We start from the raw sequence: 57,671 nt of genomic DNA, 5'->3' as shown, positions 1-57,671 counted from the left end.
ATCCAGCGCAGACATGGCAATTTTAAAGCCTTCCCCTTCTTCACCAAGCCTATTGGATACCGGGACCCTAACATCTGACAAAAATACCTCGCCTGTGTTACCGGCGCGAATTCCCAGCTTGCCTTTAATTGCCTTTGATTCAACACCAGGAAAGCTGCGCTCAACAATAAAAGCTGTAATACCCTTGTGGCCTATATCATGTTCCGTTTTAGCAAAAATAAGAAAGTTATCTGCTGCATCACAAAGTGAAATCCAGGTTTTTGATCCATTTAAAATATAGGAGTCTCCATCCCGTATAGCTGTAGAATTCATGGCAGCAACATCTGATCCGGCATTAGGTTCAGTTAATCCAAATGCCCCAACCTGTTTGCCCTGTGCTTGAGGCACTAAATATTTTTGTTTTTGTTCCTCTGATCCCCACTGCAGCAAAGTCATACTATTTAATCCGGTATGGACTGAAACTGCTGTACGGTAAGCAGTATCTCCCCGCTCCAATTCTTCACAAACAATAGCCAGTGTATTATAGTCCATCCCTACACCGCCGTATTCCTCAGGAATACACACACCCATCAATTGAAGCTCGGCTAATTTTTTTAAAATAGAAGGTTCAAAATGGCCTTGGCGGTCCCACTCCTGAATATTAGGGATAATTTCCTTATCTACAAACTTTCTTACTAATTTCTTTACACTCTGCTGTTCTTCAGTTAATTCGAAATTCATCATATTAATTCCTCCTAAATAATTTTATTTTGTTTAAATTCCTTGATTTCGTCCGGCTGGTACCCCATTTTTTCTAATACTGCTTCCGTGTGTTCGCCATAAAGAGGAGGATGATGCCTCATCTTCACTGGTGATTTGGATAGTTTTATCGGAGATCCTGTCAGTTTCAGGTCTTTAATTAATGGATGCTGCATTTCCACTACCATCTCTCTGGCTTTTATTTGTGGATCATCAAACATTTCTCTAACCGTATTTATTGGACCATTAGGAATCCCCGCTTCATCCAAAATCTCTTTCCATTCTTTTTTTGTTTTATTAGAGATCAGCTCTTCACAAATCGGAATCAGCTTTGATTTATTCTCCAATCTGTTCTCATTATGAATAAACTCATCCATTTCAGCTAAGTCTGGTCTGCCAAGAACAGCTGCAAATCGTTTAAACTGTTCATCATTCCCTACTGCTACAACCAGTTCTCCATCCATTGCAGAAAACACCTGGTAAGGAACAATATTAGGGTGCTGGTTTCCTAACCGGCCAGGTATCACTCCACTGCATAAATAATTGCTTGCGACATTAATTAATGAAGAAACCTGGCAATCCATTAACGAGATATCAATTTCTTGCCCTTCTCCTGTCTGAGTGCGATGGTGTAACGCTGACAAGATTCCTATACATGTATAGAGCCCAGTAAGTACATCAGCTATGGCTACACCTACCTTAATAGGACTTCCATCTGGTTCTCCTGTAATGCTCATAAGACCGCTCATCGCCTGAATAATATAGTCATAGCCTGGCAGGTCCTTATATGGCCCAGTTGAACCAAATCCGGTAATGGAAGCCATAATCAGAGTTGGATTCAACTCTTTTAAACTTTCATATCCCAAGCCCATTTTTTCCAGAGTTCCTGATTTAAAGTTTTGAACTACAATATCACTTGATGTGACAAGCCTCCGAAAAATTTCTTTTCCCTCTTCTGATTTTAGATTCAATGTGATGCTTTGCTTATTGCGATTGGCACATAAGTAATAAGCACTTTCTCCATTTACAAAGGGTGGACCCCAACCGCGTGTTTCATCGCCTGTTTTATAATGTTCTATTTTGATAACTTCTGCCCCCAGATCGCCAAGAATCATTGAGCAAAAAGGGCCCGCCAATACACGGGAGACATCAATAATCCGAATTCCCTCTAGTGCACCGCTCATACTCTCACCTCTTTCGTCCATTTAATAAACAAAAAAGAGCCAGCAAAACAGACAATGTCTTAAGGACATTGAACGCTTTACTGACTCTTATCCAAGGCTCGTCTTCCGGCAAGGAAGATCAAGTGAACAAAGCCAATTTTTTAAAATACACTTTTTAACAAAATTTCAAGCCGTACATGCAGCAAGAGAATTGCTGTCATCGGTTTGTTGAAACAATTATATTATATTTAATTGAATATTTCAATAATTATTTTAAGTATACCAGGTACCCATACCAGTTGGCTTAACTGGCATAGGGGCCTGGTACCGATTAAATTGCTTTCTTAAACATTCCCTCATACTGTTTGGAGGTTCTAAGTTCAATGGTTAATACCCCTTTACCGAAATGGGCTTTTACCAGGAGCGGTACACCAGTCGTGTTTTCGAATCTGAAGTCCTTGCCTCCGTAAGAGACAGTTGCATCCCGGCCTTTAGGAACGTAGCCTACTGTTACAGAATGATGGTGCTTTTCCACATAACTGACTCCGACTTTATCAACAGCATTGAATAAAGTCGATGATGTCTGGCAAATGCCGCCGCCAATACCCATAACAAGCTTCCCATTAATGGCTTCCTCTGCTGGCTGATACCCATGGGCTTCGTCACTTGGCCCAACTGTTGAATTAAATGAAAAATGATCCCCGACACCAAGAATTATATTATTGATTGCCTCTGCGGAAAGCTCAATGTTTTTCGTTCTTCCTGCAACACCACTATTGAAGTAGGTCGTATAAGAAGCAACTACAACTTCATCCAAGCCAGGAACATCCTCAGGATTATACCCGCTTTCTGTTACATAAAGCGGAAGTTCAACATCTCCTCCGCTAACTGAGGAGTCATGAATTTTCTCAACTAATTCACTTTCTTCCAGTATAATCTCAGGCTGACCCTTTATTACCTTTCCGTCAGGTCCTATTTTATCGAGAATCATCCTTTGATCGTAGCCTTGCTTTGTGTCTGTTCCTCTTGCTATTTCTCTGGCCCATTTTTCGAGTTCTGCTTTGTATTTCTCATCCTCGGATCCAAAGCCCATTTCCGCCGGTTTAAACGATTTTAGTATGGCTTTTGTTTTTGGATCGATTACATTAACGACGACTGGCTTTACTTCTTCTTTTTCTTTCCTCTCTTTAGCTTGCTCCTCTAACTTGGCTTCTTCCCGGGCTTCTTCTTTTGCCTGCTCCTCAGCCGTTTTCTTCTCTAATTCTTTTTCCTTCACACTTTCTTCCGCACACCCAGCTAATCCTATTAAACTACCAATCAACAATAGTGAAATTCCCCAATTTCGCTTACTCATTTTTCCCCCAGCTTTTCTTTATATTCTTCCTGTATCTCTTTTTAGGAAGTCGTTTCCATTTTCTTATTGTATTCAGCTTTAAGTAAAGGTATTCCTGCCCAACTGCTACTTGAGTTGTACCTTTTTTTTACATTTAAAAACGCCTGCAATTAAGCAGACGTTTTTAATTTATAATCCTCCGCACCCAGATTGATTATCCGGATTGTTTTCCGAGGTTCTGTTTTCTTCTTTTGAAACAGACTCCAATCCATACCCTGTAGAACTAATTTCTAATACTCCCTCACTTTGCCTATTTTTGAGGTCCTTCTCCGCTTCAGTCTGGCCATATTCAATATTGTCTTTATTCATCTCAAAAACCTCCAATCCTTTTTTAACCCTTTATACCCTGCAGCCACTCCTGATAACAATCTCTGCATAGTATTTCTTCCCTTTCACTATCCGCTACATCAAATGTAATCCTGTGCATATGATTACCCTCAATATCATCTGTACAATAAAAACACTTTTCACCCATGATGTACCCTCCATTGTTGAAAGTGTTTTTATTTTGAAACAGGGACATCATATTTATACACAAAAAGTACCAGGTACCTATATCAGTTGGCTTAGGTGTATAGGTGCCTGGTACCGCTATATTAAGAATTAACTGCTTTTTTCTTCTATATCCGTTTCGTCTTCGTATTTTATTACTCTGGCGATTTCATCATTCATATGTTTATTCGAGTATTCCGTTCCGTATTTCGACATGGATATTTTGTAAAAACAAAATCCCAGGATAATCCAGGCAAATACGATTACCCATTCGTATGGCCAAATAAGTGCTGAAGGCATACCTGGCATATAAAGAATACTTACGCCCAAAGACATAATAACCGCTATCCATCCGATTGATGTACCTCCTTGAAGACGAAAAGGCCTCTGCATATCTGGAGATTTTTTTCGCAAAATTACGAATGATAACGCCACCATAAACCATGCCACGACTAACCCAAGTCCGCCTGCATCCACCAGCCAAACTAGCGCAGGTCTGCCTAACAATGGAGCTGCTGTTGATAACACTGCAATTAATAAGATTGCTTTATGAGGGGTATTATATTTAGGATGGAGTTCACCTAAAGATTTCGGCAGCATGCCTGCCCTTGCAAGTGCATATATTGCCCGGCTGCCGCCAACATAAAATCCAATCCAGCTTGTTAATATTCCGCCAATACCCCCGAGGACAAGAAGATTGCCCATCATTTTACTATTGAAAGCTTTTGCCATTGCGTCAGCTGTAACAAGATTGGATTGAGCGATTTCTGAAGGACTTAACACTCGGGAAACGCCGAAAATTACTGCAATGTACCATACTATTGCAAAAATAACAGACACGATTAATAATTTCCCAATTTGTTTTTGAGGAAGGTTTATCTCTTCTGCTGCCTGTGGAATAACGTCAAATCCAACAAACATAAAAGGAGTCATAATGACAACCGTTAAAATGCCAGCCATGCCTTTTTCAAACAGCGGCTGCATATTTTGCCCGTTTCCTGAGAATGAACTGCCAGATATTAATAAGACACCCGCTATAAGAATTAATAATGTTAAAATAAACATAGCTGCAGTTGAAAACTTAATCCCCCGATAATTAATCCACGCGATAAAGATAGAACCTATAATACCTACACCTGCCCATGTGACCGTTACATCCCAATCAGCTATGGTGTACAAATATCCTTTACTATAATTAGGGATCAAATACTCAAATACAGTCGGCAGAGCCACAGCTTCAAATGCTACTACAGAAACATATCCCAAAATAATGGCCCATGTTGTAACAAAACTAGCAACCCTTCCCATTGCTTTAAAACTATAAACGTGTTCCCCTCCGGCCAATGGAAGCGCAGATGCAAGTTCTGCGTAAGTTAAACCAACGAATGTAACAAGCAATCCTCCAATGACAAAGGCAAGAATTGCACCGAGTGAACCCGCTTCAGTGATCCAAAGTCCCGTAGTAACAACCCATCCCCAGCCAATCATTGCACCAAAAGCCAAGGAAAGTACGTCTCGATTTCCAAGTGTTTTTATGAATTTCTTTTCACTCATTCATTTTCCTCCACTCATTTTTTGGATGTATAAAGATTGAACAAGCAAGAATGTCTATCCGAATATAAATAATATTCTGATAATTTTATCGGCTTAAGGGAGGGTGTCCCTAAAGTATAGCTTTTGGACACCCTCTTTTGATAAGGCAATAGCTCTATAAAATTTGGCCTGTTGATTTCCGCTCCAGGGACTCAGCGAACGCGGGCGATCCGACGCTCCTCGGTGCATTCGCACCTGCGGGGTCTCCTGCTGACTCGCTACTCCCGCAGGACTTTGAATAAGCATCCTCGAATAAACACCGCACGAAGAAAATGCGAATGCATTTTCGAGGAGTCTCGCCCCTTCCGCTCCAATCAACAGGGTGCAAAAACCCCGAGACAACCTAACCTGAAAACGGAATTTAAAAATACACTGGGCCTTCAATAACTAATTGGCAAAACTAATTAAACACTTTGTAATCTTAAACTCTTTTCAACAGTTTGAATAGCATCGGAAAAAATCATGATCATTTTTTCAATTTCTTCTTTTGTAATAATTAACGGCGGTGACAGCGCAATAATATTTGTACCCCCAAAAGTTACTGAGCGAACAATCAATTTTTGGGAAAGACATTCTTCAACCAGCTTTTGTGCAGCCATTTTCTCCGGTCCAAAAGGGATCCCCTGCTCCCGGTCCTCGAATAATTCAAAGGCACCCAGCAAACCTTTTGCACGGGATTTTGTCACGGATGAATGCTTCTCCGTCAAATACTTAAACCCTTTAATAAGTTCCATTTCCATTTTACTTGCGTGGGCCGCCAGATTTTCTTTTTCAATAATCTCAATATTTTTCAAAGCTACTGCACAGGAGGTTGGGTGACCGCTATAGGTAAATCCATGGAATAAAACATCGTCCGAAACTTCTGCAAGATTGTCTCTTAATCGTTCAGTTATCGCTACCGCTCCCAGTGGAATATAACCACTCGTAATCCCCTTCGCCATACACATGATATCAGGCACCACATTCCAATTATCTACACCGAACATTCTCCCTGTCCGGCCAAAACCGCAGATCACTTCATCAGCTATCATTAAAATTCCATATTGATCACAGAGATCCCGCACAGCTTCCAGATAACCATCTGGCGGAATAATGACCCCGCCTGCTCCTTGTATCGGTTCAACTATGACAGCCGCAATGGTTTCTGGACCTTCGTTTTCAATAATCCCTCTGATGCTTCTTGAATAGTCAGAATCATTCTTATCTCCCCATTCGCAATTCGTTTTGTGCGCTGCTGCATGAAGAAAATCAGGTGCCAAAGATGTTGTCATATTTTGAAATTGCTGAATGCCGGTTGCGCTTGTCGCTCCCATTGTAATTCCGTGGTAAGCCCGCTCTAATCCAATAATTTTCTTCTTCTCAGGCTGTCCCTTCATTTTCCAATAATGCCGTACAAGCTTAAATGCCGTATCATTTGATTCGGACCCTCCGGAAGTAAAGAAAAATACGTTCAAGTCACCTGGGGTTAAGCTTGCAAGCTTTTCTGACAGTTGAATAACCGTTTCGTGGGAAAGATTATTAAAAGATGAACTATAAGCAAGCTTGCCCATTTGCTGGCTCGCTGCCTCCCCAAGCTCTTTCCTGCCATGTCCTATATTTACATTCCATAACGATGCCAGCGCATCGATATATTGATCGCCATTTACATCCGTTAAATAAATCCCCTTACCCTCTGTAAAAATTCGTTTCGGGCCATTTTCCTGATGCTGTTTCAAAGAAGATGTTGGGTGCAAATAATGTTTTTTATCCAACTCCTGCAGATTCTTTATTTGTTCTTTATTATACGTGACCATTCCTTTTACCTCCTTATAATGGTAGATTCATATAAAAACTCTAAAAAAGTAAGATGCAAGTCTTATGCCAATGATTTGTATCTATTAGTTAAGGATTTATTTCTCCCAGGATAACAGTTAATAATGATTTAAAGCATTATTGATCATGCTCCTCTGCATTATTCTAAATATTACGAATTGTTGCTACCTGCTTATTATGCTATTATTTCATTATCAGTTATTAGAACTTCAATTTAAAAATGGAAGTGAAGATATGGAAGCAAGCGAACTTACACTTTACAAGTCTTTAAATCATGAATTAGAAACGATTATTAATACCTGTTTTGACGAAATTTTCGTGACTGACGGCAATGGAAAAGTACTGCGGGTCAATCCGGCAGGTGAGGTTTTTTATGGCATGAAAGCAAATGAAATAGTAGGAAAAAACACTGAAGAGCTAGCCAGAAAGGGACTGTTTTCCCCTTCGCTATTTCCTATCGTAAAAGAACGGATATCAATGATTCAAAGAACAAGAACTGGCCATACCATCCATTGTATTGGCAATCCATCCCTTGATTCTGAAGGAAATATTGAATTCATTATCTTTACTTCCAGAGACCTCACAGAGATCAGGCAGCTTCGTGATAAAATTGAGCGGACCGAACATTTATTAGAGAGTTTCCAAGAAGAACTTGAAGAACTGCGGAGATTTCAAAATAAAGGCCAGGAGGATTTTATCTCTTTTTCACCAAATATGCGTAAAATAGTGAAAATGGTAGAAAAAATTGCAAAGGTAGATTCCACTGTTCTTGTAACAGGAAAATCTGGTGTTGGAAAAGGTGTCATCGTATCTTTAATACATAAAAAAAGCAATAGAAGCAGACAGCCCTTTATTCATGTTAATTGTGGGGCAATACCCGAATCTCTCATTGAATCCGAACTTTTTGGATACGAGCCCGGCGCTTTTACAGGTGCAAATAAAGATGGGAAAAAGGGATTATTTGAAGAGGCTGATGGAGGTACTTTATTTTTGGATGAGATTGGCGAAATGCCGCTTAACCTTCAAGTTAAACTTTTGAAAGCTCTGCAAGAAAATGTAGTTCAGCGGCTCGGAGGTTCCAAACCAATACATATCGATACAAGAATTATAGCTGCAACTAATAAAAACTTAGATTCAATGGTGGAGGAAGGTGCATTTAGAGAAGATTTATACTACAGATTGAATGTCATACCCATTTACATTCCCCCATTAAGAACGAGGCAAGAGGATATTTCCTATTTAATGGATTATTTCTTAGACAAATTTAATAAAAAATACGGCTCTTCTACCTATCTTTCTTTGGAAGCAGAGAATCAATTAATTAACTACAGTTGGCCAGGAAATGTAAGAGAATTGGAAAACTTAATGGAGCGCCTGGTAGTTACCGCTGATAAGAATGAAATCCAAATGATAGACTTGCCACAAAAAATCATAAACTCCAGAAATGATTGCTCTCAATATCTTGTACAGATCAATGACATTTGCCTATTAAAACAAGCACAAGAAGAATTGGAAGAACAATTAATCATGAAGGCTTATAAGAAATATAAAAGCTCCTATAAAGTTGGTGAGGCACTGGGAATAAATCAATCTACTGCTTTCAGAAAGATTCAAAAGTATATTAAGGATTAATGAGGTACAGCGTTAGATATATAAAAATCTCCTGGCTTTATAGTCAGGAGATTTTTATAGTAACATATTAAGTCTACTAAGTCAGCGAGATTCTGCTTTTTCTTCTGTATTTTGGATCGTTTTATCTTTAAGTAGATTCTCAATCTTCGCCTCATCATATCCAAGCTTCTCTAAGATGTCTTTCGTATTCTCTCCCAGCTTAGGAGGTGCTTGTTTAACCTCTGCAGAGGAATTGCTTAACTCGAAAGGCAGCCGTGGTAGCTTGAAGTCTTTGATACTTGAATGCGGAACTTTTTTCCACATATTTATTGCTTCTGCTTGCTCATCCTCTACAACTTCTGAAATCTTTTTCACCTTTGAACTTGGTACTCCAGCCGCTGCCAAAAGCCCCACCCATTCATCAGCAGGCTTGGATTGAAGAATATTTTCAATAGCCACTCTTAAATTCTCACGGTTTTCAACTCGTTTGGGGTTAGTCTCATATCGCGGATCTGTAACCCATTCCTCTTTCCCAAGCACATTGCATAAGCGCCTAAATAAGGAATTATTCGATATTCCAATCATAACAGGTGCATCGCTGGCATAAAAAGCCCCGTATGGTGCAAAAGCAGTATGGCCGGCACCATTTTTCTTAGGTTCCTGTCCGGTTGCAAGCCAGGATAGCATGTGGTAGCCCACCCAAAAAACGCCTGTTTCGTAAAGTGAAGTTGTGACCAATTGCCCCTCACCTGTTTTTTCTTTATGAAGGAGTGCAGAGATTATACCAATTGCTCCCCACATCGCACTTCCCTGGTCAAGAACCGAAACTGGCACCCTCGCAATCTCTGACCCTTCTGCTCCATTAATTCCGATAATGCCTGAATCTGCTTGGGCAATCGCATCATACCCGGATCTTTCACGCAAAGGTCCATCCTGTCCATAGGCAGACAAGGAACAATAAACAAGTGAAGGATTAACTTCTTTTAATTTTTCATATCCCAGTCCCATTTTCTCCGCTTTTTTATAACGGAAATTCTCTACAAACACATCAGCTTTTTCAACAAGATCATATACAATTTTGCTGCCATTTTCCTGTTTCAGGTCTATAACAATAGAATTTTTATTTCGATTAATATGGAGAAAATATACGCCTTCCCCTTCCCAAAAGGGCCCCATCCCCCTTGAGTCATCTCCAGTATCCGGCCTCTCAATTTTTATGATTTCAGCACCTAAATCAGCGAGAATCATTGTTAAACTAGGTCCGGAAATGTTTGTCGTTACATCCACTACTGTTATACCTGTTAACGGTCCTGCCATCCTGGTTCCCCCTTTTTTAAAGAGAAGGCCCTTCTGATAGGGCCCTCTGGTCTGAAATGATTAATAAGAACGCGGCAAACCAAGAACATGCTGTCCTACAAAGCTCACAACCAAATTATTTGATATAGGTGCTACGATAAACAATCTTGCTTCCCTAAACTTTCTTTCAATATTGTATTCTTTAGCAAAACCATAACCGCCATAAGTGTCCATGGCTGCATTTGCTGCACGCCAAGTGGCTTCAGAAGCAAGGTATTTTGCCATATTCGCTTCTGCACCGCAATCTGCTCCTGCATCAAACATTTCTGCTGCTTTATCCCTCATTAATTTTGCAGCCTGGATATCCATGTAACCTCTTGAAATTGGAAATTGAACACCTTGGTTCTGCCCGATTGGCCTGTTAAAAACAACACGCTCATTGGCATATTGAACGGATTTATCAACGAAATACATGCCATCCCCAATTGATTCAGAGGCTATTAAAATACGTTCTGCATTCATGCCTCCCAATACATAGCGGAATCCCTTGCCTTCCTCGCCAATCAAGTTCTCGACCGGAATTTCGGCTCCTTCAAAAAAGACTTCAGTTGTCGCATGATTGATCATGGTATCAATTGGGCGAATATCTATCTTATCTGCCTGCTCTTTCATATCAAGGATAAAGAGACTCAGACCGTCCGTTTTCTTTTGCACCTGGTCTTTAGGTGTTGTTCTTGCCAGGAGCATCATTAAATCTGAATGCTCAGCACGGGAGGTCCAAATCTTTTGTCCATGTACGATATACTTGTCTCCCTTTCTCTCTGCAAATGTTTGAATGCTTGTAGTATCACTGCCTGCTGTCGGTTCAGTAATCCCAAAGGCTTGCAGCCTCAATTCACCGCTTGCAATTTTGGGAAGAAACCTTTGCTTCTGCTCCTCATTGCCGTGACGCAGCAATGCTCCCATTGTATACATTTGCGCGTGGCAGGCACCTGCATTTCCGCCTGAACGATTGATCTCCTCTAAAATGATTCCGGCTTCTTTCATTCCCAGGCCTGCTCCGCCATATTCTTCAGGAATGAGCACAGATAGCCAGCCCTCTTCTGTTAAAGCTTTTACAAATGCTGTCGGATAGGCATCTCTCTCATCAGTATCTCTCCAATATTCTTCAGGAAAGCGCTCACATAAAGTGCGAACGCTTTTACGGATCATTTCGTGTTCAGTATTTTCCTTTGTTTTTGTATTTGCCATTTCGATTACCTCCAAATTTTTTCATTTATTTAATGGTTAATGATTTTTTTACTTCCCTTTCCATTCCGGTGGGCGTTTTTCATTAAAAGCATAAATGCCTTCCAATCGATCTTCTGAATCCGCACATTTGTAATAAGCTTCCAGTTCGAGTGCAAGCCCTGTTGCTAAATCTGTTTCCGTTCCTTTATTTACGGCTTTCTTTAAAGCTTTTAGAGAAAGTGGCGCATTTGCTGCAATGCTTTCTGCAAGTTTAATCGTTTCCTTTAGCAGTGTTTCAGCTGGAAAAACATGATTTATAAGCGCCAATAGCTTTCCTTCTTCAGCAGTAATTCGTTTTCCTGTAAATAGCATTTCCTTTGCCAATCCTATTGGCAGGATACGGGCAAGCAGCTGGGTACCGCCGATACCAGGAATTAGGCCTAATTTTACTTCTGGAAGTCCCATCCCTGCCTGAGGAGCAGCTGTTCTAATATCACAGCTAAGAGCAATTTCCATTCCTCCTCCTAATGCATAGCCATTTACAGCGCATATTATCGGGTAAGGGAATTCACGTATTTTTTCGGTCACTTGTTCAAAATAATCATGCTGTTTTTTCCAGTCCTTTTGCGTCATTCCATTCCGCTCTTTTAGATCGGCTCCAACACAAAAACTCTTAGGGCCAGATCCTGTTATAATGAGAACCCTTACATTTTCATCAAATTTTAATTCATCCAGCGCTTCGATTAACTCCAATGCCATTTTTGTGTTCAAGGCATTCATGGAATCAGGGCGATTTAACGTCAATATAACAATGCCTTTCTGCTGATCCGGGTTTTCAATTTTTATCGTTTCATAGGTTTGCACTAACATCCATCTCATCCCTTCAAAAAGTTAATATGAAATTTAGCTTGGCACCGGATATTTTCGTGAGCTCTTTCCTGCCTTTGCTACTTGCCCAGGCAAATCATGCCCAAGTATTTCTTTCAATTTATGAGAAGCTTGAATTAATCTATCCAGGTCAATGGACGTTTTAACACCCATTTCCTCCAGCATGTGTACAACATCCTCTGTACAAACATTTCCTGTTGCACCAGGAGCAAAAGGGCAGCCGCCAATTCCGCCTATGGATGCATCATAAATCGTAATTCCCGCTTCCATTCCAGCAAGAATATTAGCAAGCCCCATACCCCTTGTATTATGAAAATGGCAGCCAAATTCAAAGTTTCTCCATTCATTTACAGCTTCTTTTGTTAATTCATAAACCTGCTTGGGATTAGCCATACCAGTTGTATCTGCAAGTGTAATTCTTTTGATGTTATGTAAAAGGAGGGTGTCTAGTATTTTCATGATGCGTTTTTGGGGGACCGTTCCTTCAAATGGGCAGCCAAATGAAGTTGCAACTGTAACGTTTAATGCGATACCATTCTCAGATGCAAATTGGGATAAAACCTTAAAGCTGTTCAGTGATTCGTCTGTTGTTTGGCGTACATTCTGCTGATTATGCGTATTACTTGCCGATAAGACATAATTAACAGACCTAACACCATTTGCTTTTGCAATTTCGAGTCCCTTTAAATTTGGGACAAGCGCAACAAGCTCCATCTCTTCTTCAAATTGTTGGATATGGGAATAAAAATCCGAAGTATTCGCCATTTGGGGAACTAACTTTGGATGAACAAAAGAACCAAATTCAACTTCGGACACATTGGCATCCCGGAAAAAAGTAAAAACATCCAGTTTCTCTTCAACAGATAAAACTTTTGACTCTAACTGAAGCCCATCTCTAAAACCCACTTCGTATATCGTTACATCATGAACTAGCTTCATAGCATTTTATTCCCCCGTTATTTTTGGAAGTAACATTAGCTTTATAAATAGGATACTGTATCCAATCTGCAATTTCAATAACTATTATGAATATTCTTAAATTTTATCTGAACAGTTTTGTCTATTTATGGAGAATTCAAGGGGATAAATAAAATACAATTTTTAAGATATTATTTCTTTTCAGTTCCGTACCTATTTTCCTTGAAACTTTGGTTTCCTTTTTTCCAAAAATGCCTTTGTTCCTTCCTTTTTATCCTCAGTTGACATTAATAATGCTTGAGCTAACTTTTCTATAACTAACCCTGTTTTTATGTCTGTTTCTAATCCTGCATTTATTGATAATTTTGCAAGCCTAACTGCTAATGGTCCTTTGCTTATGATTTTTTCGGCAACTTCCTCTGTCTTTGCCAAAAGTTCTTTTGGTTGAACAAGTTCTGAAACAAGTCCGCACATTTTTGCCTCTTCACCCGAAACGATTTTTCCTGTCAGAATCATTTCCAGAGCTTTTCCTTTCCCCACAAGACGTGCCAATCTCTGTGTTCCTCCAGCACCAGGAATAATTGATAAATTTAACTCAGGCAAGCCAAGTTTTGCATTTGTCGAAGCAATTCTGATATCACAAGACATTGCAAGCTCACATCCCCCACCTAGTGCATAGCCATTGACCATTGCAATAGTTGGTTTTGGGTAGCTTTCAATATAATCATAAACTTGCTGCATCCCTCTATTCACTAAAGTCTCAAGTCCTGTTCTATCCTTTAGTTGGGAAATATCAGCACCTGCAGCAAAAGATTTTTCTCCTTCCCCTGTAAAAACAACACACAGTATAGTTTCATTCAATTCCAGCTCGTGAAGAGCCGATTGAATTTCATCTACCGTTTCCATATTAAGTGCATTTCTAACATCTGGCCGATTTATTATTATAAAAGCAAGTTGATTATTCGTTTCGATTTTAATGTTTTTGTAATTCATATTTACCCTCCTTTTAAATTTCTTCCTAAATCAAGAAAAATGATTTATTCTTAAGACACTTTTATGTTTATTTAAGACATCTTCCAAAACAAAAAGAATGAATGCTGAGAAAATATCGGGGCTAAATCTTCACACTTACCTTTAAAATTTGGCCCGAAGCTGTTAACTTAATCACCAGTTTTTAATATAGATTGCTCTGTACCTATGTTCGTATTCTTGGTATAAATGATTCTTTCAGGTAACCAGTAGGACACCCAACTAGCAGTAATAGCTAAAAAAGCTGCCAATCCAAATGCTAAAATATGAGTCTCGAATGTATCATATCCCCAGCCACCGATGAACGAGCCTATTGCTCCACCAATCTGGTGCCCGAAAAAAGCCCAGCCATTTAATAGTCCAAGCAATCTAATTCCATATAAGTCACCCAAAATGGCAGATGACATGGCAATCGACCCTGCCCATACCAAGCCCCCGGTAATTGCAACTAAGTAAAGCTGCATTGGAGTTGCTACGTAAAATAAACTGAGCAGCCCAGAACCGCGCACAAGATAGATCCAAAAGAGAATCTTTTTTCGGGGATAACGGTCTGCGATAGATCCTAAAAATAATGTGCTAAATATTGCTACGACTCCAATCATTCCAACACCAAATGATGCAGTCATAGGTTCAAAATGGTGATCCATTAGCATTGGGACAGCGTGAGAGCCCATAAGATTCATGCCAAAACCGCACGCGAATAACCCGAAAACGATCTGCCAATAAGCTCGTGTCTTCACAGCATCTTTCCAAGTAATATCCGGCTGGATGTCCTGCCTAATTTTACTCCCTTGAACAGCAGGACCACCATCTGCCCCTTCAGGCACCTCTTCCCGCATAACAAAAATAGCTGAAGGAAGTACAACACAAACGAATAGCCCTGCAAATATTAAAAGTGTATGCCGCCATCCGACTAACTGAATTAATAAAGTTTCAACCGGTGTCATAACTGCAATTCCAGCCATTCCGCCCGTGGATAGGTAAAAGAGTGCCTTTCCCCTTTGCTGAACAAACCACTTGCTAATAAGCGGCGCTAAAGTAATATTGCTTAAAAATGCAAGACCTAGTGATAGAAAAATACCGAAAGAAAGGAGAAATGAAACAAACCCTTTAGAACTTATGGTCCATATTATCGATCCACAAACGCCCAGTAATCCTGTTAACAAAACGAAACGAGTGCTGAACCTTTTTAATAGAGTTCCAGCCAAGGGCATTCCTAATCCATAAACAATCATTCCTATTGCGACAATGAGTGAAAATTCGGTCCTGGATAATCCCATATCCTGTACCATTGGGGTAACAAAAGGACCAATTCCCATCCGTAGTCCCATGGTGAGTAAAACAATCACAGATGCCGACAAAACGATGTACCACCCATAATATATATTGCTTCTCTTTGTCATGTTGATAACCACTTTTCGATAGCTGTTAAAAACGCTCTATCTTTTACTGTATACAGCGCTCCATTTTCATTAGCTCTGATCATTTTTTTCAGCCTCCTTCTAATCTTTTATAAACTTAAATCAGACTCGAAAGGTATCACATCAAAGACAAAATCTTATATTAACATCACACAACCCCTTTGGCAGTCTCTTGCTGAAGCGACGCAAGTAAAATTAAGCTCATTCAATAAAAAATAAAGGAATATTAATAAATAACATTCCTTCTTCTACAAATGAAAATATTACTTTTAATAGAATTTTGCTTATAAGATGCCTGGCTTCTCTTTAAGAACAATGATTGTTAATTAACCAATGCTTTTTATTGCTGCGGCTCTAATTCGTTCAAAAGGTCCTCAATTACATTGGCAGGAATTTGTCCCCAGTCTATAATTGCATCTAACCATTTATTTAATGATCTATCAAAAGCACCGGTAACATTTGAGGAAAGTAGATACTTTTGAAAATAATGCATAAATATAAACATCTTCCGGTAACTTCCATCTTTGGAAAGCTGAAAATCCGCTTCCTCTAATAATAGGCTTGCAGCACAGAGATGATACATGTAATCCATATAACGTTTTGCTGAAATCTCATGTTCAAAGGTCTTTTTTTGAACGATTGAATCAACTTTTTCTTTGAATTTCTCTGCTTTCTTAAGACAAAGTTTAGCAGCACGAATAACATAATCATTGTTTAGATTGGAAAGCCGAAGTTTAAAGTCTTTTAGGAAAACATCACCAGCCAGCTCCTTATTGATAGCTCTTATTACATCAAGTGCAACGATATTCGTAGTTCCTTCCCATATGGAGCCCAAATGAGCATCACGGACCAGTTTAGGATTGACCCATTCTTCTATATATCCATTTCCTCCGCGTATTTCCATTGCCTCAGCGGTAATATATCGTGCGCGCTTGCAAATATATCCTTTAAGCAAAGGAGTTAACAGACGAAGCAATGGTTTGTATTCCTCACTTCCATTTTCAGTTTTATCAAACACATTAGCAGTAAAAAACACCATTGAAGCTGCTGCCTCTGTATCAAGAAGTATTTCAAAAACATTTTCTTTCATCAACGGTAATTTAATTAGCGCCTGGCCAAAAGCCTGTCTCCCTCTAGCTGTAACAAGTGCTTCTAAAAAACTCCTCCTCATCATCGCCGATGAACGTACAGCATTTGAAAGTCGTGATGAATTCACCATTGACATCATTTGTTTAAAACCATTGTCAATGTCACCAACTACATAACCGATAGCACCATCAAAAGAAACCTCCCCTGAGGCCATATCTTTTGTTCCCAGTTTATCTTTCAACCGGTTTATACGATAACGGTTTCGCTCTCCATTCTCCAGCTTTTTTGGCACTAAAAACATCGCCAATCCTTTTGTTCCTTTACTGGCTCCTTCCGGACGGGCCAGGACTAACGCAACGTCGGCAGATACGTTTGAACAAAACCATTTATCTCCCCAAAGCTCCCACTGATCACCAACTTTTTTAGCCATTAATGTATTCTCTCCAACATCTGAGCCGCCTTGTTTTTCTGTCATAAACTGTGCAGCTGTCCAAAGTTTCTTCATGTCAGTACTTGTCAAATTCGGCAGATAAGTTTTCTTAATTTCATGGCTGGCAAATTGGTCAATAACCCGTGCTGCCGAATCAGTCATGGACATAGGACAGCATAACCCAAATTCTGATTGGGCGAATATATACCAAAATGAATACTTTAAAACTCTTGAAAATGGAGTTGGCCAACCCATTACTCCTGAACGATGAGACATCGCTACAAGGCCAAATTGACTGTACCCAATCTCCTCCATCCGCTGATAGGCAGGATGGTATTTCACATGATCAACGCGCTCCCCGTTTTTGTTATATGGAAAAAATTCCGGCGGGTAACGGTCTGCTTCACGCGATAAATCATCCAACTCCTCTCCCGCTACAGCCCCCATTCTTGATAAAAGAGGACGAACATGTTCATATTCATCTTTTGGAACATAGAAGCGTATTAAAAAGTCCAAATTATAATCTGTTTCGTAAAAGTTAAGACCCCTTGACTCTGGCATTCCACCTAACTTGGCATCCTGTTTCAGAACATCAAAACGCTCATTCATTTTTTAGCCTCTTTTCAAAAAGAATTTTTACTATCACAAATGGGTTTTCCCTGCTGTTCGAAGGAGGTAGTTGACAGATTATGAATGTCACTTCCCAATAAAATTAGGGTCTCTTTTATCAAAAAATGCCTTAACGCCTTCTTTAAAATCTGCCGTTTGAAAACAGATATCTTGTCCTTGAGCTTCCAATTCTAAAAGAAGCTTTAAATCCTTATGCAAGTGCTGATTCATAATTTTTTTTGTTATTCCTATGGAGATACCGGATTTTCTCGTTAATTTTTCTGCTATATGAATCGTTTCCTGTAGTAGAATTTCACCAGGTACTACCCGATTAACAATTCCTAAACGTTCCGCTTCAAAAGCAGTAATCCGTTCACCCAAAAACATTAGCTCTCTTGCCCGATGCGGTCCAATTAACAAAGGAAGGAAATGAATAGCTGCAAAATCGGGTATTAACCCCACATTTACAAAACTTTGTACAAAAAAAGCCTCTTCCGAAGCAATTATTAAATCACACAGCAACGTTAGGCTAAAACCTGCACCGGCGGCAGCCCCGTTAACAGCTGCGATAATGGGCTTCTCAATTTCAAGAATTTTCATTAACAATGGAAAGGATTTTTGAAGTCTTTTTCTGCCTTCGAGAGGCTTCAAGTCTTTAAGAGCAGAAAGATCCCCGCCAGCAGAAAAGGCTTTATCATGCCCCGTAAGGATGATGCATTTTATCTCATCATCTAACTCTGCTTTTTCCATAGCGTGAAGCAGTTCCAATCTCATATCCATTATTAATGCATTACGGACTTCCGGTTTATTTAATCGAATGATATAAATGTTTCCTTGTTTTTCTTCCAGTATATAGTTGTAATTCATATGAACCTCCCTTTTCAATAGCTATTGGGTTGTCACTCAATCTAAAGGTTACTGCAATCACTTAAATGTCCTATGAAAAAATTTTGTTAAGACTATATTGGCTGCCAGCTTTGATTCATTTTTGTGATTATTGAATCGGCTTCTGTTACAATACCTTCAATAATCTCCTTTACGCTAGGATATTGATGAATCCGGCCAATTATCTGGCCGATGGATAATACACCTGCATTTATGTCTCCATCATTAAGCAGCTTTTTATAAGCTTCTCCTCCAATTAAAGGAAGCAGCTCTTCAACCTTGGCATTTTCACCTTCCAGTTCAAGTACTTTAAGTGCAGCCTCGTTTTTGTAAACCCTGTTTGGCTTATTGATGGAACGCTTAATAATCAATGTATCGTTCATACTGGCACTTCTTAATTGTTCCTTAATAGTTTCTGGTAAAGGTGATTCCTGACTCATTACAAACCTAGTTCCCATTTGTATCCCTTGTGCTCCTAGTGATAAAGCTGCAACTAATCCTTTCCCATCAGAGAAGCCGCCTGCTGCGATGACAGGAATGCTAACTGACTCTACTACTTTAGGGATCATAACCAATGAGGTGACTTCATCAATCCCAGGATGACCACCACATTCGTACCCGACAATTACAACACCATCACAGCCTAATTCTTCAGCCTTTTTAGCAAATTTAACGGATGGTACAACATGGATAACTTTGACACCGGCTTTTTTTAATTGATCCATAAATTTAGCAGGGCTGTAGCCGGATGTAAAAACAATGTTAACTCCGGTTTCTATGACTCCTTCAACATATTCATCCATCGGTTTACGAATACCAATAGCCAGATTTACGCCAAATGGTTTGCTTGTTTTCTTTCGTACAAGCTCGATATCCTCTATCATTTCCTTTTTGCTAGAATATGTCCCTGCTGTAATTAATCCTAATCCACCTGCTGCAGAAACAGCTGAAACAAGGGGTTCACGTCCCAATCCTTGTAAGCCGCCTTGAATAATTGGATACTTGATGCCTAATAATTTAGTTATATCTGTTTGGAATGGCATATAATTTCCCCCAGTTATATCTAAATGAAATTGGATCATTCTCTAACCTAAAGAATGATCCCCATAGTAATACAAATAATTAACCTTGATATTCCGTATGTTCTTCAATGTAATTGAACAATTGCTGGCCAATACTATCTTTTCTTCCGTGTTCGATTTCTTCTGCTATATGTGCCACTAGTCCAACGGCTCTTGAAGCAACTGCAAATGATTTGACAACACGGTAATCAATTTCCATGTCAGCCATTATGGCACCTATTGCACCTACAGCATTTAAGGTAATCGTTTTTCCTTTTTTCTCGCAAAATTGTCTATGAATCTCTTTCAGGAGCTGTGAATTCTTTCCGTTAAAGCCTAACTGCTCTGAAATCTCGAACAATTTGGTGGTACGGGGATCTTCAGGTTTATGAACAGGATGACCAAACCCGGGGAGCTGCTGTCCGCTTTCTTGTCTCTCATTAATAATGATGGAAGCAAGTTCTTTAATATCGTATTCTTCCCCGTATTTTTGAAATGCTTTTTGAAGCATTTCTGCCACATACTCCATTGCACCCAGATAAACCGTTCCAGCTCCAAGCAATCCAGCCGCCACTGCCGATTGAACAGATTCAGGTGCACCCAGATAGGTTAAACGGGTGGAAATTGAGCTTGGGGTAAAACCATGCTCACAGATAGCCACTAGCAGTGCGTTAAGCATTTTGGATTCATTTTCTGTTGGTTTACGATGCTTTGCACCAAGGAAAGCCATATCTGCTAATGTAATATTTCCAATCAAATCCTCTGTCAGGTTATAGCCATGTACATATATTTTGTCCGGAATGGATTTTCCAATTTTTGTTTGAAATTCCATTTAGCTTTTCCTCCTCACTTTATTAAGATATATACATTCTGCCTTTTGAATAAGTTACTTTAGAATAGCAAAAGTCCCCAATGCAGTTCCGATTGTTTCATCTCTTTCATTAAAGGCTTTTGATTCCACATATTGAATTCGCTTTCCATCATTAATAAGTGTAGCCCTCGCATATAACGTACCTTCCTTAACAGGAGCTATAAATTGAGTAGTCAATGAAATCGTTGCTACTCGGACCTCTCTTGTTGATCGAATTGTTGCACCAATGATTGAGTCTAAAATAGAAGTTAACGCCCCTCCGTGCATAACGCCATTTGAATTGCCCAACTCTTTTTTAACCGGCATCTTAATGATGACATCTCCTGGTTCAAAACGGTCAAATGTAATACCCATATGTTTCCAAAATGGCGACTCTTCAAATTCATTTCTTAACCATTGCAAATACGTACTAGTTCCGATATCATCCATTCTATCTCTCCTGATCTTATAAATTTAAATAGATACAGAACTTTCAATTCTATTTTTCCAAACAATAATACCATCAAGCGCGGCTATACCCTTTCCTTCTTCAAAAACCCATATTGGATTAATATCCATTTCACTAATTTTCCCGGTATGGTTCGAGGCAAATTGAGATACTTTTACAAGTACTTCGGCAAGAGCTTGAATATCTCTTTGTTTTCCGCCCCTAACACCTTCCAGTAATGGATATCCTTTTAACTCTTTTAACATCCTATGAGCTTCCTGAATTTGAATAGGCGCTCGTCTAATGGAAATATCCTTTAAGACTTCTATGAAAATACCACCGAGTCCACAAACTATGATAGGTCCAAATTGAGGGTCTTCCTTTACACCAATAAATATTTCGATTCCCTCTTCCTGGATCATTTCTTCAGCAAGAATTCCATCAATTCGGGCATTTGGAGAATATTGTTTTACAGACTGTAAAATTTCTTCATATGCTCTTTCTAATTGAACCGGATTATGAATGCTAACCTGAACACCACCTGCGTCTGTTTTATGCAGCACATCACGGGATATTACTTTACACACTACTGGATAATTTAGGTTATCCTTAACTTTCTCCAATTGGCTTCTATTTTTTATAACCGTTCCATTCGGAACGCGTATACCTAATAATGAAAGCTCCTTCTTAACACGCTCTTCTGTCCATATACCAGATAAATCATTTGTTGTTTCACCTGATATAAAAACTTGATCGGGAGGTTCTATCATTTGTTTTTTACTAAAATCTGAAAAATCAACTAAGTATTTTAAAGACAACATTGTCTTATAAGATGTAGGATAAACAGGGATCCCTGCTTCCTGTAAAATCGTTCGTCCCTTTCCTGTCAACTCACTTGTTCCGGTTATGGTTACAATGATCGGTTTATCCGTTTTTTTATCGATCTCTGCTATTTTCTGGCATATTTTTGTTCCAAGTTCTCCTCCGAATGTGGTTTGAAAAACAATTGCGTCAACCTGCTCATCTTCAATTAAAACTTCAAGAGTTTCAGTTAAGATATGTTGTTCTTTAAGGGCTTGCGCAGTAACATCAATAGGATTTAATGCAGATCCATATGGAGGAATAATTGACTCTATTTTTGAAGCGGTTTCGTTGGATAAACGAACCATTTCTAATCCTAATGCTTCACTATAATCAGCCATAGCAATCCCGGCTGCACCAGAGTTTGATATTGTTACAATCCGGTTTCCATTTGCTATTTTGCCCCTTGAGAAAACTTTCATTGCATCAATCATGTTATCCACGTCGTTTACAGTGATAAATCCATACTGTTTTGCAATTGCCTGAAAGGTTTCCTCAGACCCGGTTAAAGATGCTGTATGTGACATTGCTGCTTGTCTGCCTAGTTCAGAGCGGCCTGCTTTTAACAAAATAACTGGTTTATTTAATGATTTAGAAGTTTCAGAAATTTTCATCAGCATTTCCCCATCCGGAATTCCCTCTAAATAGCCAGCAACAACGGTGGTATCAGGATCCTCCAGCATATACTCGATACAATCAAGCGAATGTATATCCATCTGGTTACCTGTATTGACAATATAGGAAAAACCAATGTTTTCCTCCTGGGCCAATCCGAACAATGAAAACCCTATTGCGCCACTTTGAGAAGCAAATCCGACATTTCCAGATTTAAACCCCTTTTCAGTTTCAAAGGAGGTGGCAAATCCCAAAGGTATACTCTCTTTAACATTCAACAAGCCGACGCAGTTTGGCCCTAAAATATGAATCCCTGCTTGCTTAGCCTTTTCCAAAACTTTCTCCTGAAGTACCTTCCCTTCTTCACCAACCTCTGCAAAGCCTGAACCAAATAAAATTAAATGATGAACCTGCTTCTTTTCACACTCCTCCAGGATTTGCTGCATTCGCTTAGAAGATACAGCAATTAACGCTACATCTACTTCTCCAGGTATATCCAAAATGCTGGCGTAACAACGAATACCTTCTATCTCATCATACTTTGGATTAACGGGATAAATATTCCCTTTAAATTTATGGTGCAGCAAATTTTTAATTGGTTTGCCGCTTATTGATGAAAAATCCTTTGAAACACCAACAATTGCAATTGATCTGGGATTTAACAAGCGGTCAAGAGCATTAATTTTTGACATTTTATACCTCCTGTTTTTCATCGATATTGACATTTACAGGTTTCAAAAACTTAGGAACATAAATAATCAGGGCTAAAGCTATTCCTAAAGCATCTGTCAGAATACCTGGGATTAACATGCAAAGTCCTGCAACTAAAACAATCAAACGGACTAATAAATTTTGCATCCGTCCAAAACCGATTAGGTAACCTTCTAATGAAGAAGAAAGCAAAAACACCCCAATAATGGCTGATACAACACTCAATGCAATTTCAAGCGGTTCTCCCCGAAAGATCAATGCAGGCTGATAGACAAAGAAGAACGGAACAAGGAAAGTTACTGCACCTAGACGTACTGCTGTAAAACCAGTCTTCATCGGATTCGCTTTTGCAATGCCTGAAGCTGCAAACGCTGCCAATGCTACAGGCGGTGTAATATAGGAAACGGTTGCCCAATATACAACAAATAAATGAGCTGCAACAGGATCAACACCAATAGCCACAAGTGCAGGTGCCATAATAATTGCCAAGAATACATAAACAGCTGAAACTGTCATACCCATTCCCAAAATAAAGCTAGTAAGCGCTCCGCCAATTAGAATAAGAATCATGCTGTCTCCGGCAGCAGCAACAAGTTCCCTTGAAAACGAAAAAGATACACCTGTAGCTGATAAAGCACCAACAATAAAGCCAACACCAGCTATAATACAAACAATTTCGGTCAGTACCTTTCCAATCTCAACAAACATATCGAATAGTTGTTTTACATTCATTCTTGTGGTTTTATTAATCATCGCAATAATCAAAAGTACCAAGCTGGCATAGTATGGTGCCTGCCCCTCGGAATTAAGAATCACTAAAAAGTAGACTAGCAGGACAAGAGCAAAAAGGTAATACCAGCCACCTTTTAATGTTTCTAAGAACGAAGGGATCTCCTCTTTCTTTAACCCTTTTAAATTATTTTTTGCGGCATACCCATCCGCCTGTACAATTAACCCAATATAATATAAAAGGGCAGGGATGGCTGCTGCCAGAGCAATTTCATAATAGGGTATTGCCAAAAATGAGGCCATAATAAAAGCCGCTGAGCCCATTATTGGCGGAGTAATTGTACCTCCAGTCGATGCAACTGCTTCTATTGCACCCGCATAGTGCGGTTTATATCCTGATTTCTTCATCGCAGGGATTGTCATTGCACCAGTTGTAATCGTGTTTGAAATTGCACTTCCGCTTAACATTCCAAAGAATGCACTACTCACAATTGAAACTTTGGCTTCCCCGCCCCGGAATCTGCCGAACATTGATTGGGCTAATTTAAAAAAGAAATCTCCTCCTCCTGTATGGGTTAGTACAACTCCAAAAACAAGAAACCCAAGAATTAAATTACCTACTGTTGTTAAGGCTATTCCTAAGACACCATTGGCGCTCATCATATGATTTCTGGCAATCGTGAATAAATCGTATGATTGTCCCTGTAAAAAACCAATTGGCATTCCTGAAGCAATAAGAGGGTAAAGGGATATCAATAAACAAATTATTGACAAAACGAGTCCGCCTGTTCTCCGTAAAGCTTCAAGTAATAGTCCCCATAGGATAATACTTGAGTAAGTCGCCAGCGGCGGTGCGTTCCAATCCCACCCCTCCATTATCATTCTTTGACCGTTTAACCCGAAATAGATTACGATAGCAAATGAAACTGAAGCAAAAATAAAATCATACCATTTTACCTTCTGGCCTTTTTTTGCCGGGAAGATTAAAAAGGCAATTGGCATGAAGCAGGCTAAAATATAATATAGATAAGAGTTTTGCAACGGATTAAATCCAAATAGTTCTAAATAGAAAAGCATGTTTATGGAAAGTAAGATTCCAATCAGAGTGGCAATTACAACGATTGTTTTCAATAGTTTATTTAATCTCTCGGACATCATTATATCCCTCCGAAACTACCATATTTTTGGATTAACTTGATTCCAATTATTTTCGCTCCCTTTCTTCCCTTTCTCTCATAAATAGAATATCAGCCACATAATACTGGCTGATATTCTTGTGTTCATTGCTGATTACTTTACAAGTTCAGCTTTCTTTTCCAGCCAGAATGCCGGGAAGTCATCTTTTGAGATTCCTTCTTTCTTAGCTTCTTCTGCCACTTGATCCCACGCAGACTTTAGTATGTCGTACCTGGCAACTAATTCATCATTTTTAGCCTGCTTTTCTTCATCCCAGAGCCCTTTTTCTTCCAGGAACTTTATGGTACCTTCATGGAACGGGATTCCGCGCGGTTCTGTAACCACTAGTTCTTTGTCATACAAAGCTAAGTTTGGCATTGCGTCTTTGTATGCTGAAAAGTTCTCATCCATCGCTTTCAATAATTCATAGACAGTATTTGGATCCTGGTCGGCATAGCCTCCGATCAGATAACCATGTCCCATAATGTTTGTGTCACTTTCCATACCAGCTCCGTTATCCATTGTATAAGGCATCATCCAGGAGGCAGTTTCTGTTGTTTGCTCCCAGCCTTCAGAATCATCAGGATCCATCTCGAGCCAGCGGATACCGCCTTTGCTATCGGCTTCAAACATGGCTGATGCAGTAGGATTAATACCAGCTGCGTCAATCTGTCCTTGAAGAAGTGCTTCACCTTGACCTGCATAAGAAGTGATATCAACAACTTCAACGTCATCCCAGGTTAGTCCCCCGAATGACAACATTGCCTCATTTTTAATATTAACTGACGCATTTCCAGTTACCTTTGGAATTTTCTTGCCTTTTAAGTCCGATATTGTTTTTATGTCTGAATCTTCACGAACTGCAAATCCATATTGACTAATAGGAGCCCATATCGCACGAACATTTTGAGGACCCCAATCTTGTTGTGCAAACTCTTCATGTCCTTCAAACGCAAATTGGATTTCATCACCTAATTTACCAATTGAAGCTGTCTTGTCTCTTAAAGGAACCATTCGGCCAACACCACTTGCTGATGGCAGCATTCTGACTTGTGTACCATATTCTTCAGTTAAAGTGTTTGCTATAGCTGACATTTCTGCGTAACCGCCTGATCCAACATCATATACACTCCAGGTCATTTGTTTAGGAAGTGAGCCAGATTCATTACTTGATGATGAGTTTACATTAGAAGCAGGTTTCTGAGTTTCATTACTGCTGCAGCCTACTACCAAAATTGAAAGTAAAAAGATTGTAAACAAAAAGCTAATTGGTTTGTTAAACATCAATATCCCCCTTTTATTAACTCATCTTTTCTAGCAAAAATGGATTAAACGGTTACACCCCCCAAAGAAATCGCTTTCATTAACCTCTCTAAAATTATTTTATATATAAAATATATTTTCGTCAATGAAATTTTAAAAGATTCTGTATATTCTGTAAAAGTTATCATCTATTTACCATGTATATAGTGCTTATGCTTTTCCAAGTATTTTAGAAATTTGGATATTTATAATAAAGATCCTTTTCTTGGGGTTCTCATAGAGGATTTTCTAGTAAACTTGAAGGGTATTGCCTCTTTTCCTTCATACAGGGAGATGCACTAAAAGGCTAATGAAACTCTTAACGAATGGTTCATTAGCCTATTTATGTTTAAATTAATTAAATATTGGTTGAAATTTTGGTAATATAAAATCTTCCTGTTCTTCAAACACCACTTCAACCGGTAAATCACATTTCACTTTTTCAACATCAATATTAATGATATTACTAAACATTCGAACTCCTTCGTCCAATTCAATTAATGCCACTGCATATGGGGCATCATCTTTGAATGCTGGCCCTCCGCCTCTGCGGGCAATTGTATAAGAATAGATTTTTCCCTTTCCAGTTGATTCAACCCACTCTACTTTTTCAGAAAAACAATGAGGACATAATATTCTTGGGTAAAAAATATGTTTGGAGCAATCATTGCATTTTTGAATCAACAATTTATTTTCTTTACAGCCTTGCCAAAAGACGTGTGAATCACCATCAGGTATAGGCAGTGGTTTTTTCAGTTCAGCCATGATTAATCCCTCCCTAAAATAACAACTGATGTAGAAGACAGGGTTCCGCCTGTCCCGTTTACAAGTGAGATTTTTGCATCTTTTACTTGTCTCTCTCCGCACTCACCTCTTAATTGGCGGACAGCTTCAATTAAGAGAAATATGCCATACATTCCCGGATGGGCGTAGGATAAGCCCCCACCGTTTGTATTCATAGGGAAATCCCCGCCAGGAGCAGTACGCTGATTACTGATAAAATCTCCTCCTTCACCTGGCTTACAAAATCCAAGAGATTCTAGTGTAAGCAATACGGTTATGGTGAAAGAATCATAGATTTGTACTACATCAATCTCATCATGTGTTACACCGGCCATTTCAAAAGCCGTCTTTCCTGATTGAGCTGCCGATGTTACTGTTAAATCGGGCATAGCCTGTATGGACCAATGGCTATGTGATTCACCTTGTCCTAAAACCCATACGGGTTTCTTCCTGCAGTCTTTTGCTCTTTCGGCAGATACTATTACGAGCGCACCTGCTCCATCGGTAACTAAACAACAATCCAAGAGATGGAGCGGATCAGTGATCATTGGAGAATTTAAAACATCATCAATGGATAATGGATCCCGTAATGTCGCCTGAGGATTTAATTGTGCCCACTTCCTAGTAGCTACAGCTATTTCCGCCAGATGCTCAGGTTTAGTTCCATATTGATGCATATGCCGGTTTGCTGCCATGGCATAAGATCCGGCAGGAGATGGTAATCCGAATGGTGTTTCATACTGAGCTGTCAGAACAGGCGGTCTTCCAGCTAAAGATCGCGATTTTTCAGAACGTTGTGTACTTCCGTATAAAATTAAAGCAACCTCACATAACCCAGCTTGAATAGCTGCAGCAGCATGCCCTACATGAGCCTCAAAAGCAGAGCCTCCTATTTGAGTTGAATCAGTATATCTCGGCTGAATTCCCAAGTATTCAGACAAGATAACGGACGGAAAAGAGCCAACTCCAGGTAAACCCCATAGCCCGGCAACAAAAATGCCATCAACATCATCTTTAGTTAATCCGGCATCTTCCAAAGCTCGCTTCGCGGCAATAGCCTGAATTTGCAGGACTGATTGTCCGTCTTTTACCTTTCCTTTTTCGAGTTCAACATCTCCCACACCAACAATAGCCGCGGCGTTTTTAATTGACATTTTTCCACCCACCCGTTAAATATTTAAAGAAGACAGGAACATTTTTCTATTCCTATTGATTATATTGAAATTCTTTCGAATATTCAGACTCCCCAAGCAAGTTTTGCAGGATAAATTCAGTCATCATTGCGGGATGTGTCATATGGGACTGTTGATACATTGATGCTTTGTACCAATAATGAATGCATTCTTCCCAAGTAAACCCCATTCCGCCATGCAGCTGAATAGCATCTTCACATACCTTCTTATAAATATCTGTAGTAAAAAGGCGGCTTGAAATAGCATTTAATAAGGTTTCATTGGGACTCTTCCCATTTTGAGATGCCACATACACACTATAACTGCGGGCTTTTTCAATTGCTATATGCAAATCTGCAATCATGTGCTTTACTGCTTGAAAGGAGCCCACAGGAACACCAAATTGTTTCCTTTCTTTAACATAATTAACCGTTCTATTCAGAACTTCATTTGCTCCGCCGATCATTTCGCCATTTAAGCATAATAGATAATCTGTGAGTTGGTTATTTAATAATTCTTGATGGTTGCTGTCAGTTCCTTCGATAAAATCATCCTTATTTAGCCAAACTCCATCTAGCACCAAAGTCCCCTGAGGTTTGGACAAATCGGTAGATTGCTCCGGAATTATGTTAACACCATCATTTTTGATATTTATTAGAACAGCTGATATACGTCCGCCGTTATTTTTAAAAGGGACTAAAATAACTTCTGTATGCTGTAAAAACTGTATGTGCTTAATCTCGCCGGTTAAATGGATTTTATCGCTTTCTTCATTTAAAATATTGATTTCAGGCCAATTAAATTCAACCTTAGTTTGTGACTTTTCAAGCTTAGGTAAAGCAGTTGTTATGAGTTTTTCTCCGGAAATAACCATATTTAATAATTCCTGGTGCTGGTTTGTTAATTTCAATTGACTTAGTAATGGGACGATAAAACCGGCTACCAAAGAATAGGGACCAGGAAAAAGTTTCTCCCCAACCGATTCGGATAGGTACATTAAATCAAGGGGGCCAACATCTTCTAAGGTTTGCCATTCACCTTTCGCCAGCACTCCCAACCATCCATTCTCCGCTAGCTTTTTCCAAGCATCTTTAGAAAACCCATCTTTCTTCTCAACAACTTCACTAAAAACTTCAATAGGCATTTCTTTTTTTAACAATGAATGAAGAGCCTGTTTTAACATTTGCTGCTGCTCAGAGAATCGATATTCCATTTTATCTACCTCCTTTCGAGCTAGGCAATCCCAATGATTTGGCGATAATATTTTTTTGTATTTGTGTTGTTCCGGCATAAATGGTTTCAGCTCTAGATAAAAGGAATTTTTCCATCCAAACTTGATGATCACCTTTTAATAAGGATTCTTCTCCTAATAATTCCACACCTACATTAAGTAAATCCTGATGGCTTTCACTCCAAACTAATTTAGCTATAGCCGGCAAAGCACCAGTATCTTCTCCTTGTGCAATTAAAGCAATATTTCGTAAACAAACACTTTTTAATATTTCACAGGATAAATAGCATTGAACCAATTTATTTTGCATCATCGGACTATTTGCCGGAGAACTCCCAGCTTGTATTTGCTCTTGAAACAATGTAACAAGCTGCTGGAATTCTTGCTGCATTTTTAAGGAACGTTGAGCAAAGTGGATCCCGCGCTCATGTGCAAGAGCATAGTTCGCCATTTCCCAGCCATTGTTTATCTCCCCAACTAAATCAATTTTGGGAACAATTGCATCATCCAAGAAAATTTCGGCAAGTTCTGATTCGCCAGCAATATTTTTAATCGGCTGAACAGTCACGCCAGGCTGATCCAAATCCAGGATCATCATACTTACCCCTTTGTATCTTGATTCAGCTGTACGAACTAAGATATAACATTTATTCGCATAGGGACCATAAGATGTCCACACTTTTTGCCCATTTAACACATAATGATCTCCATTATCTTTCGCCTTTGTTTGAAGGCCTGCCAAATCTGAACCCGCATTGGGCTCTGAGAAGCCCTGACACCAAATATCTTCGTGATTAAGCATTCGGGGAAGATAATACTTCTTTTGATCCTCTGTTCCATAACGGATTAAAGTCATCCCAAATATACCAATACCATTTGAATTCAATACTTCAGGGGCATTTATTCGAACCAATTCTTCTATATATACTAATTGTTGTTCAATAGTAAGACCCAGACCTCCATATTCCTTTGGCCAGGCTGGTGCTACCCATCCTCCCAGACCTAACATTTTCCCCCACTCTTTACGCCTTTGAACCCACTTTTCCCCTGTTACCTCATGATTCCACTCTTTTGGAAAATTTGTCTCTAACCAACTTCGAAAAGAGTCTCGAAAGTTCTCAGCTTCGTGTGAATAATGAAAGTTCATGCTTTTTCCTCCCTTACTGTACAATTTTTGAAGGTAATATAGCTTCAAAAGTACCAGACACTTTAACTTCACCTTCATCGTTCATCGCAACTACTTCACTTACGATTTGATTGTTTTCCTTCTTTTCTAATACCTTTCCTGTAACATGAATCCGTTCACCAGGAAAAGTCATTTTACGAAAGCGAATTTGCAGAGAATTAACATATTTGCGGGGAATCCAGCTGGTTACGCCTTGTGCAGCCATTCCCATTACTAACATTCCATGGGCTATTATGCCGGTTCCTGCCTTTTCACCTACTTCTTCAACCGTATGGAGAGGGTTAAAATCTCCTGAAGCACCAGCATACTTTACTAATTGAACACGGGAAATCGGGTCCTTTGAAATTTTCGGAAAATGGTCTCCAACATTCAAATCTTCGTAGTATTTCCACATGATTATCACATCCAAAATGTTTTTTAATGCCGTTCAATTGTTACATTTCTAGAGCGGGCTACCAGTTCGTTAAACTGATTTCTGTATTCAAATTCCAAAGTTACCAGGTTCATGCCCCCAGAGGATCCTTGCTTGACTTTAACATCAGCAACCTTACCTGAAACAGTAAGTTTATCACCCGCATATATTGTTTTTAGAAATTGGTAGCCTTGTTCCCCATGTAAAATTTTTACTGGATTTAAATTTAGCATTTGGCATTTTTGTTCAAAACTATATCCTCCCCATAAATCAATCACTTGGAGGTAGGTCAATGGAATTGGTATTCCTTCATAGCCTTCTTTTCTTGCTGCTTCCTCATCGTAATAGATAGGATTGGGATCACCAATTGCAGCGGAAAATTCCCTTATTTTTCCTTTTTCGACTGAATACGTATAAGGAGCAAGCTCTAAACCCATTAAATCTTTGATAGCACTCAGTTTGGTTCACCTGCTTTTCTATTAAATTATCGAACAGTTATACAATATTTTTTATTTTCAATATTCTGAATTTATCTATTGAAAAATTTAATCTGTTTTAAAACTCAAACTATTTTTAATGCGATGTTTTTTTGCTATTTCAATGAACTTAAATATAAAAAATTTACATAAATCTTCCACCCGTTACTTCAAGCACATTCCCTGTCATGTAGTCGGAATAATCGGAGCTAAGGAAAAGAACAGCTTTAGCAATATCTAAAGGTTCGCCAACCCTCTGCATAGGTATCTCGGCAATTTTAAGCTGTCGAACTTTTTCTGGAACTGCACGAGTCATGTCCGTATCAATAAATCCTGGCTGGACAGCGTTTACATTAACTTGGAATTTAGCAAGCTCTTTCGCTGCAGCCTTTGTCATACCAACAATACCAGCTTTTGCTCCAGCGTAATTTACTTGACCCATATTTCCAACTTTCCCTGCAATGGAAGAAATATTTACAATCTTCCCTTTTTGCTTTTGCCTCATATGGACCGTAGCTGCCTGCATACATAGAAAAGTACCTTTCATATGAACATCCAACACCTGTTCAAACTGTTCTTCCGTCATTTTATGTAGCATAGCATCTCTAGTAATCCCCGCATTATTTACTAAAATATCAATACCACCAAAATGATCAATTGCAGCTTGGATTAATCCTTGAGCACTTTCTTTTTCGGAAACATCAACTTTCTGTGCAAATCCTTTTGAGCCTATCTCTTCTATTTCACGGGCGACCTGTTCTGCTGAATCTAAGTTTAAATCTCCAACAACAACATTTGCACCGTGCTTGGCATAAAACAGCGAAATTTCTCTTCCAATTCCCTGTCCAGCTCCAGTTACTACTGCAACTTTTCCTTCCAGATTCATTAAAAAATCACTCCATTCCATATTTTATAAAGAAAATTAAAAGAAAGATGCTTATAAAACTTATTGGTAAGGGCTTACATTTATTCTAATTAAATTTTATATAAGAAAAAAGTTTTTGTCAATGAAAAATTAGAAAATTTAGATTAGTAAGAATCTATTTGCGATCTATCATTTTTTTGTTAGTCTTTTGTTTACGAAGGATCATAAGAATAGATCTGCATGGTTCCAAACGTGAATTTACAAGAAGATCTATAGAAAATTTATAAAATAAAAATTCTCCTTAAACTTTGGATGTGGCAAAAACTTTTGCTGATCCAAAATAATAAGGAGAATAAGTAATTTAATTAATATGTACTTTTTTTAGGAATTTATTTAGTCAATAGTTTTATTGCGGGAAGTACCCGCCTAATTTCATACTGATTTCGGTTGCTACACCTTTGATTTTTTCCCCCATTTTTTCAATATCCTGATCCTTTAGCTGTGCAGTCATACCGATAATCGCAATGGCCATTTCCACACTCTCCCCATTATTAAAAATTGGAGCTGAAACACCAACGATACCCTCAATATACTCACCAAATGTGGTAGCATATCCACTTTTCCTTATAGTGGGCAACTCTTTTTTTAATTCAATAATTTCTTGTTCACTTAGCTTTCGCAGTCCATCATTCATGCGTAATAACTCATCAGATTCCTCTTCATCCATATAAGCTAATAAACATTTACCATAAGCACCATCTACAACTGAAAAATGTCTGCCCACGGAAACATTAATACCAAATTCTTCACCTTCAACTTTAGCCAATATCGTGGAACGTTTTTTCCCAATTCTATTTACAAGAAATGTAGTAAGACCAGTTTGTTCAGAAAGTCCTTCCAAATAAGGGAGAATTACCGAAATATCAAACAAATTTTCTTTTGCCCTTTCTCCTAACACAACTAAATAGGGTCCCAGACTATACCGTTTAGACCCTTTATCATAACGAACAATAGAAAGCTCTTCTAACTTTTGAAGGATACGATAACATGTTGTAGGAGTAAGAGAAGTAGCTTTTGCAATTTCTGTTAAATTACTTTTATTAAATTTTTTACGGCTTAACAGCGTCAAAATTTTGAAAGCGCTATCAACTGCTGGGACATTGTATTTTCTTTTTCCTTTGCTTTCCGCTTCACTTAACTTATTTTCCATTGACTTTCCTCCTGACAAAGTTGTTGTGAATTAACAAATTTGGTAAATTTAAAGCAGAAGTGGCTATAAAAAAGCAAGGTTATAATATATCACTTACAATTATTTTATATACAAAAAAGTTTTTCGTCAACAAAAAAATAATCATTCTAAATATTAAAATATTTATAAAGTGTGGGCATACTCTCTTAAAATTTTGTCTCTGTTAAACTGGCCTGTTGATTTCCACTCCAGGCGCTCAGCGAACCGCGGGCGGTCCGGGAGCCTCCTCGGCTACTTGCGCCTGTGGGGTCTCCCTTTGACTCGCTTCTCCCGCTGGAGTCTCGCGCCTTCCATTCCAATCATCAGGGTGCCCATATCAACAATAAGTTTTAACAGAGCCAGAATTTTTACTAGTTAAATCTAAACCCTCTAGAACACTTTATAAGTTAATTTAAAGGTTAATTTAAAAAAGAGGGTGTCCCAAAAGCATAACTTTCGGGCACCCTCTTTTTTTCCTCTATAAAATTGGCCTGTTGATTTCCGCTCCAGGGACTCAGCAAACGCGGGCGGTCCGGGAGCCTCCTCGGTGCATTCGCACCTGCGGGGTCTCCCGCTGACTCGACTTTGAATAAGCTTCCACGAGTAAACACCGCACGAAGGAAATGCGTATGCATTTCCAAGGATCTCGCCCCTTCCACTCCAATCAACAGGGTGCAAAAACCTATTGAGACAGCCTCTATAATATAACATAAATTTACCATTTATAACGGATATGAAATTTATTTGCTTTACACAATGGATTAAACCTTTATTTCAACACCCGCCATTCCCTCTATAAATTGGGTAATCGCCGTATGATCCATCTCACCTCCGCCCTGAGACTTTGCATACTGCCATAATTGATAAACGGCACTGGAAATAAATGCAGGCACCTCTGCTCCTTCAGCTATACCATTGGCAATAGTGAGATCCTTACACATTAAATCAATTGTAAAGCCCACATCAAATTTTCTCGATAATACTTGCTGAGGAAATTTGATTTCACTCGAGTGGCTTCTTCCACTGCTCGTATTAATCACTTCTAACATCTTGGCAGGATTAAGACCTAACTTTGTCCCAATGGCCAGGACTTCTGCAGTAGCCGCTAGTGTAGTAGCACAAAGCATATTGTTTAGTGCTTTTATTGTATGGCCTGCTCCTAATTCTCCAACATGTGTCACATTAAACCCGATATCGCTTAATAAATGATAGGCATCTAAGAAAACAGACTCGTCACCCCCAACCATAATGGCCAGAGTTCCATCTTCGGCTTTCTTAACACCCCCGCTTACTGGTGCATCAAGCATATGGATATCATATTTCCGCAGCTCACTGCCGATTTCTTTGGTGATTTCCGGGACGGAACTTGTCATATCAATTAAGGTGCTTCCTTCTGAGAATCCGGATAACAGCCCACTGGGACCTAGAGTTACGCTTTTAACTATTTGGGCATTGGGCAGCACAGTAATAACATAGTCATTGTTCCTTGCCAGCTCAGAGGGTGATTCATATATAATAGCGCCAAGTTCTGCAAAGGATTGTGACAATCCCCGATCTAGATCATAAACAGATAGTTTGTATCCTTTTTTTATTAAATGACGGGCAATTCGTCCACCCAGATTTCCTAATCCAATTAATCCAACCTTCATTAACATCACCGCTCCCATTTATCACGGAAGTGTCTTAGTCAGGCACTGAGCTAAAAATCTAAATCAGGATGTAGATATGAATTTTTTTTGGTTTACTGGCTATCTACAAACTTCTCCAATATAGCCAGAGCCCGCTTTTCCTTCCTTTTTAAGCTATCAAGTATGTTTTTTAGATCCTTTTCTTTTAAGCCAGCCATTATTTCGCTGTATTCCCTGATGGAATGCTCCATACTGGTTGGATAGGAAAGAGAAATATATCGAAATGGAATTAACTGGCCATTAATTCTCATATATAAATCTTCTAAAACTGTGTTTCCTGAGAAGACAAAGAAATCCTTTTGAAGCTCTTCCAGCAGGTCAAAGCATTGCTTAACCTTATTGCCTTCAAGTGTTTCCTCCATTTTAATGATTAAATTTTCAATTTTTTTTAGCTGTTCGTCAGTTCGCGAATCCATCAGTTTAGTTAAGGCTATTTCTAATAACCTGTAAACAACCTCATAAAGATCAAGCAACTCTTTTTTTGTTCTTTTTTTCACAAAGACGCCTTTTCGGGGTACCCGTTCAACAATTCCGTCCTTTTCCAATATAAATAATGCTTCACGTATTGGCGCTCTGCTGGTGCCGAATTCTTTCGTCAATTCTAATTCCAATAACCTGTCACCGGGTTTAAGGGCACCCTCTGAAATTTTAATAGCAATCTCTTCAGAGATTCGTTGTGATAATGTTGTATTTTCAAAACTCATTGTATAATTTTCCTCACTTATGACAATATGATTCCGGGAAGTTACAAACTATCCCATTTCTACGTAAATCATACCATCTTTAACTTCCACAGGGTAGGTCTTTACTTTTCTATTACTTATGCCAAAAAGTGCTTCCCCTGTTTCCAGACTAAACTCCCATCCATGCCATGGACATCTCAACACTTTTCCTTCAAGCCCAAACTCAAACTGGGAGGGCTTACTCGGAAGCATAGTTCCACAGACTGCCCCCTCACATATTGGTGCCAGTTTATGAGGACAAACATTTCTTACTGCATATACTTCCCCGTCTTCAAAAAAGATTCCAATTGATGTTCCATTTATTTCTGTAATTAGAGCCTTTCCTGCTGGGATATGGCTGAGTTCACCAATGCAAAATGCCATTCTTTTTTACCTCCCTCTTATCTAGTAATTTCTAATTTATTTAAATTAAATAGTTCAGCAGCATTATCATAAAATATTCGCTGCTTTACAGGCTCTGGCAGGGTGGTAAAAGTGTTGTCAGGAAAATCATTATCCCAGTGAGGATAGTCAGTACTAAAAATCAATGTTTTTTCAGCGTGCATCATTTCGAAAATTTGCATAAGATATTTGCCTTTCTCAGGTTCCTCTACTGGTTGAGAAGTAAAGCGGACATGGTCTAACAAATATTTGCTAGGTTCTTTTTCCAGCCATGGTACTTCCTTTCTAAAATTACGCCAGTTTTGATCCATTCTCCACATTACAGAGGGAACCCAACTGTAACCAAACTCTGCTGCTAAAACTTTGAGTTTAGGGAATCGAACAAATACTCCTTCGAAGACCATACTTACCAAATTACCATATGCGATCTGCGGAAAATCTGTATGCCTCTCAATATAGCTTGACGGTACTCCTCCTGCCATAGAAACACTTGTTGAAAAGCCGCCTTCAGTTCCCGTAGGATGAATAAGTATTGGTAATCCAAGCTCTTCAGCTGCTTCATAAATAGGATAATAATAGCTGTTCCCCATCAATATATTAAATAATGGCATAAAGACGGCAACTACTCCCCTTTCATGACCTATACGCCTAATTTCTTCTGCAGCTTTTAAGGGATCGTGAACGGCTATACACATCGCCAATTTATAACGCGAGTCTAATGTCAGCCATTCATTTAAAAAATAATCATTAAATGCCCGCGCCAAGGCGGTGGCTTCAATTGGATTGGGATATACAACTATTTTTCCCGCCTGTACTGAAGTTAAAATTGCATGTTCAATATTGTAACGGTTCAATAAAACTTCACGCATATAGATTGGATCCGATCCACCAGCACCTCCACCTGGCGGTGTTGCGTCTAGTCTGATGGAGGTGGATTTTTCCAATGGGGGACGAAGTGGGTGGTCAGGTAGTGTCAAACGGCCATCGAACACTTTTTGCATTGATTTACTTAAATAAGGGAGCAGGCCTTTAATATCTCCGTTAATCCAAGGATGGACATCGGCATCGATAATTTTGTTCACTTTATTTGCTTCCATTTTGTAACCTCCTAAATAAATACCACATCCATTAAAAATATATTGTCGACAATATATTGATTAGATGAACTTTTTTCTCAAGTTACTTGGTAAGGATTGTTTAATAAAATTCACCGGGTGAATTAGTTTCTTCTATTATATAGTTTGTGATTTTAAGAATTATGGTTTAAATGCGTTACTACAATATGATTCTAATGCCATTATTCCGATTTCATCACGCGCAAACGTATTAATTAGCGAAACTGTAGTCGGCTTCAAAGGAATTCCATCAACTTCCCTTTTTTTCTTTAATTCAAATTCGATTTCCCCTGGCAAATATATTCTTTCATGTCCTTTTGCTGTCGGAGATTCCCGTAAGGTACGGCTTAAATAGGCAACTCTTTTCTGGAAGTTATCACCATTTCCAAACCTGTTTATATCTATTGCTCCAAATACATGTCCGCATCCCCAGGCAGCCTGTTCATGGTTTTGCAGTTCACTTTCAGCAGGCCCTTTAGAAATTCCTCCAACTTCAAAAGAAAATAGCGCTCCGGTTAATGCCGCAGATAAAATCTCGTTAATAACAGCTATGCCATAGCCTTTATACCCTCCAAAAGGCAATACAGTTCCTTCGACTGCTTCACGCGGGTCTGTTGTAGGTTCTCCATCTTTTGTGATGGCCCAGCCTTCAGGCAATGTTTCATTTTCCCGCGCCATCATTCTGATTCTTCCTCTAGCAGATACACTGCAGGCCATATCCAATACAATTGGAGGTTCATCACCGGCCGGTATAGCATAAGAAAATGGATTATTGCTTAGAAGTGCATCCTTTCCACCCCAAGGAGCCATAACGGCAGGGCCATTTGTCGTGCAAAAACCAATTTGATGTTGGTGCAGTGCTTTCATTGTATAATAGGCAGCAGGCCCAAAGTGGCTGCTATTTTTTACACCTGCTATTCCTATCCCATATTTTTTTGCACGCTTGATAGCTGCATCCATTGCTATATCAGAAGCCAGAACTCCCAGACTCCCTTGCCCGTCAATAACTGTAATTGGTCCTTCGTCTATATCTTCATGTGTGACTTCCAACTCAAGGTGCCCCTTTAAAAAGCCTCTTGCCCACCGAGGCAAATTTTGAACTCCGTGAGAGTGAACCCCTCTTAAATCAGCATCTACTAAAACGTCACTAACCAACGATGCGTTGGCTTTATTTAACCCCACTTTCATAAATGCGTCATATGCAAATTTTCGGAGCGCTTCTGCACTTATGGTAATCATTGTATTCCCCCTTTTTAATCTGGGCTCAAACTTTCCTAGAATCATATTTGTCATTAATAATTGGGATTTCGTTTTTTTCAAGTGCAATACCCATATTAAAAATTTCATATGGCGTTTTGCCTTGAAGCAGCAGCCCTTTTATTTCTTTTTCTCGTTCAGCTCTTTTTTGGGCTTTCTGTAAAACTTCTTCAGCTTGTTCAAGAGGTATAACGACAGCTCCATCATCATCGGCAACTATGATGTCGCCAGGGTTGACCAAAACTCCTCCACAAACCGCTGGTACATTTATTCCCCCGATTTTTTCAACACTGCTGGTTTTTGAGGAAATTGATTTTGCCCAAACTGGAAATTGGTTATCAAGTATGGCTTTAACGTCTCTTACAGCTCCATCAGCTATTACACCGGAGATTTTTCTGCCTATTCCAGCGAGTGTCGCCATTTCTCCCCAAAGAGCATTATATGAATGAGTTCCCAGGAATGCAGTAACTAATATATCTCCCGGTTGAGTAAGAGATAATCCAAGGTGCATTGATAAGTTATCCCCGGGTGTATTAATAGCGGTAACAGCGGATCCAGCAATTATCTGTCCTTTGCAGATAGGTGTAATGGAAGGATCCATTAGTGTTTCTTCAACCATTGACTCGTATATCGTGGAGACACCCAGTTCTTTAAATTGTGCAATGAGGCTTGGGTTTGCCCGTTCTATTTGAGAGTAAATTTTGCCGAAATTGGACATTGACATTTTTCCCCCTTTTTTTACCCTGTTATTTGCTTATTGCATGCTCACTTTTCCGTGAAGAACTAGTACCTTTCCAGTGTATAAGACACATTATCACAAAAAAGCTTATACCAATTACATCTGTTATGTGACCTGGGAATAGCAATAATATTGCCGCTGTAAACGCTATTATTCTTTCAGTTATGTTAGCCTTGTTTATCAAAATCCCCATAGTGCCTACCGCTAAAATAACGACACCAGCAAGGGCTGTAGCAACACTTAAAATAATGTCTATCGGCTCTCCTTTCATTAAAAGAACCGGATCAAGAACAAACATAAACGGAATGATGAAAGCAGTTAAACCAATTTTCAAGCTATATATTGCTGTTTTCACCCAATCTCCTTTAGATATTCCGCAAGCAACGTATATCGCTGCACAAACCGGTGGAGTAATGGCAGATAATACAGCAAAATAAAGTAAAAACATATGTGCAGCGATACCTTCAATACCTAGGTTTATCAATGCTGACCCGACAACAGAAGCTGATAGTACGTAGGCAGCCGGAGTAGGAGCTCCCATTCCTAAGATGATCGTAATAACCATTGCCAAAATTAAAGCCAAAAAGAGATTTCCTTGACTGAAGGACATGGTCACTAAAGAAAACTTCACTCCCAGTCCGCTTGTGTTAATTGTTGTCACTAGAGTCTGTGCTGCCGCTATTAGCATTACTATGGTCACCATGCTTTTTGCTCCGCTATCCAATCCGGAAATAATCCTTTTAATCGCTTCTTTAAATTCCTTTTTTGTTCTAACATTGCATATAAAATATAAAACGATTGTACCAATATACATTGTATATCCAGCTTTTCCTGCCGTGTATCCTGAAAATAACAATGCTACTAACAATATCAATGGAACAAATAAAGGAATAAATGTTCTCCAATTAAATGCTTGTTTCCAAGTCGGAATCTCTTCATCGGATAGACCAGTTAAATTATTTGCCCGAGCATAAAAATAGATTGATATCATAATAGAAACAAAAAATAATAAAGCTGGTATCAATGCTGCAATCATAACATCCACGTAATTAAGAGCCAGTAATTCTGCCATAAGAAAAGCACTGGCACCCATAACAGGAGGCATGATTTGTCCGCCGGATGATGCGACTGATTCAACTGCCCCAGCAAAGTTTTTGTTGTAGCCAAGTCTTTTCATGAGAGGAATGGTGAAATTGCCTGTTGTAGCCACATTTGCAACAGTGCTTCCGTTAACGGAACCAAATAATGCACTTGTAACTGTGGCAAGTTGGGCAGCGCCGCCTCGCCACTTACCTGTTAACTTAGAACCTAAATCAAAAATTGTATTCCCTAGACCTAAACTAAGAATTAAAGATCCATACAAAACGAAAATCACCAAGATATTTGCAGAAATAGACATTAATTGTCCCCATATTCTCTGTGTGCCCAATAAAAAGGTTTGCATTAGCCTTTCATAACCAATCCCAGCATGTCTCCATATTCCAGGAAAATAGGGGCCGAGGACAGCATATGTAATCCCGGAGATGACTAAAAAAGGAATAAACCAGCCTAGTACTCTTCTGGCGCCTTCGAGAACAATAATTAACAGAATCGTTGCCATAATAATATCTGTAGTGTTATAAACTCCATGCTGTTCAATTATTCTTGGATAAATGGAAATAACATATACAGTAACAATACAAGCTAATAGAATGAATAAGAGATCGAGCCTCAAAAGCCATTTGTTGTTTTTTAACTTAGAGGAACCTGAAAAAATAAGAAAACAGATAATAGTTGCACCAATTAAATGGAGAGAACGCTGAATAATGCCTGGGAAAGTCCCAAATCCCATCGTATAGATATGGAAAAGAGCCCATATTAGTCCTATTACACCGACAAACACGAGATATTTTTTTGAAAGATTACGGCTATTCATTTTTATCTCGGATTCATCTTCAGTAAATAATTCCTCTAATTGTTTTATTAATTTTGACATAATAAACCTCCTTCCATAATGACTTCCCTTGTAGAAAACCTCTTTTCTACAAGGGAAGAAAGGGACTATTTAGATAATTAGTTAACCTCTTTATATTCTGGCGGGATTAACTTGTCCGGAACTTCATAACCATTTTCCTTTAAAAATTGGACAGTTCCGGCATGGAGAGGAATTGCTGAACCAAGCGTAAGTTCTGGTATATCAACATCAGCAGCTGCAGAGAATGAATTCAGCCATATTTTTTTACCTTCTTCAGACCACATAGCTTCCCACATTTTATATCCAGTCTCTTGGGAGACAGAGCTATCCAGAAGAATACTCATCGTAAATTGTACTGTTTGAATATCCTCCTCAACTCCTTCATAGGAACCTGCAGGGATCGTATTTGTTCCAATATAAGGCAATTTCTCAGTTATGCTTTTGATTTGATCTTCTGTTAAACCAAGCAGTTTAATTTTTTGCTCTGCTGCTGTTTTTTGAACATAAGAATCGGGAGGAGTTCCTGTCTTAGTTAAACCAACAATCCTGCGGTCGGCAAAAGCAGCTTGTGCATCTGACATGCTGCCAGCATAAGATTTAGGCTGAATACCGAGTGTTTCAAACACAGCAGTTGTCACTTTTTCAGTGGATGTTCCTGATCCGCCAAAAGAAAAGTCTTTTCCATTTAAGTCCTCAAGACTATTCACGTTAGCTGAATCTGAGACAATAAAGTTAAATGGTGATGGTACAAAATACCACAAGGCCCGGATATCTTCATTTTTTATATCCTTAAAATCCCCTTCACCGAAATAAGTTTGGTAGTCACTTGGAGAAGTCCCCAAAGCCATTTTTCCTTCGCCTTTACTCAATCGCTGCATATTATCACTTGATCCGCCAGTTTCAACTACTGATACTTGAATTTCCGGATTTAATGTACTTATTGCATTTGCAATACCTACATTGTAGCCATAATAGGAAGACGAACTATCTGTAGCAAATAAGCTAATAATTTCGCCCTTTCCATTGCCATTTTCTCCATCAACATTTGCAGAACAAGCAACTAGTAGCCCCGTCAAGAATATCCCAATCATACCTTTTAATAATTTCATATAGCTATGTCCCTCCTTAGTCAATGAATCTTTAATAAAATTGTAAAGAAGTTTTGCATTCCTCCCCTCTAAAGAAAAAACTGATGCATTTATTTGATTAAAGTTATTCTCTTTTTTGCTGTAAAAAAATTAATTAATATTTTTGAAGCGTTTACAAACTTATTTAAAAGAGAGCTGAAATACAAAAAGGGAAAGTTGAAAGGCAAATCCTAGAGGCTAAAAAAGCAAAAAATATATTGTCGACAATATTTAATTCAAAAATGATATTATCACATATTTCAAATATTGTAAATATTACAAATATATTTATTATATTTATAATGTCAATAGTATTATCAGCATTTTTAGACTTTAAGAAAAAGCAAAAAAAAGACCGAATAAAAAATTTATTCGATCCCAATTTTTTAATTTTGTACGAATATCCCATACTTCTGGCATTTCCTTGTCAATGTAGATGCGTCAACCCCAAGTTTTTTGGCTGCTTCTCTTAGACTTGAGCTTTGTTTTAACATGTCTTCAATAATATCCCGCTCAATAATTTGCATTTTTTCTTTTAAAGTATAGGTATCCTTACTGACTTTATCTGCAGCTATGTTTGACGGGAGGTCTTTAACTGTAATCGAGTTTTCATCTGTCATGATAAAGATTCGTTCGATCACATTTTCAAGTTCACGGACATTCCCTGGCCAATGATAACTTTCAAGTATTTTTAATACGTCTGTAGATATTGTTTTGAGTGTACCATACCGGGAGGATAGTTTTTCTGTTGTCTTTATGATAAAAGGGATAATATCTTCTTTTCTTTCCCGTAGTGGAGGAAGAGTAATTGGAAGTACATTTATTCGGTAGAATAAATCCTCTCTGAACTCTCCCTTTTCCATCATTTCTTTTAATGGACGGTTAGTGGCACATATGAGACGGAAACTTACCTTCTTGGATTTTGTGCTTCCAAGCCGTGTTACTTCAAAATCCTGCAGCACCCTTAATAATTTTACCTGCAGCTTCAAGGGCAGCTCACCTACTTCATCCAAAAATAAGCTTCCATTTTCCGCAACCTCAATTAGTCCGGGCTTTCCTTTATCACTTGCTCCTGTAAAAGCCCCCTTTACATAGCCAAAAAGTTCAGATTCTAATAAATCACCTGGAATGGCCCCGCAGTTTACCTTAATAAAAGGGCTATCTCCCCCACTGCTTGTCTCATGTATAAGCCTTGCTAAAACTTCTTTGCCTGTACCAGATTCCCCCAATAATAAAACAGGAGAATCAGCTTTGGAAACTTTCGGTATCAAATTAAGTATTTGCTTCATTTGCGGGCTATTTCCAACAATTTTTTCACTTTTAATATGTTCTTTATATAAGCTGAGCTCTCTTAGATACCTTTCAGATCTTTCCTCGGCATCATTTAATTGATTTTCAAGCTGATTTAACTCAGATAAGTCTCTTGCTGTGATGACAATTCTAAAAAGCTTCCTGTCTTTATATACAGGTGTACCTGTAACTAAAACGTTTTTTCCGCTTCTGAACGTTTGAATTAATGAAACTACCTTTCGATCTCTCTTAACAATAACAGCTACAGCTTTAGAAATCGTTCCGTTCTTTTCTAGTTCAATACTTGTCTTGCCGATTAACTCATCTTCAGTAAGTCCAGTAATTCTTGTATAGGCAGAATTTAACCTGACACATCTCAGGTCAGAATCACAAATATAAATTCCTTCCTGACATGCATGGATTGCTGCTTCTAGTTCAAGACAGTCTTCAAAATTATTATGATGCTTAATCTGTTCAGTCTCGATCATCACCGTTTAAAGCTCCCTTCTGCTGCAAAAGAGAAATTGGTACTGCGGAAAAAGTAAAGGGAAACATAGAATAGATTCAAACTTATTAAAATAGAATTTATATTCAGTTAATTATCTATTTATTATATCAAAGAGAATATAGGAAGTCAGTGGGTTTTTGGCACGTGTCTTGCATATTTCAGACGACATTGAAATTTTATTTACCTTTTTGAATTTAGAAGCCAACTATTGATAGTTTGATATTTCAATCAGATTTCCGTCAGGGTCCCTAATATAAATTGAAATAATATTACCCATTGCCCCAGTTCTTTCTACAGGGCCTTCTTCAATTTTAACATTGCAGCTCCGTATATGTTCTGCTGCCTCATGTATATTTACATTGGCAATGAAGCACAAATCTCCTGAGCCTGGCACTGGATTACGGGCCTTGGGTTCAAACTCTCTGCCTTTTTGGTGCAAGTTAATCTTTTGGCTGCCAAATTTTAAAGCTTTTCTGCCTTCCCCAAAAGTTATAACCTCCATTCCTAATACATCATTGTAAAATAAGCAAGACCGGTCAATGCTTTCCACTGTCAAAACAAAATGGTCCAATGAATCGATTTTCAAGAGATCTCCACCTTTATGTTTTTTAACAAAAAACAAAACCCCGAAAATCACTCAAAGGTTTTGTCTAATTGCCGGCTATAAGGTTATTGTCTGGTATGCTGATCATTAAATTGCTGTTTCCCTAATTGGTACCAATCTGCTCCATTGCTATCAATGATAACTACAGCCGGAAAATCTTCTACAGTTAATTTATAAATGGCTTCAGGCCCTAAATCCTCATAGGCGATGACTTCCATCGTTTTGATGGAGCGGGTGATTAAAGCTCCGGATCCGCCAATTGCAGCAAAATATACAGCTTTGTTTTTCTTCATACTATCAATTACTTCCTGACTGCGATATCCTTTGCCTATCATCCCTTTCAGTCCCCGATCAAGCAGCGATGGTGTATACTTATCCATTCTTCCGCTCGTAGTTGGACCGGCTGATCCTATAATCTGCCCTGGTTTAGCTGGGGTTGGGCCAACATAATAGATGGTTTGCCCCTTTATATCGAAAGGAAGGTCTTCGCCTTTTTCAAGGGCTTCTGACATTCTTTTATGGGCAGCATCTCTTGCGGTATAAATAGTTCCGCTGATCAGCACACGCTCGCCTGCTTCTAAATTTTTCAAAATATTTTCTTCAATAGGGCTGGTAACTTTCGTCGCTGACAACTGAATTCCTCCTACAGTCTGACCTCTTTATGCCTGCTTGCATGGCAGTTTAAGTTTATTGCTACTGGCAATGCCGCAATGTGGCAAGGTTCTATCTCAATTTTTACATCAAGGGCAGTTGTATTTCCTCCCATGCCCTGCGGCCCAATGCCAAGTTTATTGATTTCTTCCATCAATTCATTTTCCAACTGGGCAAGCTCAGGACGTTCACTGCGGTGGCCAATAGGCCTGAATAATGATTTTTTGGCTAAATAAGCGCATCTTTCAAAATTGCCTCCAATCCCAACTCCGACAACCAAAGGAGGACAAGCATTCGGACCAGCTTTTGCAACCGTATCGAGGATATATTCCTTTATGCCCTCAAGTCCATCTGATGGTTTCAGCATCTTCAAGCTGCTCATATTTTCACTTCCGCCACCCTTTGCGGACATGTGAATAATCATTTCATCACCTGTAATCATTTCAATATGGATTATGGATGGAGTGTTATAACCTTTGCTTTTTTCCCGAGAAATAGGATGATCAACAATAGAATGCCTTAAATAGCCTTCTTCATATCCTTTTTTGACTCCTTCATTTATCGCATCGTAAATGCTGCCGCCGGAAATATGGCATTCCTGGCCAATTTCCACTATAAATACCGAAACGCCAGTGTCCTGACACATAGGAACCCGCTCGCTTTTTGCTATATCTGCGTTCTGGATCAGCTGCTCCAATATGTCTTTGCCAGTTTCAGATTTTTCAGTTTTCAAGGCATTTTGAAAAGCCTCAACGACGTCCTGGCCTAAGTCAAAATTTGCTTCCTGGCACATCTTTGCTACTTGTTCAACAATCTCTCCATAAGTAATGATTTTCATGTAACCTTCCCCCTTTTCCATCATTAAGGCATTTCAGCTTTTGAAGCTGCAGGAGTAAATTGGATGCTTGTTTTGTAAATTCTATTTTTGCCTTCCCATTCCTTCTTTTCTTCCTTGATATCCTGAAGTTTATGGGCTCCGCGGCTCTCTTTTCTTACTGATGCAGCAAAAGCAGATGCCCATGCCGATCGAACTTTGTCACGAAGCTGGAGAGCGTGAATGTTGTTTTCATTCTCCAAATTTATTGCGATAAGGTTTAATTCATCAGCAGCTTCTTTCAAGGAAAGGGAGGTCCTTTCAATCCCCACTTTTTGCCACATAACTTTTTTTACTTTTTTAATGGTTTCAGATTCATCGATATTTGAACAGTTATTTTTCAATTCATCTATTCTGAAATCCATAATGTCCGAAATGTCCCCCATTGATTTCTCCTGTACAGCCATCTTTCCCGTACGGTGGCCAAAAACAAGTGATTCTGTTAAGGAACCTCCGCCTAAACGATTAGCCCCATGAAGTCCTCCTGTCACTTCTCCGCATGCATAGAGACCTGGAACATTGGTCCTTCCCCATTCATCTGTTTGCACACCTCCCATGCAATAATGCTGTACAGGACTCATAATCCACTCACCCGGATGCCCTTTTTGATACAGACGATACAGACATGGACTGTCATGCTGAAGTACATCATCTGCCACTCCAGAAAAATCTATCAGTACTTTATTTTCTTTAAACATTGCATAACTGAGTGTGTCTCTTGTTTCAAGCTCTTTTTTTGGATACCTTCCCATAAACCGTTCGTGTTGATCGTTTACAAGAAAAGCGCCTTTCGCAAAAACCTTTGTCATGACATCGATATTTGCGGGATACTGCAAACGGTACGGATAAAATTGCACAAACTCCATATCAACAAGAATAGCCCCATGCCTCCATGCCATGCCGATTCCTTCCCCGGAAACATCCCTTGGGTTATCCGAAGATTGATAGAGTCCTCCAAAACCGCCTGTTGCCAAAATAACGGCTGGTGAATAAATAATATGAAACTCCTTGCCTTTTTGGATCAGTGCACCTTTTACTTCATTATTATCTTTTAATAAGTCAACCACTGCAGATTGTTCATGAAAATCAATTCCTATTTCCATCGCATAATCACGCATTGGTTTTGTAATATTTTTTCCAAGGCCTGTTCCTGCATAAACTCTCCTTGGATAGGAATGGCCGGGAGTAATTACCACTTTTTCCCTCTCCAGGCTGATTCCAAATTTGCTTTCTAATTCATTCACTCTGACCGTACATTCTTCAGCTAAAGCTCTTGCTAACCTTTTATCTGATAAATGCCTGCCGCCTTCTACTATATCCTGTAAAAACTGTTCCGGAGAATCTCCAGGAGAAAAGATGGCTGAATGCACACTATCAGAAATAACTGAGGATCCCCCAACCCCTGCTTTTCCCTTCGTGACCAAAGCCACAGATGCTCCCTCTTCTTTAGCGGAAATGGCAGCAGCCAAAGCTGCCTGCCCCCCGCCAATTACCATTACGTCATATTGATCATATTGAAGCTTACTCATCTCTTTAGCCAGCTCCTTAATGCATAGCGATTTGCATCCTTATTTAATTCTGCAATAGCTGTTGTTAACGGTATCTCTTTAGGGCAGACCTGAACACAATTTTGGGAGTTCCCGCAGTTTGCTATCCCTTCCTCGCTGACTATGACTTCTAATCTATGATTCTTCTGCTGCGCTCCCGTTGGATGCATGTTAAAGTATTTTGTCTGGCCTAAAGCCTGCGGCCCAATAAAGGGAGAACCGCTATTTACATTGGGACAAGCCTCCAGGCAGCACCCGCAGGTCATACAGGTGGAATACTTGTATGCTTCCTGTTGATCATCCGATGAAATCAGCGGACCAGCTCCCATAGGATAAGTTCCATCAATCGGAATCCATCCTTTAATTTTCTTGAGGGCACTAAACATTCTATCTCTGTTCACAACGAGATCCTTTTCAACAGGAAATGTCTCCATAGGCTCCAAAACAATCGGCTGTTCCAGGCGATCAACCAATGTCGAACACGCTTGCCGGACTTTTCCATTTATTTTCATGCTGCATGCACCGCAGACTTCTTCCAGGCAATTATACTCCCAAGCTACTGATCTGACTTTTTCTCCCTGTGCGTTAACTGGATTTTTCTGTATCTCCATTAACGCAGAAATAACATTCATATTTTTCCGGAAAGGGATGTTAAATTCCTCCCAGTAAAATGCATCATCTTCAGCATCTTTGCGCTTGATTCTCAGCTTAATATCAGCAGCTGCCATTTTATCACCTTCCTTTCTATGATTTCGATGGTTCTTCTTTTTTCCCTGAAGTGACAATGTCATATCTTCTTGGTCTTGGAGCTATATATTTAAGATCTACCGGCTCATAAGATAGGCTTGGACCGAAGGGTGTATAAGTGGCAATCGTTGTTTTTAGCCAATTTTCATCATCTCTTTCCGGAAATTCGGGTTTATAATGCGCTCCCCTGCTTTCATTCCTGTTAAGAGCTCCAACCGTAATAACCCTTGCAAGCTCAAGCATATTTTTAAGCTGTCGGACAAACGGAACGGTTCTGTTATGCCATCTGGATGTATCATCTATTCCGATGTTCTTAAAGCGTTCCTGAAGTTCCTGAAGCTTCTCATCTGTTTGTTGGAGCCGGTCGTTATACCTAACAACAGTTACGTTGTCCACCATCCAATCACTCATCTCGACATGAAGCTGGTATGGATTTTCACTGCCGTTCATCTTATAGATCTTTTCAAACTCCTCTTCTTGCTTTTTCTGTTCTTTTTCATAAAGGGATGATGGGAGGTCTTCACAGGACTTTTCAAGCCTATTTACATAGCTGACTACATTCGGGCCAGTCACCATTCCGCCATATATCGCTGAAACTAATGAATTGGCTCCAAGCCGATTTCCTCCATGATATTGGTAATCACATTCACCACAAGCAAAAAGGCCAGGAATATTGGTCATTTGGTCATAGTCAACCCAAAGTCCTCCCATTGAATAATGCATGGCCGGGAAGATTTTCATTGGCAGCTTTCTTGGGTCATCTCCCACAAACTTTTCATAGATATCAAGAATCCCTCCCAGCTTACGCTGCAATAATTCTGCAGATAGATGGGAAAGATCAAGGTAAACCATATTCTCCCCGTTGATTCCAAGTTTGAGGTCGACACAAACATGAAAAATTTCCCGTGTTGCAATATCCCTTGGTACCAGGTTTCCGTAAGCCGGATACTTTTCTTCGAGGAAGTACCATGGTTTACCGTCACGATAGACCCAGACTCTTCCCCCCTCACCTCGTGCTGACTCTGACATTAACCTGAGCTTATCGTCGCCCGGGATAGCTGTTGGATGGATTTGTATGAATTCTCCATTTGCGTACCTGGCTCCTTGCTGGTATGCAATACTATGTGCGCTCCCGGTATTTATAATGGAATTGGTGCTTTTGCGAAATATGTTTCCGATTCCTCCGGAAGCTAAGATTACAGCATCTGATTTGAAAGTTTGAATTTCCATTGATTTCAAATTTTGGGCTGAAATTCCTCGGCATCTTCCTTCATCATCTTTAATAAGAGATACCAATTCCCAATACTCATATTTCTCTACCAAACCTTCTGCCTCATACCTTCGAACCTGCTCATCAAGCGCATACAGAATCTGCTGTCCTGTTGTTGACCCTGCAAAGGCTGTACGGGAATATTTAGCTCCGCCAAGCCTCCTGAAATCAATATGCCCTTCTTCCGTCCGGTTGAATTGAACGCCCATTCTGGCCAGTAAATAAATGATGTCCGGTGCAGCCTCGCACATCGCTTTTACAGGCGGCTGATTCGCTAAAAAATCGCCGCCATAAATCGTATCATCGAAGTGTTCCCATACAGAATCCCCTTCTCCCTTTGTATTGACGGCCCCATTAATGCCCCCCTGGGCACACACTGAGTGGGAACGGCGAACCGGGACAAGGGAAAACAATTTCACTTTCTTTTTTGCTTCTGCTATTTTAATAGCGGCCATTAATCCGGCTAAACCGCCGCCAATCACGATAATTTCCTGATTTTTCATAAGATCCCCTCTCCGTTCGAATATCTACATATTAAGGTTCGAACTTAACTGACAAATGAAATTAAGCTTCCGATTCCTAAAGCAGCAAGTGCAACAAATATTCCAAAGCATATATTTCGGACGGTTTTTTGGGAAGCTGGACCGACTGTGATTCCCCATGTTATAAGAGCAGTAGATATCCCATTCGCAAAATGGTAGGTTGTACTCAATACACCAGCAATATAAAAGGCCATCATAAAGGGATTTGCCAAATGCTCGCCTACCAGCTGGTGGTTCACTTCCGTTCCACTGATTACAGGACTAATTCTTACCGCCCATACATGATAGATAACAAAAATAAAGGTAATGATTCCTGTCACTCTTTGCAGCAAAAAACTAATGTTTCGCTTATATTGGTATACATGAGCGTTTGGTTTGGAAATGAAAGAGAGATAGATTCCATAAATAGCATGGAACAGGAGAGGAAGCGCTATAAATCCTATCTCAAGAAAAAGCAGAAATGGAAGACTGAGCATGAACTGGACATGCTCATCATATTTTTCGCTTCCAAAAATAGCCAAGGCATTTCCCATTAAGTGCTGAACTAAAAAAAGGCCTAGCGGGATAAGCCCCGCTAGTGAGTGCAATCTGGTAAGAACGAATCTTCTTGAAGATGAAAGAGGCACTACTGTGTTTGTTTGCATTGCTCTTCCCCCAATGCCATTGATATCCATTCCGCTGTGTCAATTTTCTCTAATCCCAAAACAGCCTGGACATGTTCTTCTGCGTTCCATACCTTGCCCAAGGTCATCGATTTAAATTTTTGAATCAGCTCTTCCTTATCGGCAGGCTTTTCAGGATCCCCCTTAGGATAATCAGTTGCTTCACTGAAGGTTCTTCCATCATTCAGGGTGATGACAACCTTGGCCCCCCATTTTTCAGGATAAGCATTTTCATAATACGGATCGGCCACTACAGTCACTTTTTTCATAAGCTCCCTTACCTCAGGAGATTGTAAAATTTCTTCATTATAATCGATTAATGATGCAGAACATTTAATGGCAATCAAGGCTGCACAAAATTGGCTGCTGAATTTAGAGGCGTACACTGTCTCGGGGTTCGGATTATCTGTAATATTCAGGACAGTCTGGTAGGTTTGTATAGAAATGTTTTGTATTTGTTCATGGCTGAGGCTGTTTTCCTTCATGATGGTTTGGACACAATCCATTGCCGGGTGTGTGTGGCGGCAGGAAGCATGGATTTTAAAGCTATTTTCAAGAATTTTAAATTCTTCGCCAAGATTCCTGGTGATTTTATCTGTATCATATTTTTCAGACATCGCATTGAAAAAGCCCCTTCTGCCTTCAAGAATTCTGGAGGCAGAGGTAAAATCTTTTTTTGCCAGCAAGGCAGCCAGAGCTCCGTTGTATGCAGCTTTAGCAGTATGAAGCTGTTTTGTGTTTGCCCCATCTTCAATAAATTCCCATAAACCTGCTGCTTGAGTGCCAGCATTTCCAAGGGCATACATCGTCTGCTCTACATTTAACTTCAGAAGCTTTGCCACTGCTGCAGCGGAACCGAAAGTCCCGCATGTTGCTGTGTTATGCCAATAATAATAGTGGGAAGGCGAGACGGCCTCTCCGATTCTATAGCAAATTTCATATCCAACAGCTACGGCGGTAATTAAGTCTTTTCCGCTTAAGTTATGCGCTTCTGCCACGGCAGCTGCTGCAGGAATAACAACGGTACCTGCATGGATAATCGACGATTTATGAATATCATCCAGCTCTACAATATGGCTGGATGCTCCGTTGACTAAGCAGGCATTGCCAATGGACGACTTCCCACCGGTAATTAAAGTCGCTTGTTCATTCCCTCCCCACTCCTGAACCAATTCCAATAAAGATTGAATCGGTTTTTCATCTTTACCTGCCAGTGCGGATCCATACCAATCTAAAATACAAAGTTTTGTATATTCCACAACTTCATCAGGTAAGTCCTCATATTTAACTTTAACTGCATATTCAGCCATTCTCCTTGATAAGATCATTTTGCCTCACCTACCTTTGAACCTAATACAGTTTGCAAAACACCGATTATGTCATCGTATTTTTCAACTACATGCGCTCCAGATTCTTTAAGCGCTTTCATCTTTAAGGAAGGACGGCCCGCATTGCCGGAAATCATTGCTCCCGCATGGCCAAAAACAGTTCCTTCAGGCATAGATTCTGTAAACTTTCCAGCAACAAACGAGATTAGCGGCTTTGTAAAACCGCCCTCTTTTAGTAATTGAGCGGCTTCTTCCTCAAAGGAAGTGCCAGGTTCCGAAAAGGTTACAACTGCTTCTGTTTCTTCGTCCTTTTCAAATAAAACAAGAAGGTCTTTAATGTTTGTACCGATCAGGCTATCTCCGCCAATCCCTATGCAGGTTGTAACACCAAAGCCTGCCCTCTTTACCATCCAGGATGTTTCGGCAGTCATTCCGCCGCTCCTTGATATCACTCCGACGTTGCCGGGAACGAAGCACCTTTCAGGGCGGTCACCGCCGATGGATCCCATTTTGATCCGATCCTTTGGATTAATCATTCCGACAGTATTAGGCCCAATTATCGTTACATTTTCTTTCCGTGCAGCATACAGTAGCTTTACTGCATCATGCTGGGGAATATTTTCGGTTGTGACCACAATCAGCTTTATTCCATTGGCAATGGCCTCCAGAACAGCATCTAAAGCAAACGCAGGAGGCACAACAATGAGGGTTGCATTAATGTCATGCTGTTTTACAGCTTCCGCCACCGTATCATAAACAGGAACCCCTTGTACGTACTGTCCGCCTTTTCCTGGAGTAATGCCCGCAAAAATCTTAGTACCATAGGCAAGTGTATGGCTGACAATCATGGAAGCTTCCCGACCTGTGATTCCCTGTACAGCCAATCTGGTGTTTTGATTGATTAAAATGGACATTTAGGACACCCCTCTCATTTTTTTAACCATCTCTGCTGCGGCTTCTTCTATGGTCAAATCTTCACCAAAATAAGTAATCCCAGCTTCCTGGAAAATTTTCTTTCCTTCCTCATCATTAACTCCTGCTTCCCGCACTACAATTGGAAAGACTTGAGGATCTATTCCTAATTCCTGAATGGCATTTACAATCCCTCTAGCCATTACGTGTATCTGTGTATTATTGGTGATGTTATGAGCGACAAAAAGGCCTTTAACTCCTTGTTTTGAGAGGATGCCTTTTGTTAATCCCTTTACTTTCTCTTCAGGCGGATTGCCGCCCGTTTCAGTGTAATTTGCAGGGGCAGCACCTAAATTGGTGAGGGCATCAAAGCTTAATAAACTTCCGCCTCCACCGCCGCACATAAATCCGATTTCGCCGCCATCCATTTCGGTATAACGGGCTGTCCCTCGGTAATCAGCGTCATTCACTTTTACCATTTCCTTCTCCAGCTGGGTTAAAGGCCTCCAGGAACGTTCGCTTCCTGATTCAACTTTGCCTTCAAGTTCCGGATGGCGGTAAAGGGCTGCATCATCTACACCCATTACAGACGCAGCTGCCATAACATTTTCATCTTTCGTGAGGACTAATGGATTAATTTCAAGAATATAGCAATCATACTTCATGAACACCTGATATAATTTGCATAGAATTCCCGTAGCCTTTACTAATGGCTTTCCAGTTACCCCAAGTTTGCTCCAGATTTCTTTCGCCTGATATGGCTGAAGCTCAGTAAATGGTTCTACGTGATAGATTACTACCTTTTCGGGTGCATCTTTTACCAGGTCTTCTACTTCTACTCCGCCCTCTGTTGTCGCTATAATAACCGGAACCTGTTTTTGCGGATCAATGGTTATAGATACATACCATTCTTCATCTATATTAATCTTTTCTTCTATCAATACTTTTTCTACCGGGAAATTTCTCACTGTCATTTGAAAAATCTCATCAGCTTTGGTTTTTGTCTCTTCTACTGTATCTGCAAACTTGATAGCCCCGGCTTTCCCTCTTTTCCCTACTGGTACAAGTGCCTTTAACACACAGGGCTTTCGTAAATGCTGTTCACTGATTTCTTCACTGCTGGAAATAACCGAATGCCCCGGTACAGGAATTCCATTTTCTTTAAGGATTGTTTTACTCGCATCTTCCAACATTCTGCCCATCTATACAGTCCTCCTTTTGGATATTGGATCCAATTTATAAAGAAAGGGAACTTACTTCCCTTCTTTTCTTATACTTTCTATTAACGATTCTCCAGTTCGGTATATGTGTTCAGATACAAGATTAGCGGCTGTTTCTTTATCTCTTTTGGTAACGGCTTCAAGGATTTTTCTATGTTCTGTATTTGAGGTTTCAATTTGTCCGGTTAAAAGGTGTGGAGTTTGCTGCGGAAGGCCATTCCACAATGTCCCAATAAATGAATTAAGACGTTCCCAATTACACCTTTTGACAAGCAAACGGTGAAAATCAATGTTATACTGTACAAAAGCGTCTGCATCATCGGCATTCTCCATTTCTGCAACCAGGGAGGAGAGCTGTTTGATATCTTGGTCTGTTAATAAATCGACACTTTGGTAAACAGCCATTTTCTCCAGCTCTGACCTAAGGGCATAAATTTCTTCAATGTCCTCAATGCTGATTGATTTTACTACAGCGCCTTTATGGGGCTCCAGCTTAATAAGGCCCTCTGATTCCAGCTTTCTAAATGCCTCTCTAACAGGCATTCTGCTCACACCCATTTTTTCTGCCAGATCTGATTGCTTTAACCTTTCGCCCGGCTTAAAATCCCCCCTGATAATCGCTTCTCTTATTACATTGCATACTTTTAAGTGGAGTGTATCCCTATTCTCAATTCGCAAATCCTGATTCATAGACATATTTCAAATACCTTTCCTTATCCTATTTTAGCTTTAGGATACAGGATCCAAATATTATTGTCCACACTTTTCTGACATTTAAGCTGATTTTACAAAAAACCGATCCAGTTCCACCACGTTACAGCAGTTAAGATCGTAACGAGCATCATAATAATGGTCATATAGATTCCTGGAATAATAAACTCTTTCTGCTGGATCTGGCCAGTGCTATGGACAATAATATTAGGCGTTGCTTCAACCACAAGAATATATCCATGCAGGCATGCGAGTGATGCAGTTATACAAATTAATACCGGATCTGCGCCTGCCTTTGCTGAAAGGCCTATAAATATAGGAATAAGAGTAACTACTGCGGTTGAAACATTGGCAACAGCTAAATGCAGAATTTGTGTGATAATTAATATAGAAGCAACAGCGATAATGGGTGAACGAAGCAAATCGATAATCCACCCAGCGCTCAAAGTTGCTCCAACCAGTTCAGCTGCCCCTGAATGATTAAAAGCATAACCAAGCGACAATGTTACACCCATTATTAGAATGGTATCAAAATTGATCTTCACCATGTTCTCCCATTTTGAACAGCCCACACCTGGAAATGCCATTAAAACAACGCCTATCAGGGTAGGTATGCTGGGATGGAGTCCATGCAGCGGTTCAGTAAACCATAAACCTACAATCAGAATTAAGATTCCGATGCATTTTTTCTCATCTGTATTGAGATTTCCTAACTTTTTCAGCTTTTTGTCCATTTCCTCTTTCAGATGATGGAATTCCTCATTTTCCTTTTGTAAGGGAAAGGACTTGATTAATATCAGCCAGGATAAAGGAATCAAAAGAAGCCATATTGGAACCGTATACATAAACCATTGTAAATAAGATATCTGAATCCCCAAAAATTGCTTTAATAATTCCACAGTCAAAATATTCCCGATTGCTGCGGTCATGACAACTGTTCCGCTGATCGTTCCGCCAAATGCAACACCAAGAAGAATCATTTTACGCAGATTCCCATCCTTCTTTACCCCAATATGGTCGAGCGCCATTAAAGCAACAGGCAATATCAATGTAGCTCTTACAGCAACGGCAGGAATAAAAAAAGCCTGAACCTGAGGAATAAGCAAAATACTGGCTAATAAGCCTTTTGCTGTACCTGCCCATTTTGCCAAAATTAAATAGGCCAGCCTTTTGGCAAGAGGAGTATCATTTACTCCCCTTGCCAGCATCATTCCTCCTATTATCAAAAAAATGGCAGGTGAGGAAAAACCGCTGAAGATAATGTCCATGGTCACAATTTTGAATAACAGCATTAACACAAGCAGCAGCACAGCAGTAACACCCAGCGGCAAAGGCTCAAATGTCCAGTAAAAAACACTTAAGACTAAAAGAGCAAGCATAATCTTGGCCGTGTCACTGCTGCCAGGTAGAAAAGCATAAACAGATGCAGATAGAACAACACCCAGCAACAAGGTAAATGCTTTTGATGAATCAATTGCAAGTGCACCGGAGGGCTTTGGCATAAAATTAACTTTTGCCTTCGTGTTCGGAGAACCCACTATACTCTCCTTCTTTCTTTGGCTTAGGCTCTTTTCTCATAGATTTTTGTTTTTGCTTTGAATTACACCCGTTGATTTCAGCACGGGGCCCTTAGCGAACCTGCGGGAAGGAATGGGAGCCTCCTGGGCTTCGCCTGTGGGGTCTCCCGCTTCCCTCTCTTCCTGCTGGAGTCTAGTGCCCTCCGCTGCAATCAACTCAGTTAGTTACACTAAGTCTTCCATCAAAAAGCAACAAACTTTACGAAAACAACAACCTTGGCCTAAATACGGCTGGCTGACTCAACCGGTGTACACAACTGAAAAAACCCTTCCAAATCCTCTAATTCTTCAAGCCGGTACACCTGATCAATAAGTAATTCTTTGGATTTTTCACTGATGATATTCTCAGTTACATCCTTAAATTTCCCAATTAATTGCTGGTCAGTCATCGGCAGAACCATGCTGCCTATAGCATGCTCAACGAAATGGCCTAGTTCCCTGCCATCTGTTAATTTAACTGTCAATTTCACCTGGTCTTCTTTTATATTCTCGTCAATCGTTAAGTGAATTTTTGACCTTAA

52 protein-coding genes (2 of these 52 running past the window's edge) are annotated in these 57,671 nt (G+C 39.5%); 1 reads left to right on the top strand and 51 read right to left on the bottom strand.

The features are described 5' to 3' along the window. From IQ19_RS14005 to IQ19_RS13980, 7 genes are all read right to left on the bottom strand, one after another. Positions 1-720 carry the 5' portion of an acyl-CoA dehydrogenase family protein gene (locus tag IQ19_RS14005; RefSeq protein ID WP_110066938.1) on the bottom strand. 486 nt of this gene lie to the left of the window's left edge, so the window shows 720 of its 1,206 coding nt (coding positions 1-720); the start codon lies at positions 718-720; its stop codon lies beyond the left edge, outside the window. Between the two features lie 14 nt (positions 721-734). After that, a complete protein-coding gene (locus IQ19_RS14000) occupies positions 735-1,922 on the bottom strand; it encodes a CaiB/BaiF CoA transferase family protein (RefSeq protein WP_144543017.1) in 1,188 nt (395 codons plus the stop codon). A 310-nt stretch (positions 1,923-2,232) separates the two neighbouring features. Then, entirely contained in the window at positions 2,233-3,255 is a 1,023-nt protein-coding gene (locus tag IQ19_RS13995) for a VanW family protein (protein WP_144543016.1), read from the bottom strand. A 168-nt stretch (positions 3,256-3,423) separates the two neighbouring features. Next, entirely contained in the window at positions 3,424-3,603 is a 180-nt protein-coding gene (locus IQ19_RS13990) for a hypothetical protein (RefSeq protein ID WP_144543015.1), read from the bottom strand. 22 nt (positions 3,604-3,625) lie between these two features. Further along, positions 3,626-3,769 carry a hypothetical protein gene (locus IQ19_RS28110; RefSeq protein WP_181396092.1) on the bottom strand — a complete coding sequence of 48 codons (144 nt, stop codon included), beginning with the start codon at positions 3,767-3,769 and terminating at the stop codon, positions 3,626-3,628. A gap of 128 nt (positions 3,770-3,897) precedes the next feature. Next, complete coding sequence (locus IQ19_RS13985) at positions 3,898-5,340, bottom strand: APC family permease (protein ID WP_144543014.1); 1,443 nt, start codon at positions 5,338-5,340, stop codon at positions 3,898-3,900. 443 nt (positions 5,341-5,783) lie between these two features. Then, positions 5,784-7,172: an aminotransferase family protein gene (locus IQ19_RS13980; RefSeq protein WP_144543013.1), complete on the bottom strand. Its 1,389-nt coding sequence runs from the start codon at positions 7,170-7,172 to the stop codon at positions 5,784-5,786. A 253-nt stretch (positions 7,173-7,425) separates the two neighbouring features. Here IQ19_RS13980 and IQ19_RS13975 point away from each other — a divergent pair, with 253 nt between their 5' ends. Further along, complete coding sequence (locus tag IQ19_RS13975) at positions 7,426-8,823, top strand: sigma-54 interaction domain-containing protein (RefSeq protein ID WP_144543012.1); 1,398 nt, start codon at positions 7,426-7,428, stop codon at positions 8,821-8,823. A gap of 81 nt (positions 8,824-8,904) precedes the next feature. On the opposite strand, the gene IQ19_RS13970 is transcribed toward IQ19_RS13975, so the two are convergent. From IQ19_RS13970 to IQ19_RS13755, 44 genes are all read right to left on the bottom strand, one after another. Beyond that, positions 8,905-10,119, bottom strand: a complete 1,215-nt coding sequence (locus IQ19_RS13970) for a CaiB/BaiF CoA transferase family protein (RefSeq protein ID WP_144543011.1) — start codon at positions 10,117-10,119, stop codon at positions 8,905-8,907. Between the two features lie 60 nt (positions 10,120-10,179). Continuing rightward, on the bottom strand, positions 10,180-11,349 hold the full coding sequence (locus IQ19_RS13965; RefSeq protein WP_144543010.1) for an acyl-CoA dehydrogenase family protein: 1,170 nt from the start codon (positions 11,347-11,349) through the stop codon (positions 10,180-10,182). Positions 11,350-11,397: 48 nt separating this feature from the next. After that, complete coding sequence (locus IQ19_RS13960) at positions 11,398-12,198, bottom strand: enoyl-CoA hydratase/isomerase family protein (protein ID WP_144543009.1); 801 nt, start codon at positions 12,196-12,198, stop codon at positions 11,398-11,400. Between the two features lie 33 nt (positions 12,199-12,231). Further along, positions 12,232-13,155 (bottom strand): hydroxymethylglutaryl-CoA lyase, encoded by a 924-nt coding sequence (locus IQ19_RS13955; protein WP_144543008.1) that lies wholly within the window; start codon positions 13,153-13,155, stop codon positions 12,232-12,234. A 192-nt stretch (positions 13,156-13,347) separates the two neighbouring features. Then, positions 13,348-14,127, bottom strand: coding sequence for an enoyl-CoA hydratase/isomerase family protein (locus IQ19_RS13950; protein ID WP_144543007.1), 780 nt, complete (start codon positions 14,125-14,127; stop codon positions 13,348-13,350). 167 nt (positions 14,128-14,294) lie between these two features. Then, the gene (locus IQ19_RS13945; protein ID WP_144543006.1) at positions 14,295-15,566 is read right to left on the bottom strand and encodes an MFS transporter; all 1,272 of its coding nucleotides are present in this window, start codon (positions 15,564-15,566) and stop codon (positions 14,295-14,297) included. Positions 15,567-15,924: 358 nt separating this feature from the next. Next, positions 15,925-17,712 carry an acyl-CoA dehydrogenase family protein gene (locus IQ19_RS13940; RefSeq protein ID WP_144543005.1) on the bottom strand — a complete coding sequence of 596 codons (1,788 nt, stop codon included), beginning with the start codon at positions 17,710-17,712 and terminating at the stop codon, positions 15,925-15,927. Between the two features lie 87 nt (positions 17,713-17,799). Next, on the bottom strand, positions 17,800-18,579 hold the full coding sequence (locus tag IQ19_RS13935) for an enoyl-CoA hydratase/isomerase family protein (protein ID WP_144543004.1): 780 nt from the start codon (positions 18,577-18,579) through the stop codon (positions 17,800-17,802). Between the two features lie 92 nt (positions 18,580-18,671). Then, on the bottom strand, positions 18,672-19,640 hold the full coding sequence (locus IQ19_RS13930; protein ID WP_144543003.1) for an NAD(P)H-dependent flavin oxidoreductase: 969 nt from the start codon (positions 19,638-19,640) through the stop codon (positions 18,672-18,674). Between the two features lie 79 nt (positions 19,641-19,719). Continuing rightward, positions 19,720-20,490: a citryl-CoA lyase gene (locus IQ19_RS13925; protein ID WP_144543002.1), complete on the bottom strand. Its 771-nt coding sequence runs from the start codon at positions 20,488-20,490 to the stop codon at positions 19,720-19,722. Positions 20,491-20,544: 54 nt separating this feature from the next. Then, on the bottom strand, positions 20,545-20,958 hold the full coding sequence (locus tag IQ19_RS13920; protein ID WP_144543001.1) for a PaaI family thioesterase: 414 nt from the start codon (positions 20,956-20,958) through the stop codon (positions 20,545-20,547). A 24-nt stretch (positions 20,959-20,982) separates the two neighbouring features. After that, positions 20,983-23,124 (bottom strand): acetate--CoA ligase family protein, encoded by a 2,142-nt coding sequence (locus tag IQ19_RS13915; RefSeq protein ID WP_158638800.1) that lies wholly within the window; start codon positions 23,122-23,124, stop codon positions 20,983-20,985. Between the two features lies 1 nt (position 23,125). Further along, complete coding sequence (locus IQ19_RS13910; protein WP_199749472.1) at positions 23,126-25,030, bottom strand: TRAP transporter permease; 1,905 nt, start codon at positions 25,028-25,030, stop codon at positions 23,126-23,128. A 132-nt stretch (positions 25,031-25,162) separates the two neighbouring features. Beyond that, positions 25,163-26,332, bottom strand: a complete 1,170-nt coding sequence (locus IQ19_RS13905; RefSeq protein ID WP_144542999.1) for a TAXI family TRAP transporter solute-binding subunit — start codon at positions 26,330-26,332, stop codon at positions 25,163-25,165. 372 nt (positions 26,333-26,704) lie between these two features. Then, entirely contained in the window at positions 26,705-27,115 is a 411-nt protein-coding gene (locus IQ19_RS13900; protein WP_144542998.1) for a Zn-ribbon domain-containing OB-fold protein, read from the bottom strand. A 2-nt stretch (positions 27,116-27,117) separates the two neighbouring features. Then, positions 27,118-28,287: an acetyl-CoA acetyltransferase gene (locus IQ19_RS13895; RefSeq protein WP_144542997.1), complete on the bottom strand. Its 1,170-nt coding sequence runs from the start codon at positions 28,285-28,287 to the stop codon at positions 27,118-27,120. Between the two features lie 52 nt (positions 28,288-28,339). Further along, positions 28,340-29,518 carry an acyl-CoA dehydrogenase family protein gene (locus tag IQ19_RS13890; RefSeq protein WP_277875344.1) on the bottom strand — a complete coding sequence of 393 codons (1,179 nt, stop codon included), beginning with the start codon at positions 29,516-29,518 and terminating at the stop codon, positions 28,340-28,342. Position 29,519: 1 nt separating this feature from the next. After that, a complete protein-coding gene (locus IQ19_RS13885) occupies positions 29,520-30,683 on the bottom strand; it encodes an acyl-CoA dehydrogenase family protein (protein ID WP_158638796.1) in 1,164 nt (387 codons plus the stop codon). Positions 30,684-30,696: 13 nt separating this feature from the next. Beyond that, positions 30,697-31,116, bottom strand: a complete 420-nt coding sequence (locus IQ19_RS13880) for a MaoC family dehydratase (protein ID WP_144542994.1) — start codon at positions 31,114-31,116, stop codon at positions 30,697-30,699. A gap of 23 nt (positions 31,117-31,139) precedes the next feature. After that, positions 31,140-31,571, bottom strand: a complete 432-nt coding sequence (locus IQ19_RS13875; RefSeq protein ID WP_242021000.1) for a MaoC family dehydratase N-terminal domain-containing protein — start codon at positions 31,569-31,571, stop codon at positions 31,140-31,142. A gap of 184 nt (positions 31,572-31,755) precedes the next feature. After that, positions 31,756-32,496 carry a 3-oxoacyl-ACP reductase FabG gene (fabG, locus tag IQ19_RS13870; protein WP_144542992.1) on the bottom strand — a complete coding sequence of 247 codons (741 nt, stop codon included), beginning with the start codon at positions 32,494-32,496 and terminating at the stop codon, positions 31,756-31,758. A gap of 385 nt (positions 32,497-32,881) precedes the next feature. Beyond that, entirely contained in the window at positions 32,882-33,685 is an 804-nt protein-coding gene (locus IQ19_RS13865; RefSeq protein WP_144542991.1) for an IclR family transcriptional regulator, read from the bottom strand. 779 nt (positions 33,686-34,464) lie between these two features. Then, positions 34,465-35,352, bottom strand: coding sequence for an NAD(P)-dependent oxidoreductase (locus tag IQ19_RS13860; RefSeq protein ID WP_158638794.1), 888 nt, complete (start codon positions 35,350-35,352; stop codon positions 34,465-34,467). 92 nt (positions 35,353-35,444) lie between these two features. Continuing rightward, positions 35,445-36,095: a GntR family transcriptional regulator gene (locus IQ19_RS13855; protein ID WP_144542989.1), complete on the bottom strand. Its 651-nt coding sequence runs from the start codon at positions 36,093-36,095 to the stop codon at positions 35,445-35,447. A gap of 48 nt (positions 36,096-36,143) precedes the next feature. Beyond that, positions 36,144-36,497 (bottom strand): Rieske (2Fe-2S) protein, encoded by a 354-nt coding sequence (locus IQ19_RS13850; RefSeq protein WP_144542988.1) that lies wholly within the window; start codon positions 36,495-36,497, stop codon positions 36,144-36,146. Positions 36,498-36,514: 17 nt separating this feature from the next. Further along, positions 36,515-37,612 carry an amidohydrolase family protein gene (locus IQ19_RS13845; RefSeq protein ID WP_144542987.1) on the bottom strand — a complete coding sequence of 366 codons (1,098 nt, stop codon included), beginning with the start codon at positions 37,610-37,612 and terminating at the stop codon, positions 36,515-36,517. Between the two features lie 159 nt (positions 37,613-37,771). Next, the gene (locus IQ19_RS13840; RefSeq protein WP_158638792.1) at positions 37,772-38,869 is read right to left on the bottom strand and encodes an Ldh family oxidoreductase; all 1,098 of its coding nucleotides are present in this window, start codon (positions 38,867-38,869) and stop codon (positions 37,772-37,774) included. 25 nt (positions 38,870-38,894) lie between these two features. After that, on the bottom strand, positions 38,895-39,611 hold the full coding sequence (locus IQ19_RS13835) for a 4-carboxy-4-hydroxy-2-oxoadipate aldolase/oxaloacetate decarboxylase (RefSeq protein ID WP_144542985.1): 717 nt from the start codon (positions 39,609-39,611) through the stop codon (positions 38,895-38,897). 22 nt (positions 39,612-39,633) lie between these two features. After that, positions 39,634-41,601, bottom strand: a complete 1,968-nt coding sequence (locus IQ19_RS13830) for a TRAP transporter permease (protein WP_144542984.1) — start codon at positions 41,599-41,601, stop codon at positions 39,634-39,636. Between the two features lie 77 nt (positions 41,602-41,678). Next, entirely contained in the window at positions 41,679-42,689 is a 1,011-nt protein-coding gene (locus IQ19_RS13825) for a TAXI family TRAP transporter solute-binding subunit (protein WP_144542983.1), read from the bottom strand. 404 nt (positions 42,690-43,093) lie between these two features. Further along, a complete protein-coding gene (locus tag IQ19_RS13820; protein ID WP_242021006.1) occupies positions 43,094-44,485 on the bottom strand; it encodes a sigma-54 interaction domain-containing protein in 1,392 nt (463 codons plus the stop codon). Between the two features lie 225 nt (positions 44,486-44,710). Then, on the bottom strand, positions 44,711-45,091 hold the full coding sequence (locus tag IQ19_RS13815) for a VOC family protein (RefSeq protein WP_144542981.1): 381 nt from the start codon (positions 45,089-45,091) through the stop codon (positions 44,711-44,713). Between the two features lie 83 nt (positions 45,092-45,174). Next, a complete protein-coding gene (locus tag IQ19_RS13810; RefSeq protein WP_144542980.1) occupies positions 45,175-45,741 on the bottom strand; it encodes a Fe-S-containing hydro-lyase in 567 nt (188 codons plus the stop codon). A gap of 11 nt (positions 45,742-45,752) precedes the next feature. After that, positions 45,753-46,598 carry a fumarate hydratase gene (locus tag IQ19_RS13805; protein ID WP_144542979.1) on the bottom strand — a complete coding sequence of 282 codons (846 nt, stop codon included), beginning with the start codon at positions 46,596-46,598 and terminating at the stop codon, positions 45,753-45,755. A 23-nt stretch (positions 46,599-46,621) separates the two neighbouring features. Further along, positions 46,622-48,163 (bottom strand): FAD-binding protein, encoded by a 1,542-nt coding sequence (locus IQ19_RS13800; protein ID WP_144542978.1) that lies wholly within the window; start codon positions 48,161-48,163, stop codon positions 46,622-46,624. Continuing rightward, complete coding sequence (gene sdhB / locus IQ19_RS13795) at positions 48,160-48,909, bottom strand: succinate dehydrogenase iron-sulfur subunit (RefSeq protein ID WP_144542977.1); 750 nt, start codon at positions 48,907-48,909, stop codon at positions 48,160-48,162. Before sdhB ends, IQ19_RS13800 begins: the two co-directional genes overlap by 4 nt. 16 nt (positions 48,910-48,925) lie before the next feature. Next, positions 48,926-50,701 (bottom strand): succinate dehydrogenase flavoprotein subunit, encoded by a 1,776-nt coding sequence (sdhA, locus tag IQ19_RS13790; RefSeq protein ID WP_144542976.1) that lies wholly within the window; start codon positions 50,699-50,701, stop codon positions 48,926-48,928. Between the two features lie 44 nt (positions 50,702-50,745). Then, positions 50,746-51,384, bottom strand: a complete 639-nt coding sequence (locus IQ19_RS13785; protein WP_144542975.1) for a succinate dehydrogenase cytochrome b558 subunit — start codon at positions 51,382-51,384, stop codon at positions 50,746-50,748. Beyond that, positions 51,366-52,730: an MmgE/PrpD family protein gene (locus IQ19_RS13780; protein ID WP_144542974.1), complete on the bottom strand. Its 1,365-nt coding sequence runs from the start codon at positions 52,728-52,730 to the stop codon at positions 51,366-51,368. The genes IQ19_RS13785 and IQ19_RS13780 overlap by 19 nt, the downstream gene beginning before the upstream one ends. After that, entirely contained in the window at positions 52,727-53,644 is a 918-nt protein-coding gene (locus IQ19_RS13775) for a succinate--CoA ligase subunit alpha (RefSeq protein WP_144542973.1), read from the bottom strand. Before IQ19_RS13775 ends, IQ19_RS13780 begins: the two co-directional genes overlap by 4 nt. Then, complete coding sequence (locus tag IQ19_RS13770; protein WP_144542972.1) at positions 53,645-54,844, bottom strand: ATP-grasp domain-containing protein; 1,200 nt, start codon at positions 54,842-54,844, stop codon at positions 53,645-53,647. Between the two features lie 51 nt (positions 54,845-54,895). Next, a complete protein-coding gene (locus IQ19_RS13765; RefSeq protein ID WP_144542971.1) occupies positions 54,896-55,558 on the bottom strand; it encodes a GntR family transcriptional regulator in 663 nt (220 codons plus the stop codon). Positions 55,559-55,647: 89 nt separating this feature from the next. Beyond that, on the bottom strand, positions 55,648-57,111 hold the full coding sequence (locus tag IQ19_RS13760) for an SLC13 family permease (protein ID WP_144542970.1): 1,464 nt from the start codon (positions 57,109-57,111) through the stop codon (positions 55,648-55,650). 260 nt (positions 57,112-57,371) lie between these two features. Then, a protein-coding gene (locus IQ19_RS13755) for an MmgE/PrpD family protein (RefSeq protein WP_144542969.1) crosses the window boundary here: on the bottom strand, positions 57,372-57,671 show its end. It continues 1,053 nt past the right edge of the window; the window shows 300 of its 1,353 coding nt (coding positions 1,054-1,353); the start codon falls outside the window, past its right edge — the gene reads right to left on this strand; it ends in the stop codon at positions 57,372-57,374.

The sequence above is a fragment of the Cytobacillus oceanisediminis genome, assembly GCF_007830235.1.
In the GTDB taxonomy this organism is placed as follows: domain Bacteria; phylum Bacillota; class Bacilli; order Bacillales; family Cytobacillaceae; genus Cytobacillus; species Cytobacillus oceanisediminis.
Note: the sequence above shows the minus strand (reverse complement) of the source record. Positions and strands in the feature narration are given on the sequence as shown.

Bases quoted from the DNA above. Each gene is read 5' to 3' on its own strand.
- IQ19_RS14000 (WP_144543017.1), bottom strand. From the start codon at position 1,922: ATGAGCGGTGCACTAGAGGGAATTCGGATTATTGATGTCTCCCGTGTA.
- IQ19_RS13995 (WP_144543016.1), bottom strand. From the start codon at position 3,255: ATGAGTAAGCGAAATTGGGGAATTTCACTATTGTTGATTGGTAGTTTA.
- IQ19_RS13990 (WP_144543015.1), bottom strand. From the start codon at position 3,603: ATGAATAAAGACAATATTGAATATGGCCAGACTGAAGCGGAGAAGGAC.
- IQ19_RS28110 (WP_181396092.1), bottom strand. From the start codon at position 3,769: ATGGGTGAAAAGTGTTTTTATTGTACAGATGATATTGAGGGTAATCAT.
- IQ19_RS13985 (WP_144543014.1), bottom strand. From the start codon at position 5,340: ATGAGTGAAAAGAAATTCATAAAAACACTTGGAAATCGAGACGTACTT.
- IQ19_RS13980 (WP_144543013.1), bottom strand. From the start codon at position 7,172: ATGGTCACGTATAATAAAGAACAAATAAAGAATCTGCAGGAGTTGGAT.
- IQ19_RS13975 (WP_144543012.1), top strand. From the start codon at position 7,426: ATGGAAGCAAGCGAACTTACACTTTACAAGTCTTTAAATCATGAATTA.
- IQ19_RS13970 (WP_144543011.1), bottom strand. From the start codon at position 10,119: ATGGCAGGACCGTTAACAGGTATAACAGTAGTGGATGTAACGACAAAC.
- IQ19_RS13965 (WP_144543010.1), bottom strand. From the start codon at position 11,349: ATGGCAAATACAAAAACAAAGGAAAATACTGAACACGAAATGATCCGT.
- IQ19_RS13960 (WP_144543009.1), bottom strand. From the start codon at position 12,198: ATGTTAGTGCAAACCTATGAAACGATAAAAATTGAAAACCCGGATCAG.
- IQ19_RS13955 (WP_144543008.1), bottom strand. From the start codon at position 13,155: ATGAAGCTAGTTCATGATGTAACGATATACGAAGTGGGTTTTAGAGAT.
- IQ19_RS13950 (WP_144543007.1), bottom strand. From the start codon at position 14,127: ATGAATTACAAAAACATTAAAATCGAAACGAATAATCAACTTGCTTTT.
- IQ19_RS13945 (WP_144543006.1), bottom strand. From the start codon at position 15,566: ATGACAAAGAGAAGCAATATATATTATGGGTGGTACATCGTTTTGTCG.
- IQ19_RS13940 (WP_144543005.1), bottom strand. From the start codon at position 17,712: ATGAATGAGCGTTTTGATGTTCTGAAACAGGATGCCAAGTTAGGTGGA.
- IQ19_RS13935 (WP_144543004.1), bottom strand. From the start codon at position 18,579: ATGAATTACAACTATATACTGGAAGAAAAACAAGGAAACATTTATATC.
- IQ19_RS13930 (WP_144543003.1), bottom strand. From the start codon at position 19,640: ATGCCATTCCAAACAGATATAACTAAATTATTAGGCATCAAGTATCCA.
- IQ19_RS13925 (WP_144543002.1), bottom strand. From the start codon at position 20,490: ATGGAATTTCAAACAAAAATTGGAAAATCCATTCCGGACAAAATATAT.
- IQ19_RS13920 (WP_144543001.1), bottom strand. From the start codon at position 20,958: ATGGATGATATCGGAACTAGTACGTATTTGCAATGGTTAAGAAATGAA.
- IQ19_RS13915 (WP_158638800.1), bottom strand. From the start codon at position 23,124: ATGTCAAAAATTAATGCTCTTGACCGCTTGTTAAATCCCAGATCAATT.
- IQ19_RS13910 (WP_199749472.1), bottom strand. From the start codon at position 25,030: ATGATGTCCGAGAGATTAAATAAACTATTGAAAACAATCGTTGTAATT.
- IQ19_RS13905 (WP_144542999.1), bottom strand. From the start codon at position 26,332: ATGTTTAACAAACCAATTAGCTTTTTGTTTACAATCTTTTTACTTTCA.
- IQ19_RS13900 (WP_144542998.1), bottom strand. From the start codon at position 27,115: ATGGCTGAACTGAAAAAACCACTGCCTATACCTGATGGTGATTCACAC.
- IQ19_RS13895 (WP_144542997.1), bottom strand. From the start codon at position 28,287: ATGTCAATTAAAAACGCCGCGGCTATTGTTGGTGTGGGAGATGTTGAA.
- IQ19_RS13890 (WP_277875344.1), bottom strand. From the start codon at position 29,518: ATGGAATATCGATTCTCTGAGCAGCAGCAAATGTTAAAACAGGCTCTT.
- IQ19_RS13885 (WP_158638796.1), bottom strand. From the start codon at position 30,683: ATGAACTTTCATTATTCACACGAAGCTGAGAACTTTCGAGACTCTTTT.
- IQ19_RS13880 (WP_144542994.1), bottom strand. From the start codon at position 31,116: ATGTGGAAATACTACGAAGATTTGAATGTTGGAGACCATTTTCCGAAA.
- IQ19_RS13875 (WP_242021000.1), bottom strand. From the start codon at position 31,571: ATGGGTTTAGAGCTTGCTCCTTATACGTATTCAGTCGAAAAAGGAAAA.
- fabG (WP_144542992.1), bottom strand. From the start codon at position 32,496: ATGAATCTGGAAGGAAAAGTTGCAGTAGTAACTGGAGCTGGACAGGGA.
- IQ19_RS13865 (WP_144542991.1), bottom strand. From the start codon at position 33,685: ATGGAAAATAAGTTAAGTGAAGCGGAAAGCAAAGGAAAAAGAAAATAC.
- IQ19_RS13860 (WP_158638794.1), bottom strand. From the start codon at position 35,352: ATGAAGGTTGGATTAATTGGATTAGGAAATCTGGGTGGACGAATTGCC.
- IQ19_RS13855 (WP_144542989.1), bottom strand. From the start codon at position 36,095: ATGAGTTTTGAAAATACAACATTATCACAACGAATCTCTGAAGAGATT.
- IQ19_RS13850 (WP_144542988.1), bottom strand. From the start codon at position 36,497: ATGGCATTTTGCATTGGTGAACTCAGCCATATCCCAGCAGGAAAGGCT.
- IQ19_RS13845 (WP_144542987.1), bottom strand. From the start codon at position 37,612: ATGGAAGCAAATAAAGTGAACAAAATTATCGATGCCGATGTCCATCCT.
- IQ19_RS13840 (WP_158638792.1), bottom strand. From the start codon at position 38,869: ATGATTACCATAAGTGCAGAAGCGCTCCGAAAATTTGCATATGACGCA.
- IQ19_RS13835 (WP_144542985.1), bottom strand. From the start codon at position 39,611: ATGTCAATGTCCAATTTCGGCAAAATTTACTCTCAAATAGAACGGGCA.
- IQ19_RS13830 (WP_144542984.1), bottom strand. From the start codon at position 41,601: ATGTCAAAATTAATAAAACAATTAGAGGAATTATTTACTGAAGATGAA.
- IQ19_RS13825 (WP_144542983.1), bottom strand. From the start codon at position 42,689: ATGAAATTATTAAAAGGTATGATTGGGATATTCTTGACGGGGCTACTA.
- IQ19_RS13820 (WP_242021006.1), bottom strand. From the start codon at position 44,485: ATGATCGAGACTGAACAGATTAAGCATCATAATAATTTTGAAGACTGT.
- IQ19_RS13805 (WP_144542979.1), bottom strand. From the start codon at position 46,598: ATGAAAATCATTACTTATGGAGAGATTGTTGAACAAGTAGCAAAGATG.
- IQ19_RS13800 (WP_144542978.1), bottom strand. From the start codon at position 48,163: ATGAGTAAGCTTCAATATGATCAATATGACGTAATGGTAATTGGCGGG.
- sdhB (WP_144542977.1), bottom strand. From the start codon at position 48,909: ATGGCAGCTGCTGATATTAAGCTGAGAATCAAGCGCAAAGATGCTGAA.
- sdhA (WP_144542976.1), bottom strand. From the start codon at position 50,701: ATGAAAAATCAGGAAATTATCGTGATTGGCGGCGGTTTAGCCGGATTA.
- IQ19_RS13785 (WP_144542975.1), bottom strand. From the start codon at position 51,384: ATGCAAACAAACACAGTAGTGCCTCTTTCATCTTCAAGAAGATTCGTT.
- IQ19_RS13780 (WP_144542974.1), bottom strand. From the start codon at position 52,730: ATGATCTTATCAAGGAGAATGGCTGAATATGCAGTTAAAGTTAAATAT.
- IQ19_RS13775 (WP_144542973.1), bottom strand. From the start codon at position 53,644: ATGTCCATTTTAATCAATCAAAACACCAGATTGGCTGTACAGGGAATC.
- IQ19_RS13770 (WP_144542972.1), bottom strand. From the start codon at position 54,844: ATGGGCAGAATGTTGGAAGATGCGAGTAAAACAATCCTTAAAGAAAAT.
- IQ19_RS13765 (WP_144542971.1), bottom strand. From the start codon at position 55,558: ATGTCTATGAATCAGGATTTGCGAATTGAGAATAGGGATACACTCCAC.